The organism is Mycobacterium sp. 852014-50255_SCH5639931, from assembly GCF_001665605.1.
In the GTDB taxonomy this organism is placed as follows: domain Bacteria; phylum Actinomycetota; class Actinomycetes; order Mycobacteriales; family Mycobacteriaceae; genus Mycobacterium; species Mycobacterium paraffinicum.
On sequence record NZ_LZSV01000015.1, the window covers coordinates 1 to 56,118 of the forward strand.

Consider the following 56,118-nt stretch of genomic DNA (forward strand, 5'->3'; position numbering starts at 1 on the left):
CCCCACACGACGAACCCCCACCCTTCTAAGGCATTGGGCGTCATGGCCTGCGAGGGCCCATCATTCGTCCGCAGCCCATCCCGCCCGGACCCATCATCTGTTGCATCATGGCCGGCATCCCGTCCCGCACGAAACCGGTGACCTCGCGCGCGTGCGCACGGATGACATCGGTGAGGGCCGGATCGTCGGCGGTCTCCTCGGCGATCACGCCTTTCGGCGTGAATGTGAGCTGCCGCCGGTAGCCGCCGGCACGACGGAAAAGGGTCGGCAGGCTTTGGCTCATGCAACGGATTTCGGTTCCCTGATCGAGGTGGGCGTACATGCTCGAAACATGCTCTTGCAGTTGAGCAGTCAGGTCTGGAGATGTCGATTCGGTGGTGGTGCGAACACCGCCGGGAATGTCCTCGACGACGCGGTCGATTTCGCCGTGCCGCATGAACATCTCCATGTAGCGGCTCATGTCCATATGGCCGGCGCCCATGAAACCGCCCCCGTCCGTGAGGCGGATAGCCGTCGAAGGAGGCCGAAAGACGCGGGGACGCAGATGTGCCAAACCCAGGATGCTGCCCGCGCCGAGCGCGGCAAGGGCCGCCCGCCGAGTCAGTCCAGCCATCCGGCAAGCCGACCACATAGGTAACGCCCATTCTAGGGCCAATGGTCCCTACCCCCCGTGGGTATATCCGTGCCATCTTTTGGGGCATGACGCAAAATCCTGAATCCAGCGTCGGACCGACCACCGTGACCGGCCTCCCCGGGGACGGGCATCGATTCGGCGCGCACAGTCGGCTTAATCAAGTGGTCGCGTGGGTGGTCATCGTCGCCGGCGTCGTCTTCGTCGTCGCGGTGATCTTCTTTACGGGGCTCTTCTTGGGCGCCGCCGCGGGTGACCGTTACGGCTGGCACCATGGCTACGGCGGCGGGCGTGGCGGCACCTGCCCGATGATGAGCCCCGGCGGCATGATGAGTCCCGGCGGAATGATGGGCCCGGGCATGATGGGGCCCGGCGGAATGGGTCCGGGTGGTCCGATGGGACCTCAGCAAACGCCCACGCCGACGCCGCGCCCCTAGCGCACGCGCCAGGGCGCCCCTTTGAAGGCGCCCTGGCGTTCGCTATCCGAATATGAAACTTGCCCGGCGTCTGCCGTTCCGCAACGGGCAAGCCGTCCGCAACCCCGCGCTGCTGTCGCCGGGGCTGGCGTTGAACCGCGGCTTCATTCGGACTGTCAGGGTTAGCCAACCGCTCTAGAATGAGACCCTTTGGTGCTGCCCTTTAGCCGGTCGGGATGAGGTTGGTATGAATAGCCCTGCGCGCAATCGACGTCAGCTGGCCGGTGGCCGTCCGCGGAGGGCGGCCACCTTGCTGCGGGCGGCCTTCAGTTGCGCAGCGGCGGCAATCGTTGTGGCCGGGTGCGCATCCTTCGTCGACGGGCGGGCGCTGTCGATGCTCAACGACCCGTTCCGGGTGGGCGGCCTGCCCGCGACCAACGGCCCCAGCGGGATCCGCTCGAACGCACCCGCTCCCACCGGCACGGTCGTCAATACCGACAACGGCGAGATCGACATGCTGGCGTTGCTATCGGTCAACGACATCGAGGAGTATTGGAAGTCGGTCTATAGCCAATCGTTGAAAGGCGACTTCGTCCCGGTTGGCAAGATGGTGTCGTATAACTCCAACCAACCGTCCAGCCCCATCGTTTGCCACAACGACACCTATAAACTCGTCAACGCCTTCTTCACGTCGCGCTGCAACTTGATCGCCTGGGATCGCGGGGTGTTTATGCCCGTCGCGCAACGGTATTTCGGCGACATGTCCGTCAACGGCGTGCTGGCCCACGAATTCGGCCACGCCTTGCAGACCATGGCGAAGCTGGTGACCAGACGAGATCCCACGATCGTGCGCGAGCAGCAGGCCGACTGCTTCGCGGGCGTCTACCTGTTCTGGGTCGCCGACGGTAAATCGCCGCGGTTCACGCTGAGCACCGCCGATGGCCTGGACCACGTGCTGGCGGGGATCATCACCACCCGGGACCCGGTGATGGACAGCGACACCGAGAACGATGACGAACACGGGTCGGCCCTGGACCGGATCAGCGCGTTCCAAATGGGTTTCATCGACGGCGCCTCGGCCTGCGCGGCGATCGACAAGAAGGAGATCAGCCAGCGTCGCGGCGACCTGCCCAACGCCCTGCGCGTCGACAACAGCACCGGCAACCCGGAAACCGGTGAGGTCCAGATCGACCAGGACACCCTGTCGACGCTGATGGAACTCTTGGGAAAGGTGTTCTCCCCGAAGAATCCGCCGGCATTGTCCTACCAGGCCGCCGATTGCCCGGACGCCAAGGCCAGCCCGCCGGCGTCCTACTGCCCGGCCACCAACACGATTGTGATCGATCTGCCGAAGCTGGCGGCGATGGGAAAGGTCGCCGACGAGAACGAACAAACGCTGCCGCAGGGCGACGACACCGCGCTGTCGGCCGTGATGTCGCGGTACGCGCTGGCCGTGCAGCACGAACGCGGGCTGGCCATGCAAAGCCCGTGGACCGCGCTACGCACGGCGTGCCTGACGGGCGTGGTGCATCGCAAGATGGCCGAACCCATCGAACTGTCGTCGCAGAAGCAGCTGCTGCTGACGGCCGGCGATCTCGACGAAGCGGTGGCCGGGTTGCTCACCAACCACCTCGTCGCCAGTGACGCGGACGGCACCAGCGTGCCGGCCGGTTTCACCCGGATAGCGGCGTTCCGCGGCGGCGTGACCGGCAACATGGACGCGTGCTTCTCCCGCTATCCGGGATGACCGAAAGCCTGCGCTGTCAACCGATCTGGGCGAGCTTGGGTATCACTTCGTCACCGAGCCGGCGGATGAAGCCGACCGGATCGGGGTTGCCGGGGAACGGCCCGGCATTGACCATCTCTACGCCGAGTTCGCCGTAGAGCTCGGCGGTCTTGAAGTAGCCATCGAGGTCGTCGAAGGGATTGACGAAAAAGCCCACCGTCTTGCGGATTTCGCTCGGGTCTCGGCCGACCGCGTCACAATGGCGGTTCAGCACCTCGATCTTGTGCTCGAGCGTGTCGGGGTCGCTGGCGGTGCTGTTCCAGACGTCGGCGTACTGCGCCACCAGGCGCAGCGTCTTCTTCTCGCCGTCGCCGCCGATCAGAATGGGAGGGCGCCGGATCGGTTGCGGCTCACAGATTGTCTCCGCCAACTGGTAATGCTTGCCCTGGTAGGGGCCGTTGTCCTCGCTCCACATCTGCCTGCAGATCTGCAGCGTCTCTTCGAGCATCTCGAAGCGCTGACTCACCGGCGGATAGGGAAAGCCGAGGGCGGCGTGCTCACGGTCGTACCAGGCGGCGCCGAGCCCCAGCATCGAGCGGCCCTGCGACAAGACGTCCAGTGTGGTGACCGCCTTGGCCAGCAAGCCCGGATAGCGATAAGTGACCCCCGTGACCAGCAGGCTCAGCTCGATCTTGGTCGTCTGCCCGGCCAAGAAACCCAGCGACGTGTAGCCCTCGAGAAACGGGTCCTCGGCGGGTCCCATGGCCTCCATCTGAAGGAAGTGGTCGGCGAGCGTGAACAGCGTCGCCCCGCCCTGCTCGGCGGCCTTGGCCGCATCGGCCAGCGTCGGACCCAGTGCCGCCGGGTCGCCGGGTAGAAAATCGATGAAGTGCAGCCCTACTTTCATTGCAGCCCTTGCCCTTTCATTATTCGGTCAAGCGCTCGAGCAGCGTTAGCGCGTCGAGGATTACGCGACGTTCGCGTTCGGAATACCGCTCGTGGATGGCGCGTGCCAGCCACTCCTCCCGTACCTGTCGGTTACTCTCGGCGCGCCGCCGGCCCGCCGCGGTCAGCGAAATCAGTTGCCGCCGGCCGTCTTCAGGGTCGGGCGTGCGCTCGATGAGCCCCCGCTGCCCGAGGGCGGCCACTATCGTGGCCATGGACTGTGGACGTACCCGTTCGGCTGAAGCCAGGACGCTCGCCGATGAGGCGCCCTCTTTCCAAAGCCGGTTGAGCGCCGCGGTCTGTGAGGGGGTCAAGTCGCTGTCGGTGGCGAGGTCCCTCAACTGGCGTCGCAGCCGACTGAACATCACCCGCAGGTCGCGGGCCGCCGCAGCCGCTGACTCGGCGATTCCGTCCACAAAATCAGTCTAAACTGATAAGTCCAAACTGTCTAATTGCGTCCGAGCAACTGCAGGGCCGCGTCGACGGCCAGCGCCGCCACGTTCAGCGTCTTGGAGCGCAGATCGTGTCGCGCCCCGGCGATCTCGACGACAGCGGTCGTACCGGTGACCAGCGCGGCGGCGGCGCGCAGTTCGTCGGGCGTGCCGAAGGGATCCGACGTCCCGTGCGTGAACACGGTCGGCACCCTGATGTCGGGCAGGTGTTCGGTGCGGGTCCGCTCCGGCTTTCCCGGGGGATGCACCGGATACGAGAACAGCGTCAACATGTCCACTTCGATAGGCGATGCCTCGCGGGCGGCCACCACCATGGACGTCTGCCTACCGCCATAGGAATGCCCGCCGGCGATCAATGGGCCGTCGGCGAGGCCGCGGCACAGCGTGATCGCCTCGACGATCCCAGCGCGGTCGGCGGCGGCCGAGCCGGACGGCGGTCCGGTGGGACGGCGCCGACGGTAGGGCAGGTTGTACCGGACGGCGAGCCAGCCGCGCCGCGCCCATTCGTCGCAAACTTGCTGCAGGAGCTGGGAATCCCGGTTGCCGCCGGCCCCATGGGTCAGCACCACCACCCCGGCGGCCGGCCCGTCGGGTTCGTGTGCGATGCCCGCGATCTGGTCGAGGTTCATGCGCCCGCTGATGACGCGGTCCGGAACGGACCGAGGTGGGGGCACGACCGGGTTGCGGGGGAAAGGCGGGCAATCATGACAGCCGGAAGAAGGGGGACACGGGGCCGTGGCCATGGCCCAGCGGATAGGAGGCGCGCAAGCATTCGGTGACCCATCGCTTCCCGAACCCGACCGCGTCGGGCACGGTGAAGCCGTGCGCCAGCGCACAGGCGATGGCCGTGGCCAGCGTGTCGCCGCCGCCGTGGTCGTTGCCGCCCGGCAACCGTTCCGAATCGAATTCGTAGCAGGAGGCGCCGTCGTAAAGCAGGTCGCAGCTGCGGTCGGATGACCGCAGGTGTCCGCCCTTGACCAGCGCCCAACGCGGTCCCAGCGCGTGCAGCGCCTTGGCGGCCGCCCGCTGTGTCTCCGCGTCCACCACATCGACGCCCACCAGCAGTCGCACCTCATCGAGGTTCGGCGTGACCAGGGTGGCTAACGGAAATATTTGTGAGCGAAGGGCATCCAGGGCGGACGCCTCCAGCAGTGCGTCGCCGTGCATGGATGCGCACACCGGATCGACGACGAGGGGCACCGTTAACCCCAGCCGCTGCCACGTGTCGGCCACCGCGGTGATGATCAAAGACGACGCCAGCATCCCGGTCTTGGCGGCCTGGACGCCGATGTCGGTGACCACCGCCTCGATCTGATCGGCGACGACGTCGGGAGGAACCTCGTGAAACCCCTTGACGCCCACCGTGTTCTGCACGGTGACCGCGGAAACCGCCACGCAGGCATGCACGCCCAGCAGCGCCATGGTGCGCATGTCGGCCTGAATTCCCGCGCCACCCCCCGAGTCGGATCCGGCGATGGACAGCACCCGCAGCGGCGTGGTGCCCGGCGGAGCCAGCGGGAGGTAGCTCACTGGGTGATCGGCAGGTACACCCGCTTGCCGTGCTCGGCGAACTCGCGCGACTTCTCGGCCATGCCCTCGCTCATGACGGCCTCGATCGCCTCCTCGCTGTCGAGCCCGTGCTCCGCGGCGTAGGCCCGAACGTCGGCGGTGATCCGCATGGAGCAGAACTTGGGCCCGCACATCGAGCAGAAGTGCGCCGTCTTGGCGGGTTCGGCCGGCAGGGTCTCGTCGTGGAATTCCCTTGCCGTGTCGGGATCCAACGACAACGCGAACTGGTCGTTCCAGCGGAACTCGAACCGCGCGGTCGAAAGGGCGTCGTCGCGCTCTTGGGCGCGCGGATGCCCCTTCGCCAGGTCCGCGGAGTGGGCGGCGATCTTGTAGGCGATCACCCCGTCCTTGACGTCCTTGCGGTCCGGCAGCCCCAGGTGTTCCTTGGGCGTCACGTAGCACAGCATCGCGGTGCCGGCCTGGGCGATGATCGCCGCGCCGATCGCCGAGGTGATGTGGTCGTAGGCCGGCGCGATGTCGGTGGCCAGCGGGCCCAGGGTGTAGAACGGGGCCTCCTCGCACAGCTCCTCTTCCAGCCGCACGTTCTCGACGATCTTGTGCATCGGGACGTGTCCCGGTCCCTCGATCATCACCTGCGCGCCACGGGCTTTGGCGATCTTCGTCAACTCGCCCAGGGTCCGCAGCTCGGCGAACTGCGCGGCGTCGTTGGCGTCGGCGATCGACCCCGGCCGCAGCCCGTCACCGAGCGAGAAGGTGACGTCGTAGCGGGCGAAGATGTCGCAGAGCTCCTCGAAGTTGGTGTAGAGGAACGACTCCCGGTGATGAGCCAGGCACCAGGCCGCCATGATGGACCCGCCGCGGGACACGATGCCGGTGACCCGCTTGGCGGTCAGCGGCACGTACCGCAGCAGCACGCCGGCGTGCACGGTCATGTAGTCCACGCCCTGCTCGCACTGCTCGATCACGGTGTCGCGGTAGATCTCCCACGTCAGTTCCGTCGGGTCGCCCTTCACCTTTTCCAGCGCCTGGTAGATGGGCACGGTGCCGACCGGGACGGGGGAGTTGCGCAGGATCCACTCGCGGGTTTCGTGGATGTTCTTGCCAGTGGACAGGTCCATGATGGTGTCCGCACCCCAGCGGGTGGCCCACACCATCTTGTCGACCTCCTCGGCGATCGAGGACGTGACCGCGGAGTTGCCGATGTTGGCGTTGACCTTCACCGCGAAGGCCTTGCCGATGATCATCGGTTCGATCTCGGGGTGGTTGTGGTTGGCGGGGATCACCGCGCGGCCGCGGGCGACCTCGTCGCGCACCAGCTCGGCGGGCACGTCCTCGCGGGCGGCGATGTATGCCATCTCCGCGGTGATCTCGCCGGCCCGGGCCCGCTGCAGCTGGGTGCCGCGGTCGCGGACGACGCCCGGCCGAGCCGGCAGCCCGGCCGTCAGGTCGATGACCGCTTCCGCGTCGGTGTAGGGGCCGGAGGTGTCGTAGAGATCGAAATGGTCCCCGGTGGACAGGTGCACGCGCCGGAACGGGACGCGTGCGCCGGGGAACCCCTCGACGTCGCGGTAGGCCTTGCTGCTGCCTGCGATGGGTCCCGTGGTGACGGAAGCCTCGACGGCTTGGGAAAGGACATCGGTCATTTTTTCATCTCCCTACGCCGGCATTACCCGGTCAGGTTCGTACGGTCGACGGCCCCGAGCCGTCCTCTCAGCGCATTCGACGTGCGCTCCCGCGTTTTTGGATGGTCCGCACGCGACGTTACCCCCACCTCGGACCTCCTGGCACGTGGGCGGGCCTTTTTGGTCAGGGCGGTAGCCGGTGTGATCCCCCGAGTGCGAGGATGCAAACGTGCACGAGCAAGGGGAAACGGACGGGCCGACACCCGATGCGTCCCGCAGCGGCCCACAGCTGAGCCCGGTCGAGGCCGTCGCCCGCTATCTCAACGTCGGCGCCTTCCGGTTCTGGTTCATCGGTGAGCGCTGGGAGTGGTCCGACGAGGTGGCCAGGATGCACGGCTACGAACCGGGCACCGTCGAGCCCACGACGAAGCTGTTGTTGTCGCACAAGCACCCCGACGACCGTCGGCACGTCCAGGAGGTGCTCGACTACGCCCTGCAGTCGGCGGAGTCCTTCTCCAGTCGGCACCGGTTCCTCGACACTTCCGGCAAAGTGCACGACGCGATCGTCGTGGCCGACCGCATGCACGACGAGTCGGGCGCCGTGGTGGGAACCGCGGGCTATTACATAGACCTCACCAACACCTTCGACGAGACCCGGCAAGAGGTGCTCGACGAGGCCCTCCCGGACCTCTTCGAAAACCGCGCGGCGATCGAGCAGGCCAAAGGCGTGCTGATGTTCGTCTACCGGGTCAGCGCCGAGCAGGCCTTCCGCGTGCTGCAATGGCGGTCGCAAGAGACCAACGTGAAGCTGCGCGCACTGGCCCGGCAACTGCTGACCGAGGTGACTACCATCGAGGGCTCGACCGCCACTCTGCAGAGTCAGTTCGATCATCTGCTGCTGACGGTGCATGAACGGATATCCGCCGAGTCTGCCGGGTAACCAGAGGAATACGCGAACGCGGCAGCCCGCAAACAGTTAGTGTTCCTGGACACTCCGAACGGCGCATCCCGCGCATTCGGTCGACTGTGAAAGGCACTGGAGTTGTTGGCGGTGGAACATGAGTCTCTCGAAGGTGCGGTCGTCGTGCGGGTTACGGGCGCCGTCGACTCCAGTACCGTCGATGAGGTAACCGCTCACCTGACCGCCGCGCTCAAACTGGCCGAGACTCACCCGGCCCGGCTGGTCGTCGTCGACCTGCAAGCCGTCGACTTCTTCGGGAGCGCGGCGTTGAACGCCGTGCTCGACTGCCACGACGAAGGCAAGGAAGCCGGGACGGCCGTCCGCCTGGTCGCGAGCAACGACCAAGTGCTTCGTCCGATCGAGGTGACCGAACTGGATCGGATCTTCGACATCTACCCGACGCTGCCCGAGGCTCTGCAGCACAAGCGACAGCAATGAACCGGACGCTGCCGGCCGACTTGGCGGCTGCGGTGGAACTGGGCGGTGAGATGGGCCGCCGCTTCGCCGAATTCGACTGGGACACCCATCCTTTGGGGTCGCCGCGGGACTGGTCGGCCGAGGTGCGGGCGGCCGTGGCGATCGCTCTGACCTCGCGGTTCCCCATCGTGCTCTGGTTAGGGCCGGAAAATCTGTTCTTGATGTACAACGACGGCTACGCGCAGATCCTGGGGGACAAGCACCCGGCGGCCCTGGGTTGCCCCGCGGAGCAGGTGTGGTGGGAGATCTGGGAGCAGATCTCCCCGATGCTCACCAGCGTGATGGACACCGGCATCGCGACCTGGTCCGACGACCTCATGCTGCCGCTCATCACGGGTGGTCAGTCCCAGGAGCGGTATTTCACCTTCACCTACAGCCCCATCATCGGCGGCGACGGTGCGGTGACCGCCGTTTTCTGCCCGGTGATCGAAACGACCGACCGGGTGTTGAGTGAGCGTCGGCTCCACCTGCTCAACGCGGTGGCGACCGCCGTGATGGACGCGCACGCCATCGACGACGCGGTGAGCAGCACCGTCGCGGTATGCGATGCGCAGCCGCTGGACTTGCCGTTCATTGCCGTCTACGTGGCGGACGACGAGGCGACGCGCGACAGCACACTGCGGGGGGCCACGCCGTCGATCCTGCCGCTGCTGCCCCGCTCGCTGTCCGAGCTCAGGGGTTGGGACACGACGCCACGTGCCCGTGCCGCGCGCGTCATCGACCGGCTCGATGACGTAATCCCGGGCATCACAGAGCGTTTCGGCGAGAACTCTCCCCGGCAGGCCCTGGTGTTGCCGCTGGGAGAAACCTCGAACGCGGGGGCGGTGGTGATCGGCGTCAGTCCGCGGCGTCCCCTCGATTCGATGTACCGCGGGTTCTGCCAACTGCTGGCCGACCAGCTGTCCGCGGCGTTCGCCTCCGCCGTCTCCTACGAACAGCAGCGACGCCGGGCCGACGCGCTGGCCGAATTGGACCGCGTGAAAACGGCTTTCCTGACCAACGTCAGCCACGAGTTCCGCACGCCCCTGACGCTGCTGCTCGGGCCCCTCGACGATGCGCTGTCCGAGGCGGCGCCGGGAAGCCCATTGGCGGACCGGCTGAGCACGGCGGCCCGCAACGCGCGGCGCCTGCAGCGCCTGGTGGACTCGCTGCTCGACTTCTCCCGCATCGAGGCCGGCCGCGCGAACGCGAAGTTCGCGTGTACCGACGTCGGCGCGCTGACCGCCCACATAGCATCGTCTTTCACCGAACTGTGCCACCGGGCGGGGCTCGATCTCGTGATGAACTGCTCCCCGGTGCTGGCCGACGTCGACCCGGGCATGTGGGAGACGATCGTCCTGAACCTCCTGTCGAACGCGGTCAAATACACTCTGCGGGGATCGATTTCGGTCGAGGTGCGGGCCGAACCCGCGCACTGCGTCGTCACCATGCGCGACACCGGAGTGGGGATCGCCGCCGAGGACTTGGACCGCCTGTTCGAGCGCTTCTACCGGGCCGACAACCTTCGCGGCCGCAGCGTGGAGGGCACCGGCATCGGGCTCTCGCTGGTGCGCGGGCTTGTCGAGCTGCACAGTGGAACCGTGCAGATCGACAGTGAATTGGACTGCGGCACAACGGTAACCATCCGGCTGCCGCAATCTGCCGGCACGGCGGCCGATCAGTCACCCGCCGGCCCGCTGGACGAGACCAACCCGTACGTGGCGGAGGCCCGCCAATGGCTGGCGCCGATTCCGGAACGCGACTCGTCGGCGGCCGCGGCCGAGGGGTCTCGACAGTTGGTGTTGATCGCCGACGACAACGCCGACATGCGGGACCATCTCGACCGGGTGCTGTCGCCCCACTGGGAGACGGTCCTTGCCGCAGACGGCGAGTCGGCGCTGGCGGCGACCCGAAGCCTGCGCCCGGACGCGGTCGTCACCGATGTCATGATGCCGGGCGTCGACGGCTTCGGACTGGTGGCGGCCATCCGGGCGGACCCCGAATTGGCGGCGACGCCGGTCCTCATGCTGTCCGCCCGGGCCGGCGCGGAGGCGGTCGACGAGGGCTATGCCGGTGGGGCCGACGACTACCTGCCCAAGCCGTTCCGATCCCAGGAGCTGATCGACCGGGTGAAGTCGCGGCTGTCCGCGGTGGCCCGCGAGCGCGACCGCCAGCGGCGGGCGGCGGCCTCCGATCTGGTGCCCCTCGACTCCGCTCTGCAGGCCACCGACTCGATCGCCGGCATCATGGATGCCTTGCTGGAGTCGCCATTCGGCTCGGCCGACGCCGCCGCCGTCACGATCGGCGTCCTCGACGGCGAACGCCACATCCGGTTCGAATACGCCGGCGACCTACCCGGCGAATTGCGCGACCGCTACCACGTGACCGAGCTCGACTCGCCGGTGGTCGGGGCCGACGTCGTGCGCACCGGCGAGCCGATGGTCATCACGGACACATTCGACCTGCCTCCGCGTTACCAGCACGCGGTGCAGGACACCGCCGACAGCGTTCGGGCCTGCGTCGCCCATCCGTTGCGGGATCACACGGGCCGCGTCATCGGCGTGCTGGGCCTGCTGTGGTCCGCGCCGCGTCAGTTCGACGCCGCCGAACTCGACGCGTTCAGCCGCATGGCCGAGCTGACGTCCTCGGCGTTGGACCGGGTTCGCGTCATGGCGCGCGAACACCGCATCGCCGTCGACTTCCAGGAGCATCTGCTGGATCTGGACCGGGGCTCGACCGCCGCGGTGGTGGCCGCCGTTTACCAGCCCGCCGGTGAGGCGATGCGTGTCGGCGGCGACTGGTATTCGGTGACCCCGCTGGATCGCGCCGGCCGGGTCGGGATATCGGTGGGCGACGTCGTCGGACACGGGTTGGCCGCCGCGATCGTGATGAGCAGGCTGCGCGCCGCGGTGGCCGCCTCGGCCCTCACCGCGGGCGAACCGGGCGCGGTGCTGGGGGCGCTGGACCGATACGGGGCCAGCGTCGCGGGCGCGCGCTGCGCGACGGTGGCCTATGCGCTCGTCGAGACCGAACCGGACACCGGTTGCGCCACCGTCCGGTACAGCTGCGCCGGCCACCCCTATCCGCTGCTGGTCTTTCCCGACCATCGCGCGGTGTTCCTGAGGTCCGGGCGGCGTCTGCCGGTGGCCATCAAGGAACACCATGCCGAGAGCTATCCCTCCGATGCCACCGCGACGGCGAACCTGCCACCGGGAAGCCTGATCCTGCTCTACACCGACGGGCTTATCGAGCGCGCCGGCGAGCCGCTCGACGACGGGCTAAGCCGCCTGAAGGCCGCGGCCGCGGAATGCGTCGACCTTCCGGTCGAGGCGGTCTGTGCCGAGCTGCTGTCCCGGATGGCCCCACCCGCCGGCTACCGCGACGACGTCGTCGTGCTCGCGTTGCGGCCGAGCCACGATTCCCCACGCAGCTTCGCCACCGTGGTGACGGCCGCGCCGGGGCAGATTCCCGTGGCGCGCGAGCGGTTACACAAATGGCTGGCCGGCATCAACGTCGACCCGAAGCGCGAAATGGACATCCTGCTGGCGACCGGCGAGGCCGTGACCAATGCGATCGAGCACGGCAGCGACGGCGAGCCGCGCCGAACGGTGTCGGTGGAGGCCTTCCTGCGCCGGCAGACGGTCGCGGTCACGGTCAGCGACACCGGGCGGTGGGTGGGCGATTCCTCGGCCAGCCTGCGCAGCCGGCGGCGCGGCCGGGGTCTGACCCTGATCGGCGGGCTGGCCGATCACGTCGACACGCTTCGCACCGCGGGGGGCACCCGGGTCACGCTGCGGTTCGACCATGTCGGGACCGCTTGACCCGCTATCAGGCCTCTTCCATCGCCTCGCCGAGCTCTTCGAGGAGCTTGTTGTGGTGGTTGCTGGCCAGGAGGTGTCCGGCGGCGATCACCACGGCCACCGGCCAATCGATGAGTTCGAGCGCCGCCAGGGCGGCCAGGCCCCCGAAGTAGGCCAGCTGCTCGGGGCGGGGAATCTCCATCTGACCGAGCACCGGGAGGTTGACGTGGAACGTTTCGCCTTCGCGGATCTTTTGCACCGCATCGCGCTGCGATGTCCCCCTACGTGACTTCTTTTCCGCCATCATTTGCCTTTCGGTAACGAAGGGTTTGCCGACTCGCCGGGTGGCGGGACCACCGTCGGACCTATGTCGACGATGACCGACACCGGGGGCGATCCGCTAGTTTCCTCTATTGCTCTGGTGCTGAAGGTGCCGTTACTGGAACTCTATGCGCTGCTATGGCGGGCCGGGGTCGTCGAGGTTCGGGCACCGCAGCGGGTGCATCGGCCGCTTTGTCCGGACCCGTCAGCGCACGATTCGCAACGCCGATCGCGACGGTCGCCGCGGCAGCTGATCCCAGCCCCTGCGCCCAGCCGACTGGACCCAGCGGTGTGCAGCCGAGCAACTGGCTGACCACCGGGATGCTGATCAGCGTCCCCATCGCCGCGAGCGAGCCCACCGCGGTGAACACCACCAGCGGGGCATGCGAATCCAGCAGCGTTTGACCCAGCTCGGCGCCCACCAGGGCGACCAGCGCGACCGTGGATGCGCGCTGCGGGCGCCCGGTGACGCTTCCCATCGCCCACGCCGCCGTCGTCGCGGCCGCCGTGGTGACGCCGCGGATGGCGACGGCACGCCACAACGCGGGCTGATCGGGGCCCCGGATACCCGGGTCGACCGGCCCGCTGGGCTTGCTCACCGCGAGGGCCGCGGCCGGCAGCGCGTCGGTCATCATGTTCACCAGGAGCAGCTGCCGCGTGTTCAGCGGCGAGGTCCCGGTGATCGCGCTGCCGACGATGGCGAACAACACCTCGCCGGCGTTGCCCCCGAGCAGCACGGACACGGCGGCCTGCACCCGCTGCCAGAGTTGGCGGCCCTCCTCGATGGCGTGCAGCAGGCCCTCGATGCGGGCGTCGACCAGCACCACGTCGGCCGCCATGTGCGCGGGGTCGCTGCCGCCTGCGACGACCCCGATGCCGACGGTGGCGGCCCGGATGGCGGCGGCATCGTTGGCCCCGTCGCCGACCATGGCGGTGCGCACGCCCGCGCTTTCGAGCGTCTGAACGACCTGGACCTTGTTCTCCGGTGTCATCCGGGCGAAGATCACCCGCTCGGTCACGACGTGTTCCTGATCCTTGCGCGACATCGCATCCCATTCGGCGCCGCTGATCACCTGTTCGGCGGTCACGCTCAGCCCGAGCTCCTCGGCGATGGCTTTGGCGGTGATCGGATGGTCCCCGGTGATCAGCTTGACGCCCACCGAAAGCCGGCGCAGGTCCGCGAGCAGGCCGGCCGCTTCGGCGCGGGGGGTGTCGGACAAACCCAGGAACCCGGTCAGGGTCAGCCCGTCCCGGGCGAAATCGGCGATGTCGTCGGGCTCCCGCTGGATGGCCGCCGCCTGGGCGGGGCTCAGCTGCCGCCGCGCCACCGCTATCACCCGCAGGCCCCTGCCGGCCATCTCAGCGACCGTCTCCTCCAGGGTCGGGCTCACGTTGCCGCAGGCCGCCAGCACCACTTCGGGCGCACCCTTGACGGCCAGCTCGGTGTCCGTCACGGACGCGGAGAACGACCGGCCGGAGCGAAACGGCAGGTGCGCGACGGGTGCGTTCGAGTTGTGCCCATTGAGGGACGGGGCGGCCGCGGCGGCCTCGACGATGGCGACGTCGGTGGCGTGCACGTGCGGTCCGCCGTTGGACGCCGGCGCGGCGTGCACGGCACAGCGCAATACCTCGTCGCGCGATGTTCCCGGCGCCGCAACGACCTCGGCCACCCGCAGCCGGTTCTGGCTGAGCGTTCCGGTCTTGTCAAAGCAGACGACGTCGATGCGGCCGAGCGCCTCCACCGAACGCGGAACGCGCACCAGCGCGCCGAACTTCGTCAGTCGCCGCGCCGACGCCGCTTGCGCCAGGGTCGCCACCAACGGCATTCCCTCGGGAACCGCCGCGACGGCGATGGCGATGCCGCTGGCGACCGCCTGACGCAACACCGAGCCCCGCAACAGCCCCAGCACGCTGACCAGCGCGCCGCCCGTCATGCTGACCGGGAAGGCCCGGTTGGTGAGCTGGCTGAGCTGATGCTGCAGACCGATGTCCGACGACAGGTCGCCGGACACCAGCTCGGCGGCGCGGCGTTCCTGCGTGTCTGCCCCGACCGCGGTCACCACCGCCACCGCGGTGCCCGCCACCACGGTCGTCCCGGCGTACAGCATGCAGCGGCGCTCGGCGAGGGCCGCGCCGGGCGTCGGCTCGACCTGCTTTTCCACCGACAGCGATTCACCGGTCAGCGTCGACTCGTCGACCTCGACGTCGACCTCCTCGATGATCCGGGCGTCGGCCGGCACCACCTCGTGGGTGCGCACCTCGATGACGTCGCCGGGCTGCAGCTGCGCCGCGATGACGTCGCCGTACACCCGATCCCCGGCGCCATCGGAGATCACCTTGCGGGCCGGTGGGATTTGTTGTGCCAGTAGGTGATTGAGCCGGTTTTCGGCGCGCAGCCGCTGGCTGGCCGCGAGCATGGAGTTTCCGGCCAGCACCGAGAAGACCAAGACGGCGTCGACCGGCGAACCGAGCACGGCGCTGGCCGCCGAGCCGAGCGCCAACACGGGGGTCAGCGGGTCGGTGAGCTCGGCGCGAACGGCGGTCACGAACTGCAGGAAGGCGTGCGCGCGCGTCTCCGGGCGCGGGGCGCCGAGGGCGGCCAGCGCGAGTTGTCTCCGATCGCCGGCCGGCTCCGAGTCGGGCGGCGGCAACGCCCGGCGGACGTGCTCGACCGCCATCGCGTGCCATTCCTGCACGGGGGCCGGGCGCGGGGTGTCCGCCTTGAGGATGCCGCGCGCCAACAGATATCCCGACATCAGGCCGGCCGCCGCGCCGCTGGTCACCGGCCCGCGCCCGATGCCGCGGACACCGGGGATCATCAGCAACGAGCCCATCGCCGTCGCGCCGGCCGAGATCCCGACGCCGCGTTGGGCGGCGGCCCGGGCCGCCGGGAGCGCGTGCAGCACCCGCCAGGCGGCCGCCAGGTCGGGCAGCAGCAGGTCGGCGTACCACGGCGGCGGACCGGCCCCGGGCTCGGGCATCATGCCCAGTGCCACGTCGGCCGACCAAATCGCTTGTGCCCCAGGTGATGACAGCACGGCGACCGTGCGGCCCGCCTCCTGCAGATCCGCCACGGCGCGGGCCAGGGCGTCGTCGATGGATCCCCGCTGCAGCGGCCTGATCTCGTCGAACGCGGGGCGCAATTCGCCCAGCGAATCGTCCTCGACCGAAACCAATTCGGATCCCGTCCGGTGCGCCTCGGCGACAACGGCCGACGCCAACGGATCGTGCGTGAAGCAGAAAAGGGCCTCCACTTTGGCAGTGGGCTCACTGGCCGAGATTCCGGGCACCGGGTGCCAGCCCGGCCGCAACCGGTTCTTCTCCAGCAGCAGCTGGGCGCGCGACCACGCCGCGGACAGCTCGGCTTCCCGCGCGCCGCGGATGAGCGACACCCGCAAGCTCTTGGTGCACAGCGCCCGCGGGTCGATGACGATCGCATCCACCCGGTCCAGGCGGCGCAGCGCCTCCGGACGCAACGAGAGGACCGCGTGCCGGTCGGCCAGCCCCTGGCCGAGCGCCGCCGCGAAGGCCTCGGGCGTGGTGCGGTTGGCCGCGGGGGTGGTCACCAGGACGGCCAGGGCCGCCTGGTGCAGGTTGCGGGTGGTGGCGCCGACGACCCCGACGCTGATCGCCTGGACGAGCGCGAATCGGTCGCCGTGGTGATCGTCGGGGCGGCCGCGCGGCGGCTTCGACCCCGCCGACGCGTCAGTGTGCGGGTGATCGGCGTGACCGGCCAGCTGCGGTTCGTGCTGGACCCAGGCCCGCGCCTCGGCGCGGCATTCGGCGGCTTTCAGCGACTGCATCAACAGGCCCACCGACAGCGACGCGGGAGACAGCGTGAGGGTTTCCGCGGTCGTCACCGCCAGGGCAAGCACGGTGTCGGTCGCGGGCCGGCCGATGCGATCCTCGAGCAGGCGGCGCAGCCGCGGTTGGTAGTCGACGGCCACCACGGCCGCCAGAACACCAATGGGCATCCGGGGCCAGCGCAGTGCCCGCCCGGTCAGCGCTATGCCGAGCCCGGCCGCGCTGGCGGCCGCCGTGGCGGTCCGGGTCGCCAGCACCACACCATCGCCCGGCAGACTCGTCGGGGGTGCCACCGACCTCACGACTTTTTTTGGGGCGCAATGCTTCTCGGCAGCTTCGACGATGTGGCACAGCTCGCGCAGCGACGTGTCCGCGTCGCCGATGGTGACCACCACACGCGACAACGGGTAGTTCAGGGCCGCCGACGTGATCCCGGGATGGGCCAGCACCGCGTCGAGCACCGCGCGCCCGAGCTCACCGTCTTGGGCGCCGTCCAGCCCACGCACCTCGATCCAGGCGCGCTCCTCACCGCGCCAGCACCGCCGGCTCAGGGTTGCCGGTATGTCTTGGGGCAGTTCGCCCGCGATGGCCCGCGCGCCCTCGCGCAGGGGAATCGCGGCGATGGTGATGCTTGCCTCGACGAGCGAGGTGGTCGCCTGGACGCCCGTCGCGACGGCGCGCACCGGCATGGAACGTCGTATCGCGGTCGCAATGCTCAAAGCGTTTGAAGGCAGTCCCGTTAGTTGGTGCTACGCAACTGGGTGCTGCCGGCCCGGCGTCCGGCGGCCTTCTTGGCCGTCGATTTGCCGGCCGCTTTCTGCGGTGCCGCCTTCTGCGGAGCGGCCTTCTGCGGCGCCGGCTCCACCGGTACCGCCTTGAGGCTCGCCTTGGCCGGCTCCCGCTTGCGGCTCAGCCGTTGCAGCAAAAGGGCGCTGCCGCCGACCGCCAGCAGCACCGGCCACTCGACCAGTCCCGCGACGCCCAGCGCGCCGAAGGCCACCGCGGCAGCCGGCGCCGAGTGGCTGCCGCTGCTCATTCCCTTTTTGACGCCCTCGGCGGCTCCGGTGACACCGCCGATGACTCCGTTGACCGCCGCGCCACCCACAGCGCCGGCGGCCGCGGTGGTCGTGGTCGCCGCGCGACTCACCGCCTGGCTCACGCCTCGTACCGCTCCGCCGATGACACTCATGCTGACTCCCTGGCTTTCTGCCTGTGCCGCGAAACCCGCGCCATAGCGAGGTATACCCGCTGAACGCTTCGTTAACGGCAAAAAAACATTGTATCTGCTTCTAACAAAAGCAAAGCCTGCCACCTTGCAAACCCGCAGACAACGAGCAGCCGCATTTAATTTGCCTGACCTTAACCTGGGTGTGTTTGCGGCGAGAATGCGCAAAACGCCATTTAGGCATGGCTAATGTCGATCAGCACCGGTGCGTGATCGCTGGCGGCCTTCCCCTTGCGTTCCTCCCGGACGATCTGGGCGTCCGTCACGCGGCCGGCCAGCTCCGGGGAGGCGAGGATGAAATCGATACGCATGCCCTGCCGTTTCGGAAACCGCAACTGGGTGTAGTCCCAGTAGGTGTATACACCCGGGCCGGGCGCGAAAGGCCTTACCACGTCGGCGAATTGCGCGTCGACGATGGCGCCGAACGCGCGGCGCTCCGGCTCGGAGACGTGGGTGGCGCCGGCATAGAACTCCGTGCTCCAGACGTCGTCGTCGGTCGGGGCGATGTTCCAGTCGCCGGCCAGCGCGATCTGCGCGGTGGGATCGTCGCGCAACCAGCCGGCCGCCGTATCGCGCAGCGCGGCAAGCCATTCCAGCTTGTAGGTGTAGTGCGGATCACCCAGCGCGCGCCCGTTGGGCACGTACAGGCTCCACACCCGGATGCCGCCGCAGGTGGCCGCCAGCGCGCGGGCCTCGGCCGTCGCGGCCACCTCCGGCTTGCTGCTCCAGGTGGGCTGGCCGTCGAAGCCGATCTGCACGTCGTCGAGACCCACTCGGGAGGCGATCGCCACGCCGTTCCACTGATTGAACCCGACATGGGCCACCTCGTAGCCGAGTTCGAAAAACGGCAGGGTGGGAAATTGCCCGTCGGAACACTTGGTCTCCTGCATGGCCAGCACGTCGACCTCGGCGCGGGCCAGCCAGTCGACGACGCGGGGCAGGCGGCTGCGGATCGAATTCACGTTCCAGGTGGCCAGCCGCATCGCTAGACCGTATCCCAGCCGAGGGAGCGGGCCGGAAAATAGCGGCGGCGATGGTGTGCCCGGAAGCCGAGCGCGGAGGCGAGCGTCATGGAATCGGTTTCCGGCACGATCAGATAGGCGCGACTCGCGCCGCGCGCCGCGGCCCAGGCCAACAGCGCCTCGCACGCCGCCGCGGTCGCCGGGTCATCGGCGGCCCCCGTGGGCGACAGCCCCACCCACCGCGTGCCGTCGGTTGCGTCGGTCACGGTCGCCCGCGCGAGCGCCAGCGCGCCGTCGGTGGCGGGTTCGACCGCTGCCGAAGCGGAGACGTCGCGGACCAGAACGCGTTCCGTGTGTTGGGCGCTCAGCCCCGGCGGCAGCGGCAACAAGCGATCCGGGATCGCCAGTCGCGGTGTCAGGCCGCGGCGCTCATACCATTCCGCGATGGCCGCAACGGTACCCAGGTGCGCCGAAACATCGAGCGGCACAGCGTAATCGACCCCACCCCCGGCGCGCAGCAGCCAGCCCTCGAGCCAGGTCCGCTCTCTGCCGGGCGACGCCGCGGCGGCCGCGTGCTCGAGCGCCCGGATCTGCGAGGTGCGTACTGGCGCGTCGGTAAGCACCCGCAGCGCGACCACGTCGTCGGCGGCCACCTCGACCACCGCGCCCGTCTTGGTCCGAACCCGCACCGCCGGCTCGACCGCCAGCAGGTGGCCCACCGCATCGGTCAGCGGCGGGACCGAGCCTTTCGGGCGCCGGTAGCGAAGCGTCACCCGCGTGCCCAGGTCCGGCCACGAGAACATCAGTGGCCGAAGGGGTCCGGCCCTTCGCCGGGTAGCCATGACAGGCCCGGGACGCCCCAGCCGTGGGACTTGACGGCGCGTTTGGCGCTGCGGGCGTGGCGACCGATCAAGCGGTCGAGGTACAGAAAGCCGTCCAGGTGACCGGTCTCGTGCTGCAGCATCCGCGCGAACAGGTCGGTGCCCTCGATTTCGACCGGCTTGCCGTCGGCATCCAGGCCGGTGACCCGGGCCCAGGTGGCGCGGCCGGTGGGGAACGACTCGCCGGGGACCGAGAGGCAGCCCTCGTCATCGGTGTCCGGATCCGGCATGGTCTCCGGTACCTCGGAGGTTTCCAGCACCGGGTTGACGACCACGCCGCGGCGGCGGTCGGTCCGGCCGCGGTCGTCGGCGCAGTCGTAGACGAAGACCCGCAACGCGACGCCGATCTGGTTGGCGGCCAGGCCGACTCCGTGCGCGGCGTCCATGGTTTCGTACATGTCGGCGATCAGCTTCGGCAGGTCCGCCGGCAACGACCCGTCGGCGCCGACGGGCACCGGCTGCGTCGGGGTGTGCAAGACCGGATCCCCGACGATCCGGATCGGTACGACTGCCATGGTCGGCTAAGCTACCGCACGCCCGTGCGGGCCGATTCCGGCCATGTTCGCCCGGGCAATCTGAGGCAATCGGCCGACTCGCGGGTCTGGATGACGGCTTGAGGGTTTGCGCCGTGGTTCAATATTCGCCGAAACACGCCCTCAGGTAAGTCAAGTCATCAGAGCAGCCGAGAATTCGCCGGAAGGGTCCAGGGGAAGCTATATGGACAGCGCCATGGCGCGGGCAAATCGATCGGGGGACGATGCCGAGATCGCAGATGGCCTCACCCGCCGCGAGCACGACATCCTCGCCTTCGAACGTCAGTGGTGGAAATTCGCGGGCGTAAAAGAAGAAGCAATCAAAGAACTGTTCTCGATGTCGGCGACACGCTACTACCAGGTGCTCAACGCGCTCGTCGATCGGCCGGAGGCGCTGGCCGCCGACCCGATGCTGGTGAAGCGGTTGCGGCGGCTGCGTGCCAGCCGCCAGAAGGCGCGGGCTGCGCGGCGCCTCGGCTTCGAGGTGACCTGACTCGCTACAGTGGGCTCGATGAAAGAGCGAGTCCCCGACTCCACGGGGCTTCCCCTGCGGGCCATGGTGATGGTGCTGTTGTTCCTGGGGGTCATTTTCCTGCTGCTCGGCTGGCAGGCGCTGGGGTCGTCCGGCAGCTCCGACGAGGACTCATCGGCCGCGGTCTCCACGTCGACCACCACCAGCTCGGCCACGCCGACGAGCACTAAGCCCGCGGGCAACCGGTCCGAGGTGCAGGTGTACAACATCTCGGCCAGGGAGGGCGTCGCCGCCCACACCAAGGATCAGCTCACGGCCGGCGGCTTCAACGTCACCAAGGTCGACAACCTGACCGTGCCGGAGGTGTCGGCCACCACGGTGTATTTCACCGACGCCGACGACGAGCACGCGACCGCCGACGCGGTGGGCAAGATCCTGGGCGCGCCGGTCGAACCCCGCATTCCCGCGCTGGCCGGCCAACCGCCCGGGGTCATCGTGCTCGTTACGGGCTGACGACCGCCGAAGCGGTTAGGCTTCCGCTATGCCTCAGCTCGCTGGTCACCGCACTGCCGTCACCATGTCCGCGCTTTCCGCAGCCACTTCCGTCGCCCTGTTGGGGGCGTGTTCGTCGCCCCAGCACGCCTCGTCCTCGCTGGGCACCACGCCGGCGGTTTGGACCGGATCGCCGGCGCCGTCGGGAACCGGGACCCCGGAGGGCGGGCCCATCGCCGCGCCGTCGGGGCCGAGCATCGTCACCCACCTGAAGGCGCCCGACGGCACCCAGGTCGCGACCGCGACCTTCCAGTTCAACAACGGCTACGCCACCGTCACCATCGAGACGACGGCCAACGGGGTCCTGACGCCCGGCTTCCACGGGGTGCACATCCACAAGGTCGGCAAGTGCGAGCCCAACTCCGTCGCCCCGACCGGTGGCGCGCCGGGTGATTTCCTGTCCGCCGGCGGGCACTTCCAAGTGTCCGGGCACGCCGCCGAGCCCGCCAGCGGTGACCTGACCTCGCTCCAGGTGCGAAAGGACGGGTCGGCGATGATGATGACCACGACGGACGCCTTCGCCATGGACGACCTGGTCACCGGCGAGAAGACCGCGATCATCATTCACGCGGGCGCCGACAACTTCGCCAACATCCCGCCGGAGCGCTACAGCCAGACCAACGGAACACCGGGGCCCGACCAGATGACGATGACCACCGGTGACGCCGGCAAGCGGGTCGCGTGCGGTGTAATCGGTGCCGGCTAACAGGGCCCACGCGCGCATCGATTTCGCCCGTTCACCGAGGCCGACCCTCGGCGTGGAGTGGGAGTTCGCGCTCGTCGACGCGCAGACCCGCGACCTGAGTAACGAGGCCACGGCGGTCATCGCCGAGATCGGCGAAAACCCGCGCGTACACAAGGAGTTGCTGCGCAACACGGTCGAAGTCGTCAGCGGTGTCTGCCATTCCACGTCGGAGGCGATGGAGGATCTGCGCGAGACCCTGGGCCCCGCGCACCGGATCGTCCGGGACCGGGGAATGGAGCTGTTCTGTGCCGGCGCACACCCGTTCGCGCAGTGGTCGACCCAGAAGCTCACCGACGCACCCCGGTACGCCGAACTGATCAAGCGCACCCAATGGTGGGGACGCCAGATGTTGATCTGGGGCGTGCACGTGCACGTCGGAATCTCCTCGGCACACAAGGTGATGCCGATCATGACGTCGTTGCTGAAGTACTACCCGCATCTGTTGGCGCTGTCGGCATCCTCGCCGTGGTGGACCGGCGTGGACACCGGGTACGCCAGCAACCGCGCGATGATGTTCCAGCAGTTGCCGACCGCCGGCCTGCCGTTCCAATTCCAGACCTGGGCGGAGTTCGAAGGCTTCGTCTACGACCAGAAGAAGACCGGCATCATCGACCATGTCGACGAAGTCCGTTGGGACATCAGGCCTTCGCCGCACCTGGGCACCATCGAGGTGCGGGTCTGTGACGGCGTGTCCAACCTGCGGGAGCTGAGCGCGCTGGTCGCGTTGACGCACTGCCTGGTGGTCGACCTGGACCGCCGGCTGGAAGCCGACGAGACGCTGCCGACCATGCCGCCGTGGCACAACCAGGAGAACAAGTGGCGCGCCGCGCGTTACGGGCTGGACGCGATCATCATCCAGGACTCCGACAGCAACGAGCGGCTGGTCACCGAGGATCTCGACGAGGTGCTGAATCGCCTTGAGCCCGTGGCAAAATCGTTGAACTGTGTCGACGAGCTGGCCGCGGTGGCCGATATCCCCAGGCGGGGCGCCTCGTACCAGCGGCAGCGCCGGGTGGCCGAGGAACACGACGGCGACCTGCGGGCCGTCGTCGACGCGCTGGTGGGCGAGCTGGAGATCTGATGGAGCTGGCGATGTTCCCGCTGGAGTCGGCCCTGCTGCCCGACCAGGACCTGCCGCTGCGGATCTTCGAGCCGCGCTACGGCGCGCTGGTCCGGCACTGCCTCGACACCGGCGACCCGTTCGGTGTGGTGCTGATCTCCCGGGGCCGCGAGGTCGGCGGCGGCGACGCGCGCTGCGATGTCGGCGTGCTGTCCCGGATCACCGAATGCGCCGAACACGGCGCGGGCCGCTACTCCATGCACTGCCGGACCGGTGAACGGATCCGGGTGTCCGAATGGCTGCCCGACGATCCCTACCCGCGCGCGACGGTGACGCTGTGGCCCGACGAGCCGGGGGACCCGGTCACCCCGGCCCAGCTGCTGGAGGTCGAGGACCGGGTGATGGCGCTGTTCGAGCGGATCGCCGACGCGCGTGGCGTGGCGCTGCCGGACCGCGCGGACCTGTTGGGCCCCGCCACGGCCGACGATCCCGGACAGCGCCTGTACGCGTTGGCGTCTCGCATCCCCATCGGCACCGCCGACCGGTACACGGTGCTGTCGGCGCCGTCGGCAGCCGAGCGCCTGGCCGCGCTCCGCGAGTCCGTGGCCGCGGTCGCCGAGGTGGTGGAGTTCCAGCTCTTCGAATAGTTCGACAGGGGAATACATGAAGGTACAGCTGCAGGTCAACGGCTCACCGGTGGATGCGGCGGCCAGCGCTGCCGACATCGCCGCGACGGGAGCCGACGGCCTGTTCACCTTCGAGGGCCAGCACGACGTGTTCTTTCCGTTGATCATCGCCGCCGGCGCGACCGGCCTGGACCTGATGACCAACGTGGCGATCGCCCCGCCGCGCAGCCCGCTGCACCTGGCGCACGCCGCCTACGACCTGCAGCTCTACAGCGGCGGCCGGTTCCGGCTCGGCCTGGGCTCACAGGTGAAGGCCCACATCGAAAAGCGTTACGGCAGTAAGTGGGAGCGCCCCGCGGCGCGGATGGCCGAAACCATTGCGGCGATCAAGGCGATCTTCGCGGCCTGGGAAGGCCGGCGCCGGCTGGACTTTCGCGGCGAGTTCTTCACCCACACCATCATGGCGCCCAACTTCAACCCGGGGCCCAACCCGTTCGGACCGCCGCCGGTGCTGCTGGGCGCGTTGGGACCGGTGATGACGCGCACCGCCGCCGAGGTTGCCGACGGGCTGCTGGTGATGCCGTTCAACAGCGCCCGCCACTTTGCCGAACGCACCGTCCCCGCGGTCGCCGACGGGCTGCGCCGGGCGGGCCGATCCTCCGACGGATTCCAGATAATCGCCCAGGCCATGGTCGCCGTCGGCCGCGACGAGGCCGACCTGGCCGCCGCGGTCGACGGTGTGGCAGCGCTCATTTCGTTCTACGGCTCGACTCCGGCCTACCTGCCCGTGCTCGAGGCCGAGGGGTGGGGCGACGTGCAGCCCGAGCTCAACGCGCTGTCCAAGCAGGGCCGCTTCGCAGACATGCGCCGGCTGATCGGCGACGAGATGGTGGCCCGGATCGGTGTCGTCGGCACGCCCGAGCAATGCGCCGAGCAGATCGCCGCCCGGTTCTCCGAGCATGCCGCCGAGGTGTGCTGTTACTTCCCGGGCTACACGCCGCGCGCCGCGGACATCGCCGACCTGATCGGCGCCCTGCACCGCGCCCCGGCCCTGCGATGAGCCGCGATCTGACGGTCGACGTCGACGCGGGCGTGGCGGTGCTCACGCTCAATCGGCCCGAGCGGCTCAACGCCTACACCGCCGAGATGGGCGCGCTGCTGGGCAGCGCGTACGCCGAGTGCGACGGCGACGACGACGTCCGGGCCATCGTCGTGACGGGGGCGGGCCGCGCCTTCTGCGCCGGGGCCGACTTCTCCGGCGACACAAGCCCATTCGACGCCCCGGCCGCGGAGTTCTCGGCGTCACCGATCACCCCGGCCGCGTTCGAGTTGCGCAAGCCGGTGATCGCCGCCCTCAACGGCCACGCGATCGGCATCGGCCTGACCATCGCCTTGCAGGCCGACCTGCGCGTCGTCGCCGAGGACGCCAAATACGGTGTGGTGCAGGTCCGCCGGGGAGTGATCCCCGACTGCATGTCGCACTGGACGCTGGCGCAGCTGACCACGCTGGGGGTGGCCGCCGACATCCTGCTCACGGGGCGAACCTTCGGCGGGACCGAGGCCGTGGCGCTCGGCATCGCAAACCGGGCCCTGCCGGCCGAGCGGGTGCTCGACCACGCTGTGGAGCTGGCGCGCGACATCGCGGCCAACGTGGCGCCGATGTCGGCGGCGCTGTGTAAGCGGCTGCTGTGGGACACCGCGATCAACAACTACACCCCGCGGCAGGTTGCCGCGCTGGAAAGCCAACTGCACCAACGGGTGATGGGCGGCGCCGACGCGCGCGAGGGGGTGTCCGCCTTTGTCGAGCGCCGGCCGCCGTCGTTCACGTCGCGGCTGTCCCGCGAGTGGAGCGAGCTGCCCCGGCCGTGAGCTCCTCGGAGAGCTCCCACCACTGGTCCGCGCGCTGCTCGTCGCGAGCGTAGGGCGCCACGGCCTGGCTGACCCGGCAGTCTTCGAGATACAGGCCGCCCCGACCGGCCAGCTCCGGGCTGACCGCCGCCCACACCTGGGTGGCCGCGCCGCGGTCGGGCGTGGTGACGTCGAGCCGCTCGCCCGTCGGTTTGCGCAGCCGCGAGAAGTCCGCCCGGGACATGTGCCGCGCGAGCGAGGTGGCCACGGTGCCGGGATGGACGGCGTAGGCGCGGATTCCCGCGTCGCGCAGGCGGCGGTCGGCTGCCACGGCGTGCAGGATGTTCGCCGTTTTCGACGCGCCGTAGGCGACGAACTTGTCGTACTCGCGGCGCTCCCAGTTGGGATCGTCGAAGTCGACGTCGCCGATGATGTGTCCCGCAGACGACAGGTTCACGATCCGGGCCCCGCCGGCGGCGGCGAGCTGCGGCACGAGGAGCCGGGTCAGTTCGAAGTGCCCGAAATGGTTGGTGCCGATCTGCATCTCGAATCCATCGCGCGTCCTGCCGAACGGTGTGAACATCACGCCGGCGTTGTTCATCAGAACGTCGATGGCCGGGGCGATCTCGCCGATGGCGGCCGCCGCCGCACGAACGGCCTCCAGCGCGTTGAGATCGAGCTCGACGATCGACGTGCGCGCGCCGGGCACCCTGGCCGCGATCCACCGCGCCGCCTCCGCCAACGCCGCGGGGTTGCGGGCGGCCAGGACGACGTGCGCGCCCGCGGCGGCCAGCGCGCGGGCCGCCTCGCGCCCCAACCCGGACGACGCGCCGGTGATCACACAGACCTTGCCGGACAGGTCGATTCCGTCGACGACGTCCAACGCGGTCGGTGGCGCGGTCATGCCGGTATACGCTGCCACACCGCGGCGCGCTTCATCAGCCGCGGCGCGACCGCCCGGTGCAGCGGGCCGACGAAAGCCCAGACCGTTCGGGCGGCGGTTTTGCGGCAGTACTGCACGCGAGTGGTGAGGCTGGCGCGCCGACCGTCCTGGCGTCGCAGCGTCAACTCGCCGAGCATCAGCGGCCCGCGTGCGGTCAGCACGAGTTCGTCGCGATCCGAACGCGCGATCGTCCAGCCGATGATGTGCTCGGGCGACGAATACGGCCCGAGGCGGAATCTCAGCACGTGGCGGTGGATCCACGGGACGACGCCGCCGCCCGCGCCCCGCCCGACCGCGTCGCGGAACGTCTGCTCGGCGGTGCGTGAGTCGCCTTGCGGGAGTGGGACTTCGAAGACGTCCGTGTAGTCGGCCCGCTCGGCGGCCGCCGCGATGCGTTTGAGCGTCCACCGGACGGCGACGCGGTGCCCGCCGGTGCCGATGACGAGCGCCCGGTAGACCTTGCCGTGCAGGCCCGGGAAGGCCGCCCAGGTCGCCGAGCGCACGCGGGTACGGCTGCCGGTCAGGGGCTCCAACTCGAACACCCACCGGTAAACCGCGAAGGGGTGCCTGCCCTTCAGCGCGAACCGCACCGGCGGCCGCGCCTCGTCCAGCGCGAAGCCGATCGGCACGGTCGACGGGTCGCCGGGGTCCCGGCACATCACCCGCAACAGCGCCGACCAGGTGTCCGCGCGCCCCGCGTCGACAGTTATGGCATGCTCATCGATATAGGGTAATCGTTCCATATAGAAGGAATGTACTAGATCGTGGCACCTCCGCGAAAGCACGAAACCGATGTGATTCTCGACGCCGCCCGGACGCTGGTGCTCGACGGCGGACCGCGCGCGGCCAGCGTCGCGGCCATCGCCAAGACCAGCGGCGCCCCCGCGGGCACCCTCTATCACCGATTCGGCAACCGCGACGGCATCCTGACGGCGGCGTGGCTGCGCGCGCTCGAACGCTTCCAGGCGAGGGCGCTGGCCGCCCACGGCGAAACCCCGGCGGACACCGCGATAGCCATGGCCGTAGCCGCCGTCAGCTTCGCGCGCGAGCTGCCGGACGACGCCCGGCTGTTGTTGACGATCCGGCCCGGCGACCTGCTCGACGAGGAGCCCGACGCGGAGTTCCAGCGGACGCTGGCCGCGATGAACGCCCCACTGACCGAGCGGGTCGCGGTGTTGGCCCGGCAGCTGTATGGAAACGACAAGCCCCGGTCCGTCGACGCCGTCGCGCGTGCGGTCGCGGACCTGCCCTATGCGGTGGTCCGGCGCCACGCCCACGACGACCCGATGCCCGACTGGCTGGAAGCAGACGTCGCGGCGTCGGTGTTGGCCGTGCTACGGAGCTTTGGCGAACGCCCGTAGCGCCTCCACCTGCGTGGGATCCAATGAGGGGCGCACGATTTGGCGCGCGGCCGCGATGTCGGCGGCCGTCACGTCGGTGGCATCGATGGACCGCCGCATCGCGGTCAGCGCCGCCTCCCGCAGCAGCGCCACGCAGTCGGCGGCGCTGTAGCCGTCGAGCCCGGCGGCCACCTCGTCGAGGTCGACGTCGTCGCTCAGCGGGACGGATTTTCCTGCGGTGTGCAGGATTTCGCGGCGAGCGGCGGCGTCGGGCGGTTCGACGAACACCCGCCGCTCCAGCCGGCCCGGGCGCAGCAAGGCCGGGTCGATCAGGTCGGGCCGGTTGGTGGCGCCCAGCACGACGACGTCGCGCAGGGGATTGACGCCGTCGAGCTCGGTCAGCAGCGCGGCCACCACCCGATCGGTCACGCCCGAGTCGAAGCTCTGCCCGCGCCGAGGCGCCAGCGCGTCGATCTCGTCGAGGAACACCAGAGACGGGGCCGAGTCGCGGGCACGCCGAAACAGTTCGCGGACGGCCTTTTCCGAGCTGCCCACCCACTTGTCCATCAGCTCGGACCCCTTGACGGCGTGCACGGACAGCTGCCCGGTGCTGGCCAGCGCGCGCACGACGAAGGTCTTGCCGCATCCGGGCGGCCCGTAGAGCAGCACCCCGCGCGGCGGTTCGACACCCAACCGGGCGAAAGTGTCGGGATGCTGCAGCGGCCACAACACGGCCTCGGTCAGCGCCTGCCGGGCCTCGGCCATGTCGCCGACGTCGTTGAGCGTGACATTGCCGACGGTCACTTCCTCGCTGCCCGACCGGGACAGCGGCCGGATGACGGTCAGCGCGCCGACGAGATCGTCCTGGTTCAGCTCGGGTGGCCGGCCGTCGGTGCTGGCCCGCGACGCCGCGCGCAGCGCCGCCTCCCGCAGCAGCGCCGCCAGGTCGGCAACCACGAAACCCGGTGTACGCGCGGCGATCCCGTTGAGATCCAGGGCGCCGGCCGGCACCGATTTCAGCAGCGACTCCAGCAGCGCCTTGCGGGTGCCGGCGTCGGGAAGGGGCAGGCTCAGCTCCCGGTCGCACAGGTCCGGCGCGCGCAGCCGGGCATCGAGCTGGTCGGTCCTCGCCGAGGTGGCGATCAGCGCGACGCCCTCGGTCGCCACCGCGGTTCGCAGCTCGCCCAGGATCAGGGCGGCCACCGGCTCGGGGGTGGCCGGCAGCAGGGCGTCGACGTCGGTGATCAGCAGGACGCCACCGCCGTCACGGACGGCCTGCACCGCCGAACTCACGGTCTTGAGCCGGTCTTCGGCGTTCAGCGCGCCGACCTCCGGGCCGTCCAGTTTCACCAGCCTGCGGCCGTCGCACACCGCGCGCACCAGCGTCACCTTGCCGACGCCGGCCGGACCCGACACCAGCACACCGAGGTTGGCGCCCGCGCCCAACGTCTTGAGCAGGTGCGGTTCGTCGAGGGCGAGCTTGAGCCACTCGGCGAGCTTGGCGGCCTGTGGCTGCGATCCCTTGAGCTCCTCGACGACGGTCTCCGGGCTGGCGACGTCGACGAAGTCCTGCGCCGGCGCGACCGTGGTCGGCACGCCGACACCCCAGGTGACCAGCGAGTTGGGCTGCACGCTGACCGGGCCCGTCGGGTCGACGCCGGTGACGGTCAGCAGCTCGGACGTCCAGCTGATTCCCACCGAGGCGGCCAGCGCGCGGGCGGCGGCCGACGTCGAGAACGGCGGGCCGAGGTCGCGGGGCAGCAGCGACACGGCGTCGCCGACGGTCAGCACCTTGCCGAGCAGCGCCTGCCGCAACGTGACCGGCGAGATCGACTGGCTGGCCAGCGACGAGCCGGACAGCGTCACCGACCGGGCGCCGTAGACGGTGACCACGCCGACGATCACCGGGTTGCCCTCGCGCAGCCCGGTGTTGGACAACGTCACGTCGTCGAGCAGCACCGTGCCGACCGGCGTGTCCGGCCCGGCGAGGGCCGCCACCGCCGCGGTGGTCCGCGAGCCGGTCAGCGCCACCGCGTCCCACTCCCGAATGCCAAGCGCGGCAACGGCGCTCGGATGCAATCGGACGACGCCGCGGCGCGAGTCCACGGCGGAGGTGTTCAACCGCGCGGTGAGCGTGAGCTGACGGGCCGCATCCTCACCCGGCCGGCTCATGGCAGGCGCCCGCCCGGTTTGCGCAGCCCCAGCCGCGCCATCGACCGGCGGTTCGGTTGCGCCCGGCGGATCGCGCGCCGCGCGGCGCGGCGCTGCTTGGGCTTGTCGGCCCACGCCTCGGGGTGCGCGGCCAGCCAGCGCTGGTTGCGGACCGCGAACGGCACGTGGCACAGGTAGGCGATGATGATGACCCAGATCAGGATGTAGGGCGCCAGCACCGCCGCGGCCGCGCAGATCGCCAGCAGGGCCAACAGCGGCGCGGCCCAGCTGGGCGGCACCGCCGCGGCGTGCATCTTGCGCATCGGGATCTTGCTGATCATCAGCATCGACGTCCCCGCGATCCAGATGCACAGGAACGTCGTCGACGTCCACCAGCCCTCACCGAACTGCAATTTGAGTCCGATCAGGCCGATCATCGACACCGCGCCCGCCGGCGCGGGCATGCCGACGAAGAACTCGTGGGTGTAGGCGGGCTGACTGCCGTCCGCCTGCAGCGCGTTGTACCGGGCCAGCCGCAACACGACGCACACCGCGTAGAGCAGGATCACCACCCAACCGGCCGGCGACTTCCCCAGCAGCGTCACGTAGAGCACGATCGCCGGCGTGACACCGAAGTTCACCGCGTCGGCCAGCGAATCGATCTCCTCGCCCATGCGGGACTGGGCATCCAGGATGCGGGCCACCCGGCCGTCCAGGCCGTCCAGAATGGCCGCCGCGGCGATCAACGCCATCGCGGCCTTCGGCTGGTGCTCGAGGGCGAACCGGATCGAGGTCAGGCCCGCGCAGATGGACAACACGGTCATCGCGCTCGGCAGGATCTGCAGGTTGACCGACGGCCTGCCGCGCGGCTTGCTGATCATGACAGCTCGGCCAGCACGGTTTCGCCGGCGATCGCGCGCTGCCCGACTTGGACCAGCGGCTCGGCGCCCGGCGGCAGATAGGTGTCGAGCCGGGAGCCGAACCGGATCAGCCCGTAGGTGTCACCGATCGTCAGCTTGTCGCCGACGCGCGCGTCGCAGATGATGCGCCGCGCCAACAGCCCGGCGACCTGCACCGCCACCACCTCCGCGCCGGTGGCCGTCCGGATCCGCAGACTGGTGCGCTCGTTCTCGGTGCTGGCCGCGGCCAGGTCGGCCGACCCGAACCGGCCGGGCCGGTGCTGCATGGCGATCACCTCGCCGCTCACCGGTGCGCGCTGCACGTGGGCGTCCAGCAGCGACAGGAAGATGCTGACCCGCGGGAGCGGCGCGTCGCCCATGCCGAGTTCGGTGGGCGGGGCGGCGGAATCGATCACGCACACCACCCCGTCGGCGGGCGCGACGATCGCGCCCGGCCGGGTCGGCGGCACCCGCGGCGGATGGCGGAAGAACCCCGCGCAGGCGCCCGCCGCCAGGAGGCCGGCCCGCCGGATCCACCGGTGCCTGCGGCCGGCCAGCGCCACCGCCAGGCCGCCGGCGATGAACGGGCGGCCGGCCGGGTGTACCGGCGGAATGGTCGAGCGCACCAACTCCAACGCGTGCTGCGGGCTGAACGTTGGATCCTCGGCGGTGGGGCCGATAGGGCGGGGGCGTCGTGCCACGCGGCCATCTTACGAAAGGCGCGGCCGGTTGGTTCGGGCCCGCAGGGGGAAAGCCCACCTTCGATATGCATCCGAATGACGATTGGGCGCCGCGGCTGCGCCCGGCGAAGATCGCCGTCACCGCCGTATTCATCGCCCACGCCGTGGGGTTCTCCTCGTGGGCCGCCCACATCCCCGCCGTCAAGGCCGACCTCGGCCTGTCCGACGCGGCGCTGGGAACGGCGCTGTTCGGTGCGCCCCTGGGGTCGGTCGTGGCCACGCTGGGCAGCCACTGGGCGCTGCCGCGCTGGGGAAGCCACCGGCTGATCCCGGTGACGGCCGCCGGCTACGCCCTCGCGGGCACGACGGTGGGGCTGGCCCGCTCCGGGCCCTGGCTGTTTGCGGCGCTGGCGTTGTGGGGGATGTTCCAGGGCGGGCTGGACGTCGCGATGAACACCCAAGCCGGCACTGTCGAGCGCCTGGCGCGGGCGCCGATCATGGCCCGCTTCCACGGCATGTGGAGCCTCGGCGCGTTACTGGGCGCCCTGATCGGCGCGGCATGCATCGGCGCGGGGATCGGTCTGACGCCCCAGCTGGCGGCGGTCGGGCTCGTGGTCCTGGTCGTCGTCGGGGCGCTGACCCGGCGGCTGATTCCGGACCGGGCGGGCGGGGCCGCGGAATCGCCCGCCAAAGGGGCCTGGCTGACGCGGACGGTGGCGATCCTCGCGGCGGTGGCCTTCGTGTCGTTCCTGTGCGAGGGCGCCGCCACCGACTGGTCGGCCAACTACCTGCGCAACGTCGTCGGCGCGGGTCCCGGAGTCGCCGCGTTGAGCTACGCGGCGTACACGCTGACGATGGTCGTCACCCGGCTGGGCGCGATACGCCTGCACGCGCGGGTGTCGGCCCGCCGGCTGCTGCCCGCCCTCGCGCTGTTCGCCGCGGCGGGCATGGGTGTGACGCTGGCAACCGCCAATCCCGTTGTCAGCGTTGTTGGATTCGCGTGTCTGGGGGTCGGCGTGGCGCTGCTGGTGCCCACCGCATTCAGCGCGGCCTACGGCGCGGGCGGTGCGGGCTCGGCGATCGCCATCGTCGCGGCGACGGGCTGGCTGGGCTACCTGCTGGGGCCGCCGCTGATCGGCCACCTGGCCGACCGGGTCGGATTGGCCGCGGCCCTGGTGACGATCCCGGTGCTGATGACCGTCGTCGCCGTCGCCATTCGCTGCGCCACCGCCTTTGACCGGGCCGACGAATTCCACCGGCAGGTGGCCACCCCCGCGGCCTAGGGCTAGGCGAGATCCCACACCTGCAGCTCGGTCCCCTCGGACACCTCGACGACGTCCTCGGGGATGTCCAGCAGCGCGTTCGCCGACGCCAGCCACCGCAGGTGGTGCGAGGCGGGCGGGCCGTAACTGGTGACGGTGCCGGCGGCGCGGTCCAGCACCGCGCGGCGGAACTGCCGCTTGCCGCGCGGCGAGGTCAACGACTCGGTGAGCACCGCGGCCCGGTGCGGGCGTTCCGGGTCGGGCATGCCCATGGCTTTGCGCAGCGCGGGCCGGATGAACACCTCGAAGGACACCAGGGCGCTGACCGGGTTGCCGGGCAGGGTGACGATCGTCGCGCCGGCCACCCGGCCGATGCCCTGCGGCATCCCGGGCTGCATCGCCACCTTGACGAACTCCACACCCTGGTCGCCCTCGCGGCCGAACGCGTCCTTGACCACCTCGTAGGCGCCGGCGCTGACCCCGCCGCTGGTGATGATCAGGTCTGCCTCGCCGGCATGCTTGTGGATGAGCGAACTGAACTGTGCGACATCGTCTTCGGCGGTCGCCGCCTCGATCACGTCGGCGCCCGCGTCGCGGACGGCGCCGGCCAGCATGATCGAGTTGGACTCGTAGATCTGCCCCGGCCGCAGCGGGTTGCCCGGCGCCACCAGCTCCGACCCGGTCGATATCACCAGCACGCGTTGGCGCGGGAGCACGGGCAGCTCGGCCATTCCCAGCGCCGCGGCCAGGCCGAGCACGGCAGGCGTCACCACCTGGCCGCGCCGCAGGACGGTGGTGCCAGGGGCGACGTCCTCGCCCGCACGCCGGATGTGCTTGCCGGCCTCGCGCGGCGCGCGGATCGACACGACATCCACGCCGCCGTCGGTGTCTTCGACGGGCACGACGGCCGTCGCCCCGGCCGGCAGCGGCGCGCCGGTCATGATGCGGTGCGCGGTGTTCGGTTGCAACGTCAACTCGTCGGTGCGCCCGGCCGGAATGTCCTCGGCGACCTCGAGCACCACCGGGTTCTCGGGCGTGGCGCCGGAGGTATCCTCGGCGCGCACCGCGTATCCGTCCATCGCGGAGTTGTCGAAGACCGGTAGCGCCAGCCGCGCGACCACGTCGTCGGCCAGGACCAGGCCCTGCGCCTCGGCCAGCGCGGCGGTGGCCGCCGGCCGGGGACGGATCAATTCGGCTACGACGCGCTGATGTTCTTCGACCGACCGCACCCGGCCATTATCGGCCCGTCGGATTGCGAAGCTGACCCCGGTGAGTTGTTCGGACACGGGCCAGAGCCGGCGTTGCAGCTCCTCGTCGTGGGACTGCGCGCCAAAAGTACCCATCTCGTTGGGGGTGGCGGCGCTTCGACGTACAGTCGAGAACGTGATTACCGGAATGGCCCACACGGGGGTGTGTGTTCCGGATTGCGAGGCGGCCGTGGCGTTTTACCGAGACGTATTGGGCCTGCGTGTGCTCTCGCCGCCCTATGTGATGACCGGTAACGCCATTCGCGACGACATGGGCGAGCTGGTGGGAGACCCCAGCATGAAGGCGGCCATCGTGGGGTTGCCGGGCGACGGCGATCGCGTGCTCGAGGTCATCGAATACCTCGGCGCGCAACCGGACGGGCACGCCGGCGGCAGGGCGCTGACCGACCACGGGCTGTCCCACGTCGGGCTCATCTGTGAGGACATCGACGCCACCCGGGCGGAGCTCGAGGGCAAGGGCGTGCGCTTTCTGGTCGCGGGAATCGCGGAGGTCGCGCGGGTTCGCACCACGTGGTTCGTCGACCCCTGGGGCGTGGTGTTCATCCTGGTGGAGAAGAGCCGCCCGCAGCGACCGTACTTCTCGCAATGGGCGTGAAGCCGACCGTCGGGATCATCGGCGCGGGCGCCGGCGGCATCGCCATGGGCATCCAGCTGGCCGAGGGCGGCTACGAGTTCGCCATCTTCGACCGCGCCGACGGATTCGGCGGGACCTGGCGCCACAACACCTTTCCGGGCGCGGCGTGCGACGTCCCGTCGCACCTGTACTCGTATTCCTTCGCGCCCAACCCGCGGTGGAGCAAGACGTACGCCAACCAGCCCGAGATCCTGGCGTACCTGGAAAAGGTGGCCGCCGGGCACGGGTTGGGCGCGCGCCTGCGGGCCAACACCGCGATTGTCGCCGTGCGCTGGTCGGACACCCGGCGCCGCTGGACGCTTACCGACGGCGACGGGCGCGAGCACGAATTCGACATGGTGGTCAGCGCCGTCGGGATGCTCGACGTGCCCCACGTCCCGGAGATTCCCGGCGCGCGGCGGTTCCGGGGGCGCCAATTCCATTCGGCCCGTTGGGATCACAGCAAGTCGACGGCCGGGGAGCGGGTGGCGTCCATCGGCACGGGCGCCAGCGCGATCCAGTACGTGCCCGCGATAGCGCGAAAGACCGCGCACCTGACCGTGTTTCAGCGGACCCCGATCTGGATCGCGCCCCGATTCGACTTCCCGTTCACCCCCGAGCAGCATGAGCTGTTCGAGCGCGACCCCGCGATGGCGCGCAAGCTCAGGGACGAGGCCTTCGACGCCTACGAGTCGGCCAGCTTCGACGTCGAACATGCCCAGACGCGGGAGGCGACCGAGCTGGCCCGCAGTTACCTCATGCGCAAGGTCGCCGACCCCGAGCTGCGGGCCAAGCTGATGCCGGACTATCCCGCCGGCTGCAAGCGGCCGCTGATGTCACGCGAGTGGTACCCCACCTTCGCGTTGCCCCACGTCTCCCTGGAGACCACCGCCATCGCCGAGCTGACCGAGCGGGGGGTACGCACCGCGGACGGCGTCGAGCACCGCGTGGACACCATCATCTACGGCACCGGATTCAAGGCCGCCGATTATCTGGCGAGTATCGACGTGTACGGCACCGGCGGTCGACGCCTGGCCGACGACTGGAGCGGCGGCGCCGAGGCGTACCTGGGCACGCTGGTGGCCGGGTACCCCAACTTCTTCACGCTGTATGGCCCCAACACGAACGGCGTCAACTCGATCATCTACATCCACGAGGCGCAGACGACCTTCGTCCGCCGCATCCTCGACGCGATGAACGGCAGCGGCGCGCGCACGGTGGAGGTGACACTCGCGGCGCAGCGCCGGTATAACGACGAGATCCAGGCCGCGATGGCGGGCAAGGTCTGGCTGGCGTGCAGCAACTACTTCCGCCATCCCAGCGGGAAGGTGGTCACGCAATTGCCTTACAGCGGGCGGATTTTCTTCGAGCGCACCCGCGAGTTGGTCGACGCCGACTACCGCTTCGGTCGGTGACCGGTCGGCGGCCTGAGCCGCCGCCCGCGGACCCTGGCGGACGCCGTCGGCAGGCGCCTCAAGCCCGGGCGCCTCGGCCGTTTGACCCGCTCCGCGGTCCTGATCGGGGCGCTGAACGCCGTCTCGACCTTCATCCGCAACCACGCCGCAGCCCGCTTCGACCTCACCTGCACGGCCAAACCCTACGTCGCGCACATGGCGCGCATCGCCACCGAGCGCCGAAAGTTCGCTCACCATTAACCCGGCGGGTCTACTGCACCCAGTAATTGTCGTGGCGGACGAACCACTCCCTGCGCTCGTCGTCGGTCATGTCGGCGAGCGCCCCGAAGCCCTCGAAGTAGGCCTCCCGCGGCGCGCCCGGCGCGAAGAGCATCAGGATCGACGCCGGCTCGTCGGCCCCGTTGCGGAAGCCGTGGACGCCGCCGGGCGGGACATAGAGGAAGTCGCCTTGCCGGCCGTCGGCCCACTGGGTGCCGTCGTAGAGCTTCATCGTCCCGGACAGCACGAAGAAGGCCTCGGACATCGCCCGGTGAAAGTGCGGGCCGGGCCCACCGCCCCCGGCTGGGAGGTCGACCCGGTACAGCCCGTAGTCGCCGCCGGTGGCCTGTTGGTTGGCCAGGTAGTGGTACTGCACGCCGCCGGCTTCGTAATCGGCCGGCGAGTCGGCCCGCTTGAGCCAGGCGCTGATCTCCGGCTCGTCCCTGGTGTATCGGGGCGGGGGATAGGGCGGCACGACGAGGGACATGCCTCCAGTTTGCGGCTATAACATCGCGGGCGTGGCGGACGAAGAAGTTCGGGCGGAACGGCTGCTCGACGCCCAGGAGAAGGCGACGCAACTGTTCGACGAGATCGAGCGGCGCGCAATGATTCGCCCCGGCGTCTCGGAAAAGCAGTTGTCCGACGAAATCAACCAGCTCGCCGCGGAAATGCTCGGGGTCACCCGGCACTGGCATCGGCGGATCGTGCGGGCGGGTGAGAACACCCTGCAGCCCTTCAGCGAGCGCCCGCCGGACCGGGTGGTCGACGACGGCGACATCGTCTTCCTGGACCTCGGACCGATATTCGCGGAGTGGGAGGCGGACTTCGGCCGCACCTTCGTGCTCGGCGACGACCCGCACAAGACCGCCGTCCGCGACGCGCTGCCCCGGGTGTGGCGGGCCGGCCGCGAGTACTTCGACGCGCGCCCGGACATCACCGGCGCCGAGCTGTACGACTTCGTCGTCGGGCTGGCGCACGCCGAGGGCTTCGAGTTCGCCAGTGCCATCGCCGGCCACCTGGTCGGGGAGTTCCCGCACAAGAAGATCGCCGGCCCCGGCGTCCAGTGGTACATCATGCCCGGATCGAACAAGCCGATGCGGCGCACGGACCCGGCCGGCCGCGCCTGCCACTGGATCCTGGAGATCCATCTGGCCGACCGGGCCCGCGGCTTCGGCGGCTTCTACGAGCAGCTGCTCGACCTGCCCTAGTGCTGATCGCAAGCGCGGCGCATGCGCCGGGCGCTGGTGGTACCGCCCGCTTGCGGGGGACGGATCGGCACCATCGGGTCAGCCCACGGGATACGTGACGCCGGTGAGCTCCTCCGAGACCGCCCACAGCCGCCGCTGCACGTCGACGTCGTGGGACTTCTCGCTGGACCCCACGAGCTTGGGGTGGCCGCGCAGCTCGGCGAACCCGTCCGGGCCGTAGTACTGGCCACCCAGCACGCCCGGGTCGGTCGCGGCGCGCAACGTCGGCAGGGCGCCCGCGGCCGCGTCCTGCATGAGCGGGTTGAGCACCGGCGTGGCGATGCGCTCGACCAGCGGGGGCAGGTTGCGGGTCAGCTCGGTGCGCGAGCCGCCAGGGTGGGCCGCCGCCGCGATCGTCGTCCCGCGGGGAGCGAGCCGGCGCTGCAGCTCGTAGGTGAACAGCAGGTTGGCGAGCTTGGCCTGGCCGTAGGCCGCGACCCGGTTGTAGCGGCGTTCCCACTGCAGGTCGTCGAAGTGAATGTCGGCAAGGATGCGGTGGCCGGTGCTGCTGACCGTCACGACCCGCGAACCCGCGACCGGGAGAATCCGATCCAGCAGCAGGCCGGTGAGGGCGAAGTGGCCGAGGTGGTTGGTGCCGAATTGCAGCTCGAAGCCGTCCTTGGTGGTCGACTTCGGCGTCCACATCACGCCCGCGTTGTTGATCAGCAGGTCGACGCGGTCGTAATCGGCCTTGAGTTGCTCGGCCGCGGCGCGGATGGAGTCCAGCGACGTCAGGTCGAGCTCTTGCAGCGCCACCTCGGCGTGCGGACTGCGGGCGGTGATCCGGGCGGCGGCGTCCTTGCCCTTGTCCAGATTGCGCACCGCCAGCACGACGCGGGCGCCGCGGTCGGCGAGCGCGGCGGCCGTCTCGTAGCCGAGGCCGGTGTTGGCCCCGGTGATGACGGCGACGCGACCGGTCTGATCGGGAATGTCGGCGGCGGTCCATTTGGCCATGGGTTTCTCCTAGAACGGTAGACTAAACGGGGCGAGCGCTCCGGTTGATTGGAACTATACGGAACGCGCGCCCCGTTTTGTCAACTGGAAGGGGTGAATAGATGGCGCAGCCCGCACGCCCGTTGCGCGCCGACGCGGCGCGCAATCGCGCGCGCGTGCTGGACGTCGCCTACGACACCTTTGCGGCCGAGGGCCTGTCCGTGCCGATCGACGAGGTCGCCCGCCGCGCCGGCGTCGGCGCCGGCACGGTATACCGGCACTTCCCGACCAAGGAAGCGCTGTTGACGGCGGTCATCCAAAACCGCATGCAGCGCCTCGTGGACGACGGGCACGCCCTGCTGCAAACCGAGGGGCCCGGTGAGGCGCTCTTCGCGTTTCTGCGCTCCATGGTGCTGCAGTGGGGCGCCGCCGACCGGGGCCTCGTTGACGCCCTGGCCGGCTACGGGATCGACATCGCCTGCGCCGCGCCCGAGGCCGAAGACGCCTTCAAGGCCATGCTCGGCGAGTTGCTGCGCGCCGCGCAGAACGCGGGGACCGCGCGCCGCGACATCGATATGCGGGACCTCAAGGCAATCCTGGTCGGCTGCCAGGCGGTGCAGGCCTACGACGCGGCGCTGGCCGAGCGGGCGACCGACGTCGTCATCGACGGTTTACGCGCGCAGCGATAAGGCCTAACCGTTCTTGCACTCGGCATAGGCGAGTGCTAAGAATGACGTTGGCACTCGCGACTGGCGAGTGCTAGGTCGGGACGGTGAGACCAGCAGACACCTGGGGTCGTCCGTCGCGGGCACTGCACCCGGCCAGCGTAAATAAATGGGGTGGCCACACGCGGTCATCCGGTGTCATTCCCGATCCGGAGGAATCACTTCGCAATGTCCAAGATAATTGCGTACGACGAAGAGGCCCGTCGCGGCCTCGAGCGGGGCTTGAATGCCCTCGCCGACGCGGTAAAGGTGACGCTGGGCCCCAAGGGCCGCAACGTCGTCCTGGAGAAGAAGTGGGGCGCCCCCACGATCACCAACGATGGTGTTTCCATCGCCAAGGAGATCGAGCTGGAGGACCCGTACGAGAAGATCGGCGCCGAGCTGGTCAAGGAAGTCGCCAAGAAGACCGACGACGTCGCCGGTGACGGCACGACGACGGCCACGGTGCTGGCCCAGGCGCTGGTCAAAGAAGGTCTGCGCAACGTCGCTGCCGGTGCCAACCCATTGGCTCTCAAGCGCGGCATCGAGAAGGCCGTCGAGAAGGTCACCGAGACGCTGCTCAAGTCCGCCAAGGACGTCGAGACCAAGGAGCAGATCGCTGCGACCGCGGCCATCTCGGCCGGCGACCAGTCGATCGGCGACCTGATCGCCGAGGCGATGGACAAGGTCGGCAACGAGGGCGTCATCACCGTCGAGGAGTCCAACACCTTCGGCCTGCAGCTCGAGCTCACCGAGGGTATGCGGTTCGACAAGGGTTACATCTCGGGCTACTTCGTCACCGACGCCGAGCGTCAGGAAGCGGTCCTCGAGGACCCCTACATCCTGCTGGTCAGCTCCAAGGTGTCGACGGTCAAGGACCTGCTCCCGCTGCTGGAGAAGGTCATCCAGGCCGGCAAGCCGCTGCTGATCATCGCCGAGGACGTCGAGGGCGAGGCTTTGAGCACCCTGGTCGTCAACAAGATCCGCGGCACCTTCAAGTCGGTGGCCGTCAAGGCCCCCGGCTTCGGTGACCGGCGTAAGGCGATGTTGCAGGACATGGCCATCCTCACCGGTGGTCAGGTCGTCAGCGAAGAGGTCGGCCTCTCCCTGGAGACCGCCGACGTCGCGCTGCTCGGTAAGGCCCGCAAGGTGGTCGTCACCAAGGACGAGACCACCATCGTCGAGGGCGCCGGTGAACCCGACGCCATCGCCGGACGGGTTTCCCAGATCCGCGCCGAGATCGAGAACAGCGACTCCGACTACGACCGCGAGAAGCTGCAGGAGCGCCTGGCCAAGCTGGCCGGCGGTGTTGCGGTGATCAAGGCCGGGGCGGCCACCGAGGTGGAGCTCAAGGAGCGCAAGCACCGCATCGAGGACGCGGTCCGCAACGCCAAGGCGGCCGTCGAGGAAGGCATCGTCGCCGGTGGTGGCGTGGCCCTGCTGCAGGCGGCTCCGTCCCTGGACGAGCTGAAGCTGTCCGGCGACGAGGCGACCGGCGCCAATATCGTCAAGGTGGCGCTCGAGGCTCCGCTCAAGCAGATCGCCTTCAACTCCGGGCTGGAGCCCGGCGTGGTGGCCGAGAAGGTCCGCAACTCGAAGGCCGGCACGGGCTTGAACGCCGCCACCAATGAGTACGAGGACCTGCTCAAGGCCGGCGTTGCCGACCCGGTCAAGGTCACCCGCTCGGCGCTGCAGAACGCGGCGTCCATTGCCGGGCTGTTCCTGACGACCGAGGCCGTCGTCGCCGACAAGCCGGAGAAGGCGGCCGCTCCGGCGGGCGACCCGACCGGTGGCATGGGCGGCATGGACTTCTAAGTCCAAGAGCGGAAAAGTCCCAAGCACTGAAAAAGCCCGGTCCCTCTGGGGGCCGGGCTTTTTCGTGTCCGCCGAGCGTGAGCTCAGGGCGGGATTTCGGCGATTTTTCCGCCCTGGTTGCACGTTCGGCGTGCTTGGCCGCCTTGTACGTTTAACCGCGTGACCCTTCCGACTCCCTCACCCACCAGCACCGCCGTCGTGACCGGCGCATCGTCGGGCATCGGCGCCGACATCGCGCGGGAGCTGGCCGACCGGGGCCACGGCGTCACGCTCGTCGCCCGCCGCGAAGACCGGCTGCGCGAGCTGGCCGAAGAACTGGCGCGAAGCGTGCGTGTCGAGGTGATCGCCTGCGACGTCGCGGACGCGACGGCCCGCGCCGGCCTCCTCGACGAGGTGGACCGCCGCGGGCTGGCCACCGACATCCTCGTCAACAACGCCGGCATCGGCACCATCGGATCGGTGACGAAGACGCGTGTCGACGACGAGATCGCCCAGGTGCGGGTCAACGTCGAGGCCGTCATCGACCTGACCACCCGCGCGGTCCAGCAGATGGTGCCGCGCGGACGTGGCGCGATCCTCAACGTCGGATCCACCGCGGGCTACCACCCGTTCCCGGGGCAGGCGGGCTACGCCGCCACCAAGGCGTTCGTGAGGACCTACACCGAGGCGGTGCGCGGCGAACTCGCCGGCACCGGTGTCACCGTCGCGCTGCTTTGCCCGGGGCCGGTGCGCACCGAGTTCCTGAAGAATGCCGGCATGGACGAGCGCAAATTCGCCGACGCGTTCCCGAAGTTCATGTGGATGCCGTCGCGTGACGTGGCGCGCGTTGGCGTCGACGCGCTCGAGCACGACCGCGGCACCGTGATCGCCGGGCTGCCAAGCCAGCTCAGCACCCGGCTGTTCCAGTTCATGCCGCGACGGGTGCTGCTGCCGCTGTTGAAGAGCCAGCACCCGGGCCTCAAAACGGACCCGAGCCGCGACCGGTCAGCCGGCTGACGGCCAGCGTCGCATCCAGCCCTCCGCCGGCAGGGCCAGTGCATTGCACAGCGTGCAGATCGTGCGATACCAGCCGACGGCCGTGAGCAATTCGATCCGCTGCTCGTCGGTAAGGAAGCGCCCCAATGCAATCCAAGTCGGCTCCGACCACGAACCGGTGCGCTCAAGTTCGTCCACCGCCCCGATCAGCGTCCGTTCGGCCGCGCTCCACCGCGGGTCGGCAGCGGCATCCTTGCCGCCGGTCACCAGCGCGTCGCACTCGTCGTCGCTGACCCCCGCGATCGGACCCCAGAACGCCGCCTGCCCGCCCCACTCGTAAGCGCAGCCGACCAGCGCGCAGGTGCGCAGGATCGCGATCGTCCGGGTACGAGCCGGCAAAAGCGCTGCGACATAGAGTGATTCGCCGAGCTTGCGCAGCCGGGTGGCCAGCGCCGGGTGGCGCTGCAGGCAGCGCACCAGAAGCAGCGGCTCATAGGTGCGGTCCGGATGACCCCAGCTGTTGATCCCAGTGGCATCTTCCTCGCTCCACGGCGGGGCGAGCGGTGCGACGCGGCTCACGGATCAGACTGTACGGCGCTAGGCCGGCAGCGAGAACACCACGCAGTCGTGCAGGCAGCCCTTGGCCGCACCGGGGGAGTCGGGGTCGGCCTCGCGGTGCAACAGCGCGCGGGTGGGCACGACGCCCAGCCGTACCGCGTCCCCCGCATCCGTCACCTCGGCCGTGCCGTCGACGATCAGCGAATAGCCGCCGGGCTCGGTCGGGGGCCACAGCAGGGTGACCTCGCGCCGATGCGCGAGATTCTGCCGGGTGCGGCCGCCGATGAGGCCGACGTCGACGATCGCCTCGCGCAGCCGCGGCTCGACCGTCACGGTGTGCACGCGGTAGTCGTCGTCGACGGTCACCAGGTACGCGTACGGGTAGTCGGCGAGGGCGGCGGCGAGCCGCTCGATGTCCACCTTCTTCTTCGTGCGCATGACGCTCCAGGATAGGCGCGGGCAGGGGCCGTCAGAGCGTGCGCGGAACCCGCGCCGCGGGCAGGCCAAACGTGAGCTGTCCGCTGCTGCTGAAGTGGAAGCCGAGGTTCTGCAGGACCTGCTGCCAGGGCGCCAGTTTCTCCACCGCCGCCGACGCGTCGGCGTGGTAGCCGTACATCGCTTCCACGTCCGACGCCCACATCTGGTCGTAAGCGGCCTCGATGTCGGCGATCGCGGGGGTGTTCTGGCCCAGATGATTGTTGGCCGACAACGCGTGCGCCAGAGCACGGTTGGCCGCGACCACCGCGGGCTGGACCGTGGCGGCCAGCGCCCCCTCGAACGCGTGCGCGACGGCCGACGCCTGGCTGGACACCGCCTCGGCCTGGGCCGCGGCCGCGCTGAGCCAGCTCACGTAGTGCGTGGCGAGGGCCATCATCGCCGCCGACGACGGGCCCTGCCAGGACCCGTTGGCCAAATTTGACGTGACCGAAGAAAATGACGATGCTGACGATGACAGGTCCTCGGCCAGGCCATCCCAAGCTTCCGCGGCAGCAAGCAACGGCCCGGCTCCGGGACCCGCGAAGATTCGTGCCGAGTTGACTTCTGGCGGCAACCACGCAAAATGCGGGCTCGTCACCGGCTCAACTTACCCGGGATTTGGCGGTTTTGGTGGCGTTATTGCGCGGGTAGCGGGCGAGGTTGCCGGCCGCGGACCAACTTGCCTGGGCGGGCTTCGGTGGGCACACCGTTCTCCGCGATCACTTGGCCGGCCACGACCGTGGCGACGTACCCGGCGGCGGTCTGGTCCAGCCGCCTCCCCCCGGCCGGCAGGTCGTAACTGATCACCGGCTTGTGCAGCCGCAACGCCGCGTGATCGATGACGTTGAGGTCGGCCTTGTAGCCGACCGCGACGCGGCCCCGGTCGGCGAGCCCGGCGATGCGGGCCGGCACCGAGGTGAGCTCGCGGACGGCCTCCGGGACCGTGAACCGCCCGGTCTTGCGGTCGCGGGCCCAGTGCGCCAGGAAGTACGTCGAGTAGCTGGCGTCGCAGATCATCCCGTAGTGCGCACCGCCGTCGCCGAGCCCCAGCACCACGTCGTCGCGGTGCAGCAGCTCCCCGACGGTGTCCAGCGAGTTGCCCTGCAGGTTGCTGGTGGCCACCAATAGCATGGCCCGGCCGTCGTCGTCGAGCAGCCGGTCGTAGGCCTCCTCCATCGGGTCCACGCCCTTGGCCCGGGCCCGGGCCCCGATGCTGGTCGACGGGTCCGGCTCGTAGTCCGGGTTGTCGCCCAGCGGGAAGATCCAGTCCCACATCTGCGCCACGTACAGGATCGGGTGACCGACGCCGGGCTTGTCGGACAGGATGCGGGCCCGCACCTCCGGCGTGCGCATCTCGGCGACCCGCTCGGCCAGCGGCAGGTGAGCGATCTCCCGATAGCTGGGGTAGAGCACGAACGGGTTGGCAGTCAGCTGCAGCCCGATGATCAGCCCGATCGGGCGCGGGAGCAGCTGCGCGGTGATGTCACCGCCCGCGGCGTTGGCCTTCTCGATCATGGTGATGGCGTCCGGCCATGTTGGGTCGCCCGCGTTGGCGACGACGAGGGTGAACGTGAGCGGGAGGCCGACGTCCTCGGCCACGTCGAACACCGTCTGCAGCACGGGCTCGTAACCGCCGGCCGGGATGTCCGGCACGAACTGCAGCAGGCCGCCGCCGCCGTCGACGACACCGCGGGCGATCTCTTCGATCTCCTCCCGGGCGGCGTCGTAGCTCGGGATGGGCGAACCGCTCTCGGTCTTGTGGATCGTCAGCCGGGACGACGCGAAGCCCAGCGCGCCGACCTCGACCGCCTCCTTGGCGAGCGCCCGCATCTTGGCGAGGTCTTCGGCGGTGGCCGGCTCGCGGTCGGCGCCGCGCTGGCCCATCACGTAGACGCGCAACGGGGAGTGCGGCAGATACGCGGCGACATCGATGTCGCGTTGTCGCGACTCTAAGGCGTCCAGGTATTCGGGGAACGTCTCCCACGTCCAGGGCAGGCCGTCGGTCATGACGACGCCCGGAATGTCCTCGACGCCGGCCATCACGTCGACGAGCACGTCGTGGTCTTCCTGGCGACACGGGGCGAAGCCGACCCCGCAGTTGCCCATGACCACCGTGGTCACCCCGTGCGCCGACGACGGCGTCAGGCGTTCCGACCAGATCGCCTGGCCGTCGTAGTGGGTGTGCAGGTCGACGAAGCCCGGGGTGACCAGCAGCCCGGCGGCGTCGATTTTCCGCTCGGCCCCTTCGCCGTTCACGTGACCGACGGCCGCGATGACGCCATCTTTCACCGCGACGTCGCCGACATACGGCTCACCGCCCAACCCGTCGATGATGGTGCCGTTGCGGATGATCAGGTCATACGTCATCCAAACAATCTACGACCGTGCCGGTGGGTCGTGCCAGGATCTAGTGTCGCTGGTATGGCCCACACCTCCAGCCCCGACGCCGCCGTCCAGGAACTGCTTCGCGACGCCTTCACCCGGTTGATCGAACACGTCGACGAGATCGCCGACGGATTGACCGACGCGGTCGCCGAGTACCGGGTGACCCCGGACGCCAACAGCATCGCCTGGCTGATCTGGCACAGCGCGCGCGTGCAGGACATCCAGCTGGCCGACGTCGCCGGCGTCGAGCAGGTGTGGCTGCGCGACGGCTGGGTGGACCGGTTCGGCCTGGACCTGCCGCGCAACGACACCGGCTACGGGCACAAGCCCGAGCAGGTCGCGAAGGTCAAGGCCCCGGCGGATCTGCTGGCCGGTTACTACCACGCCGTGCACAAGCTGACCCTCGAGTACGTCGCCGGCGTGACCGCCGCCGAGCTGGAGCGGGTGGTCGACACCAACTGGGACCCGCCGGTGACGGCCAGCGCGCGGTTGGTGAGCATCATCGACGACTGCGCTCAGCACCTCGGGCAGGCCGCCTACGTTCGCGGAATCGCTCCGTAGGCGTCGTCGGGTTTTCCGGCGTGCGATTCGTGGCCGCGGTCTTCCGGGCGGTGCTGTGGCTGGCCACCACCGTCGCGCTGGCCGTGGCGATCCCGGCGGCGTGGCTGCAGCTGAACGTGGTCAGCGAAGGCGGGTATGTCGCGCTGGCCCAGCGGGCCGCCGGCGACCCCGCCCTGCAGTCCGCCGCCGCGGACGAACTGGCCAACCGCGCGATGGCGCTCATCGCGGAGCACAACGGCGGACGCCAGCCGGTCGAGGGCGCCGAGGTGCACCTGGCCGCCGTCGCGTTCACGGCCGGGCCCGCGTTTCCGGCCCTGTTCGCCCAGGCGAACCGGGCGGCGCACCGCTGGTTGTTCACCGCCGACGGCGCCGGCGAGTCGTGGGCGATCGACGTGGCGCCGATGCTCAAGGACGCCTCGATGCAGCGGATCCTGAGCCGCCACAACGTGAAAGTGCCTGCGACGCTGACGGTTCCGTTGACGGCGTCGGCGCCTTCGGCCCACGGGTCGCTGCGGCCGGGGCGGCTGAGCCCGCTCGCCACGTGGGGTCCGTGGGTGAGCGTCGGCGCGGTCGCCCTCAGCTTCGTCTGCGCCGTCCTGATGCTGGCCACCGCGCGCCGCCGCGGGAAGGCGCTCACCAGCCTCGGGGTCTCCGCGCTGCTGGTCGGCGCCGCCGGCTGGGCGGGCATCGAGGTCGCCGGCCGCCATGTCGGCGATGCGCTCAACCGCACCACCGACGAGATCCGCCGCATCGCCGAGGTGATGGTCGGCCACGCCGAGACGGGCCTGCACGAATGGCTCAACCTCACGCTGCTCGTGGGCGTCGCGCTGGTGATTGGCGGTGTGCTCGTCGCGATGTTGGGCAGCCTGCGCAAGAAGCCGGCCGGCTAGCCGAAGGTGAACGAAAACACTTGCAGCCCACGGCTGACCCGCATGTCGAGCTGGTCGCTGCGCGCCGCCTCATCCGCCACGATGGGGTGCAGCATGGGTGGCCCGCCGATCGCCGTCGTCGTCGTGTTGCCGTCCCGGGTCACGGTGAGGGTGCCCGTCCCGCCGACGACGACGTAGACGTCCTTGGCGGTGTAGTTCAGCCGGATGGCGGCGTCATCGCTGTCGGCGGTGGCGCCCTGATCGTCGAGCTTCCATCGGCCGGTCAGCGCGAACCGGTCGGCGGCCAACTGCGGCGGATAGCTGAACGAGCCCGACTTGTAATCGCCTCCACCGCCGTAGTTCAGGGCCCTCTCGACCCCGAGGTAGGTCTCGGCGGTGAGCCTGGTGCGCGGCGTGGTGTCCGCCGAATGCGTCGGCGCGGGCAAACGGGCATCGGGATGGGCATCGACGAGCAGTTCGCGGATCAGCTCCTCGGTGCCGTCGTAATCGCCCTCACCGAACTTCGTGTGCCGGACCGTTCCGTTGGCATCGATCAGGTATTCCGCCGGCCAGTAAAGGTTTTGGAAGTTGTTCCACGTGGTGTAGTCGTTGTCCAGGGCGACGGGGTAGGTGATGTGTAGCGCGGCGGCGCCGCTGGACACATTGGCGGGGACCCGTTCGAAGGCGTACTCGGGGGTGTGCACTCCGACGACGACGAACCCGGCGTCGTGATACCGGTTGTACCAATCGGTTACGTGCGCGATGGCGCGTTGGCAGTTGATGCACGAGTAGGCCCAGAAGTCGATCAGCACCACCTTGCCCCGCAGCGAGGCCAGGTCGACCGGAGCGCCGCCCGGGGTGTTGAGCCACCCCGTGATGCCGCCGACCGCGGGCGCGGCCCCACACTGCTCGAGCCGGTCGGCGCCTTCGGTGCAGTCGCCCAGCGCGCCACCGGACGGGGCGCCGAGCTGCTGGCGGATCTTGTTGGCTCCGAACGCTTTCTGCATCGACGCCGTGTAGTCCGGCACGGCGCGTTGCAACATCGCCGGCAGGTTGAACACCAGCGCCACGGCCAGCACGATCATCGTGATGCCGCCGGCGACCTGGACCATGCGCTGTCGGCGTCGGAATGCGCCGATGCGCTCGGCGGCACCCCGACCGGCCAGCGCGAACGCCAGCAGCGGCAGGGCGGTGCCGATCGCGAACGTGGCGGTGAGAATCAGGATGGGCAGGCCGATCGAGGCGGTGCCGCCCGCGACCACGATCGCGGCCAGCACCGGTCCGGCGCACGGCACGTACAGCGCACCCAGCGTCAAGCCCAACCCGAATCCACTTCTGCCCGTTCCTATTTGACGCTGGGGTAGGCGGGCGAACGGCCGCTCGATCAGGTGCTGCAGCGGGGGGAAGATCAGGCCGAGGCCGATGAGTGTCAGCACCACCAGCGCGGCCCAGCGGATCGCGTCCTGCGGCAGGTGTAGCGCGGACAGGATGGCCGAGCCGGCCAGGGTCACCACGCCGAAGCTGCAGACCAGACCCGCGATCACCAGGTACGGCCGGGCGGCGGCGGCGCGCGCCCGGGTGCCGTCCACGCCGGAGAAGAAGACCACGGGAAGCACCGGCAGGATGCACGGCGAGATGCCGGTGATGAGGCCGCCGAGGAATCCGATGAGCGCGATGGTGTGCATAGCTACTAACACCTTTACCGGCCCGGGACGGTTCAATGTGGCCTGGTACAAATCACACGCCGTGCGTTATACAAATCACACGACGTGCGTTACGCTCTGGCGGTGGCGCAACTCACCTTCCAGCGCGCCCGCACCGAGGAGAAAAAGCGCCAACGTGCGGAGGCACTCGTGGAAGCCGCGCGTTCACTGGCGCTCGAGACCGGCGTCGCGTCGGTCACGCTGACCGCCGTCGCCAGCCGGGCCGGCATTCACTACTCCGCCGTCCGCCGCTACTTCAGCTCGCACAAGGAAGTTCTCCTGCACCTCTCCGCCGAAGGGTGGGTGCGCTGGTCGAACACCGTGTCGGAGAAGTTGGCCGAACCAGGGCCGAAATCACCGTCGCGAATCGCCGAGACGCTGGCCAACGCTCTGGCCGACGACCCGCTTTTCTGCGACCTGCTGGCCAACCTGCACCTGCACCTCGAACACGAGGTGGACGCGGAGCGGGTGGTCGAGGTCAAGCGGATCAGCACCGCCGCCACGCTGTCGCTCGCCGATTCCATCGAGAGCGCCCTGCCGGAACTGGGCCGCTCGGGGGCGCTCGACATTTTGCTGGCGGCGTACTCGCTGGCGGCCACGCTGTGGCAGGTCGCCAACCCGCCCGAGCGCCTCACCGACGTCTACGCCGAGGAGCCCGAAGTGCTTCCCCCGGAGTGGAATCTGGACTTCACTTCCGCCCTGACCCGCCTGCTGACTGCGACGTGCGTCGGTCTCATCGCGGAGAAGCCATGAACAAGGAGGCGGGGGAGCTATGGCTTGGCGAACTCGAACCGGTGAAGACGGGAAGGACTTTGGAGTGCCCATGACGACGACTGAGCCAAGGACCGAGCCGCTGCAGAAGCAGGGCTCCGCCGGCGGGGAGGGCAAAGATGTCGCTCCGCGGCGCGCCAAGAAAAAGGGGCTTTTTGGGCGTTTCTGGCTGGTGCTCACGATCGCAGCTGTCGTCGCGGTGTCGGGATTCGTCGTATACCGATTGCATGGCGTCTTCGGCGTTCACCGCGGTTCGTTCGGTGGTGGCACCTCGGGCGAGGTCCTCGACCAGTTCAACGCCAAGACGATCACGCTCGAGGTCTGGGGCTCACCGGGCAGCACGGCAACCATCAACTACCTTGACGAAAACTCCCATCCGCAGCAGGCACTGAACGTGCCCTTGCCCTGGAGCATGGTATTGAGTTCAACGAAGCCCGGCATCCCGGCAAACCTGGTGGCGCAAGGAGACGGTAGTTGGATCGCCTGCCGATTCGTCGTGAACAACCACGACGGGCACGGTGACGTCATCAAGGCTCCGAATCGCTCAGATTCCAACGAAACCGTGAACCCCTTCGTCTACTGCCTGGACAAGTCCGCATGAGCGAGCCAGGCGAGGCTCCGCCGCGCGTCGATCAGCCGCTGATCCCGCCGTTCCTGCCGCGGATGATCCATCGGCTTGCCCTCCCGATCGTCCTGGTGTGGTTGGGCATCGTGTTCCTCACCAACACCATCTCGCCACAGCTCGAGGTCGTCGCCAAAACCCACTCGGTGTCGATGAGTCCGACTGACGCGGCGTCCTTTCAGTCGATGATGAAGGTCGGATCGACGTTCAAAGAGTTCAACTCCGACAACTCGGCCATGATCTTGCTCGAGGGCGACAAGCCACTCGGGGCCGAAGCGCACCGCTACTACGACGAGATCGTCAGGCGCGTCGAGCAAGACAAGAAACACGTTCAGCACGTCCAGGATTTCTGGAGTGATCCGCTGACGGCGGCGGGTTCCCAGAGCCACGATCAAAAGGCCGCGTACGTCCAGGTCTACCTCGCCGGCAACATGGGCGGCGGACTGGCGAACGAGTCTGCCCTGGCCGTTCGCAAGATCGTGGATTCGGTGCCCGCGCCGCCGGGAATCAAGGCATACGTCACCGGCGCGGGTCCGCTGTTCGCCGACCAGTCCCACGCGGGCGAGAAGGGCGTCATGGTCGTCACTCTTGTCACTTTTTTGGTGATCGTGGTGATGCTGCTGTTCGTCTACCGCTCGGTCACCACCATGCTGATCATGCTGGCGATGGTGTTCATCGAGTTGGCCGCGGCTCGAGGCGTCGTCGCGACGCTCGGTAACTACGGCGTCATGGGGCTTTCCACGTTCGCCAACAACATGCTGGTGCTTATGGCGATTGCCGCCGGGACGGACTACGCGATCTTTGTGGTCGGCCGCTACCACGAGGCGCGCGGTCTCGGCGAGACCCGCGAAGAAGCGTTCTACACCATGTTCCACAGCACCGCGCATGTCGTGCTGGGATCGGGCCTGACCATCGCCGGCGCGATGTACTGCCTGAGCTTCTGCCGGCTGCCGTACTTCGAGTCGCTGGGGGTGCCTTGTGCGGTCGGCATGCTGGTCGCGGTGTTGGCGGCTTTGACGCTGGCACCGGCGGTCCTGACGGTGGCATCGTTCTTCAAGCTGCTCGACCCGAAGCGAAAGCTGCAGACCCGGGGCTGGCGTCGCATCGGCACCGCGGTCGTCCGCTGGCCCGCACCGGTTCTCGCGGTGACCATCGGGGTCGCGTTGGTTGGTCTGCTCGCCCTGCCCGGTTACAAGACGGACTACGACAACCGCCACTTCCTGCCGGCAGACACCCCGGCCAATGTCGGTTATGCCGCCGCGGACCGACACTTCGACCAGGCTCGGCTCAATCCTGAGCTGTTGATGATCGAGACCGACCACGACCTGCGCAACCCGGCCGATTTCCTGATCCTGGACAAGGTCGCCAAGGCGGTGTTCCACATCCCCGGTATCGGCCGGGTGCAGACCATCACCCGACCATTGGGCACCCCGCTCGACCACAGCACGCTCGGTTTTCAGATGAGTGCACAAGCCGCAGGGCGGATCCAGACCCAGCACTATCAAGACGAACAGGCGGCAAACCTGCTCAAGCAGGCGGACGAGCTGCGCAAGACGATGGCAACGCTACATGAGCAGATGCAGGTGACCCAGGACCTCAGCAACACGACGCACGAAACCACCAGGCTCACCAAGGAGACCGTGCAGATCACCGAATCGTTGCGCGACGACATCGCCACCTTCGACGACTTCTTCCGGCCGATCCGCAGCTTCTTCTACTGGGAGAGGCACTGCTTCGACATCCCCGCCTGCTGGGCGCTCCGGTCGATCTTCAACGCGCTCGACGGCATCGACCAAGTGGCCCAGAACATCGTGAACCTCAGCGCGAATCTGGACAAGTTGGATCAGATCCAGCCGAAGCTGGTGGCGCTGATACCGCCGCAGATCGAGAGTCAGCAGCGCAACCTCGACACCATCATGTCGAACTACGCGACCACGATGGGCCTTAACGAACAGGCGAAAGCGCAGTCCGACAACGCCACCGCCCAAGGCGATGCCTTCGATAAAGCAAAAAATGACGACACGTTCTACCTTCCGCCGGAGGCGTTCAAGAGCCCGGATTTCGCGCGGGGTCTCAAACAGTTCATCTCGCCGGATGGGCACGCCGTCCGGTTGATCATCTCCCATGAAGGCGACCCGGCGACTCCTGAAGGCATCAGCCACATCGAACCGATCAAGCAGGCCGTGCACGAGGCGATCAAGGGCACGCCCTGGGAGGGCGCCAAGGTCTACCTCGGCGGTACCGCCGCGACGTACAAGGACATGCACGACGGCTCTAACATCGACCTGATGATCGCCGGAATTGCCGCAGCCACACTAATTTTCATCATCATGCTGGTGATCACCCGAAGCGCCGTGGCGGCCGTTGTGATCGTCGGTACGGTGTTGCTGTCACTAGGCGCCTCATTCGGACTCTCGGTGCTCCTATGGCAGTACATCCTGGGCATGAAGTTGCACTGGATGGTGCTGGCGATGGCGATCATCCTGTTGCTGGCGGTCGGCTCGGACTACAACCTGCTGTTGATATCGCGGTTCAAGGAGGAAATCCACGCCGGGCTCAAAACGGGAACGATCCGCGCGATGGCCGGTTCGGGCTCGGTGGTGACCTCCGCCGGTCTGGTGTTCGCCGCGACCATGGCCACGTTCATGTTCAGCCCGCTGGTGGTGATGGCCCAGGTGGGTACGACGATCGCGCTGGGTTTGTTGTTTGACACTTTGATCGTGCGGTCGTTCATGACGCCGTCGCTGGCCACCCTGCTCGGTCGCTGGTTCTGGTGGCCGCAGCACGTGCGTCCACGGCCGGCCAGCACCATGCTGCGACCGTACGGCCCGCGTCCCGCTGTGCGCGATTTGCTCCTGAAGAACGTCGAGGAGCACCCCCCGGGCGGATTGGTACAGCCGCGCTGATCCTACGAGCGTCACACAAAGAAATCCGCGCGCCCCTTCCTCGGGGACGCGCGGATTTCTTTAGGCGCTCAGGCCCAGTTCCACACCGACATGTCGCCGGGCGGGTACTGGGCGCACACGTCGGTCGCCTTGGCGACGACGCCCTTGTTGTTGAAGAAGAGCTTCATGTGGTTGGGCCACGCGTACCACAGCGGGTCGTTGTTGTAGAAGTTCTCGGAATACGTCCGGCGGTCCTCCGGCGACAACGAGTAGAACCAGTGGACCTTGTCGATCGTCGCCTGCTGGACGTTCGGGTGGTTGTTGAAGTCGATCATGTATCGCTGGTAGTACACCGGGCTGGTGTCGCGGGTGGCCGCCATGATCTGCTCGGCGTCGCAGGTGGTGTTGATCATCCTGCGCGGAATCGGGAAGTCCTCCGTGGAATCGGCCACGGCGGTTTTCGGGAACGCCGTAGCGGCGATACCCAAAGCGAACACAGCGACGCCTGCACGCAGGCCAGAACTCAGCCGGGACATAGTTGTTAACGGTAACACTTTTTGGGCGGCGGCGGACAAGTTCCTAGTTCATCTCAGCATTGGCCGCGATCAGGCACGATGACGTGCGTGGGGTCGGGCCGCAGCTCCGGCGGGGCCTGGCTGTAGTCGCCGAAGGGACCGTCGCGGCGCTCGACCGCGGCCCGAACGCCCTGGGTTTCGGCGGTCTTGATGAAGTCCAGGGCGTCGGGGGTGTTGCGCATCAGGCCGTCGAGGATGCCGCCGAGCGTCTGGGTGGACGCCAACCCCATGTTCTCGTAGGCCTGGTTGACGATCAGCTTCTGCGCCTGCAGCTGCGACAGCGGAATCCGGGCCAGCTCGGCGGCGATCTCGGCGACCCGGGCCTCGAGGCGCTCGAACGGCACCGCCTCGTTGATCAGCTCGACCTCGGCCGCCTGCACGCCGGTCAGCGGCCGCCCGGTCAGCGAATGCCACTTGGCCTTGGCGAAGCTGAGCCGGTAGAGCCACATCCCGCTCAGGTATGCGCCCCACATCCTGCTGTACGGGGTGCCGATCACCGCGTCGTTGCTGGCGATGACCAGGTCCGCGCACAGCGCGTAGTCGCTGGCCCCGCCCACGCACCAGCCATGCACCTGGGCGATGACCGGCTTGGATGCCCGCCAGATGGCCATGAACTTCTGCGTCGGCCCGGTCTCGCGGGAGGTGACCATCGCGAAATCCTTGCCGGGATCCCACTTGCCGTCGGTCATCATCGACTCGCCCCAGTGCACGAAGCCGCCGCCGAAGTCGTAGCCGCCGGAGAACGCCCGGCCTGCGCCGCGCAGCACGATGACCTTGACGGCCGGGTCGCGCTCCGCCAGCCCGACGGCCGCCTCGATCTCGTCGGGCATGGGCGGCACGATCGTGTTGAGCTGCTCCGGACGGTTCAGCGTGATGGTGGCCACCGGGCCGGCCGTCGTGTACAGGAGCGTCTCGAAGTCGCTGGTCGGCATGGCTTCCTTACGGGTCGGGCTGACGGTTTTCCGGTAACGACGCGTAGATCCTGTCGCCGATCTTCAGATACGGCGTCGTCAGGTAGGCCGACAAGACGACGAGGCCGGAGAAGATCACCGCCACGCAGACGGCGTTGGGCCAGAGCCTGCCCGTGCCGGCCCCGAAGCAGACGGTGCCGATGATCGCGGTCGCCCAGTAGAACCGCCGGCCGGCGCGGCGGTCACCGATGAAGCGGTAGCGTGCCTGCGCCGCCGAGACCAGGACGAAGATCAATCCGGTCGCGAGCAGCGTGAGTTCGATGCGTTGGGTCGCTGACACGCCGACGATCTTATGACCTGGCCAGCATCCGCCACAGGAACGAGTAGGTCAGCGCCGACTTGAACGCGACCTGTTGGTTGTCGGCCGCCCCGGCGTGGCCGCCCTCGATGTTCTCGTAGTAGTAGACCCGGTGCCCCGCCGCCTCCAGCGCGGCCGTCATCTTGCGGGCGTGGCCCGGATGCACGCGATCGTCGCGGGTGGACGTGGTCATCAGCACCGGCGGGTAATGGCGCGTGGCCGAGATGTTCTGGTAGGGCGAGTATTCGGAGATGAACGCCCAGTCGTCCGGGTTGTCGGGGTCGCCGTACTCGGCCATCCACGAGGCGCCCGCGAGCAGCAGGTGGTAACGCTTCATGTCCAGCAGCGGCACGCTGCAGACCAGCGCGCCGAACCTGTCGGGGTACTGGGTCAGCATGATGCCCATCAGCAGGCCGCCGTTGCTGCCGCCCTGCGCACCGAGCTGGTCGACGGTGGTGATGCCGCGATTCACCAAATCGGTTGCCACCGCGGCGAAGTCCTCGGCCACCTTGTGCCGGTCCTCGCGCATGGCCTGGGTGTGCCAGCCGGGCCCGTACTCCCCGCCGCCGCGGATGTTGGCCAGCACGTAGGTGCCGCCGCGGGCCAGCCACAACCGGCCGAGCACGCCGCTGTAGGTGGGGGTGTTGGCGGATTCGAAGCCGCCGTAGCCGTACAGCATGGTCGGCCCCGGGCCCCGCGGATCGGCGGGCCGCACCACGAAGTACGGGATCGGCGTGCCGTCCTGCGACGCCACAAAATGCTGGGCGACGGCCATGTTGCCGGCGTCGAAGAAGGCCGGCGCGGACTTGGTCTGGTCGAGCGGGCCGGCGCCGGTGCCGCGCATGAGCCGCGACGGGGTGACGAATCCACTGGAGTCGAGGAAGAACTCGTCGCCGGTGTCGTCGGCGGCGACGACGACGGTGTTGGTCGCGTCGGGGATGCCGGCGACCGGCTCGCGTCGCCAGGTGCCCGGCGTGACGATCTCCACCCGGCTGGCCACGTCGGCGAGGGTGACCATCAGCAGGCGGTCGCGCGTCCACGCGTAGTGGTTCAGCCCGGTGTGCTCGTCGGGCTCGAACACCACACTCAATTCTGCTGTGCCCGAGAGGAATTCGTCATAGTTGGCCGCCAGCAGGGAACCGGCGGGATAGCTCTGAGCGCCGTAGAACCAATCGGTGCGCAGCTCGATCAGCAGCCACTCCCGGTGTATCGACAAGCTGGCGTCGGTGGGCGCGTCGATCCGGATCAGCTCGGGGCCGCGCAGTTCGTAGACCTCTTCGTTCCAGAAGTCGAGTGCCCGCCCCAGCAGGGTGCGCTCGAAGCCGGGGGTGCGGTCCACCGAGGCGGACACGCGGACGTCGGTGCGGGCGCC

At 69.1% G+C, this 56,118-nt stretch carries 55 protein-coding genes, 2 pseudogenes and 1 riboswitch (1 of these 58 only partly in view); of the genes and pseudogenes, 27 read left to right on the forward strand and 30 right to left on the reverse strand.

Annotated features, from left to right (window positions below; all coding sequences use genetic code 11):
• Positions 1-40: 40 nt before the first annotated feature.
• Entirely contained in the window at positions 41-613 is a 573-nt protein-coding gene (locus tag A5758_RS07465; RefSeq protein WP_067738627.1) for a hypothetical protein, read from the reverse strand.
• Between the two features lie 86 nt (positions 614-699).
• Here A5758_RS07465 and A5758_RS07470 point away from each other — a divergent pair, with 86 nt between their 5' ends.
• The gene (locus tag A5758_RS07470; protein ID WP_067738451.1) at positions 700-1,068 is read left to right on the forward strand and encodes a hypothetical protein; all 369 of its coding nucleotides are present in this window, start codon (positions 700-702) and stop codon (positions 1,066-1,068) included.
• 226 nt (positions 1,069-1,294) lie between these two features.
• Entirely contained in the window at positions 1,295-2,794 is a 1,500-nt protein-coding gene (locus tag A5758_RS07475) for a peptidase (protein ID WP_156622530.1), read from the forward strand.
• 16 nt (positions 2,795-2,810) lie between these two features.
• Here A5758_RS07475 and A5758_RS07480 read toward each other — a convergent pair whose 3' ends face one another.
• The 5 genes from A5758_RS07480 to thiC all read right to left on the reverse strand — a co-directional run bounded on the left by A5758_RS07480 (position 2,811) and on the right by thiC (position 7,343).
• Positions 2,811-3,680 carry an LLM class F420-dependent oxidoreductase gene (locus tag A5758_RS07480; RefSeq protein ID WP_067738459.1) on the reverse strand — a complete coding sequence of 290 codons (870 nt, stop codon included), beginning with the start codon at positions 3,678-3,680 and terminating at the stop codon, positions 2,811-2,813.
• A 19-nt stretch (positions 3,681-3,699) separates the two neighbouring features.
• Positions 3,700-4,134, reverse strand: coding sequence for a MarR family winged helix-turn-helix transcriptional regulator (locus tag A5758_RS07485; RefSeq protein WP_067738463.1), 435 nt, complete (start codon positions 4,132-4,134; stop codon positions 3,700-3,702).
• Positions 4,135-4,166: 32 nt separating this feature from the next.
• The gene (locus A5758_RS07490; RefSeq protein WP_067738466.1) at positions 4,167-4,799 is read right to left on the reverse strand and encodes an alpha/beta family hydrolase; all 633 of its coding nucleotides are present in this window, start codon (positions 4,797-4,799) and stop codon (positions 4,167-4,169) included.
• A 73-nt stretch (positions 4,800-4,872) separates the two neighbouring features.
• Positions 4,873-5,700: a bifunctional hydroxymethylpyrimidine kinase/phosphomethylpyrimidine kinase gene (gene thiD, locus A5758_RS07495; RefSeq protein ID WP_067738469.1), complete on the reverse strand. Its 828-nt coding sequence runs from the start codon at positions 5,698-5,700 to the stop codon at positions 4,873-4,875.
• Positions 5,697-7,343 carry a phosphomethylpyrimidine synthase ThiC gene (gene thiC / locus A5758_RS07500; RefSeq protein ID WP_067202127.1) on the reverse strand — a complete coding sequence of 549 codons (1,647 nt, stop codon included), beginning with the start codon at positions 7,341-7,343 and terminating at the stop codon, positions 5,697-5,699. Before thiC ends, thiD begins: the two co-directional genes overlap by 4 nt.
• Positions 7,336-7,446, reverse strand: a riboswitch (TPP riboswitch). (Overlaps the previous gene by 8 nt.)
• Before the next feature lie 165 nt (positions 7,447-7,611).
• Between thiC and A5758_RS07505 the strand changes: the two genes are divergently transcribed.
• The 3 genes from A5758_RS07505 (at position 7,612) to A5758_RS07515 (ending at position 12,560) form a co-directional block, all read left to right on the forward strand.
• Positions 7,612-8,262 (forward strand): PAS and ANTAR domain-containing protein, encoded by a 651-nt coding sequence (locus A5758_RS07505; protein ID WP_067202165.1) that lies wholly within the window; start codon positions 7,612-7,614, stop codon positions 8,260-8,262.
• Positions 8,263-8,358: 96 nt separating this feature from the next.
• On the forward strand, positions 8,359-8,721 hold the full coding sequence (locus A5758_RS07510) for an STAS domain-containing protein (RefSeq protein ID WP_067738472.1): 363 nt from the start codon (positions 8,359-8,361) through the stop codon (positions 8,719-8,721).
• The gene (locus A5758_RS07515) at positions 8,718-12,560 is read left to right on the forward strand and encodes a SpoIIE family protein phosphatase (protein WP_067738475.1); all 3,843 of its coding nucleotides are present in this window, start codon (positions 8,718-8,720) and stop codon (positions 12,558-12,560) included. The genes A5758_RS07510 and A5758_RS07515 overlap by 4 nt, the downstream gene beginning before the upstream one ends.
• 7 nt (positions 12,561-12,567) lie before the next feature.
• On the opposite strand, the gene A5758_RS07520 is transcribed toward A5758_RS07515, so the two are convergent.
• Positions 12,568-12,843: a hypothetical protein gene (locus A5758_RS07520; RefSeq protein ID WP_156622531.1), complete on the reverse strand. Its 276-nt coding sequence runs from the start codon at positions 12,841-12,843 to the stop codon at positions 12,568-12,570.
• 63 nt (positions 12,844-12,906) lie between these two features.
• Here A5758_RS07520 and A5758_RS26380 point away from each other — a divergent pair.
• Positions 12,907-12,984, forward strand: a pseudogene (locus A5758_RS26380) (hypothetical protein); the annotation flags it as partial.
• On the opposite strand, the gene A5758_RS07525 reads toward A5758_RS26380, so the two are convergent.
• The 5 genes from A5758_RS07525 to A5758_RS07545 all read right to left on the reverse strand — a co-directional run bounded on the left by A5758_RS07525 (position 12,950) and on the right by A5758_RS07545 (position 20,247).
• On the reverse strand, positions 12,950-17,353 hold the full coding sequence (locus A5758_RS07525) for a cation-translocating P-type ATPase (protein ID WP_156622539.1): 4,404 nt from the start codon (positions 17,351-17,353) through the stop codon (positions 12,950-12,952). The pseudogene A5758_RS26380 and the gene A5758_RS07525 overlap by 35 nt on opposite strands.
• A gap of 50 nt (positions 17,354-17,403) precedes the next feature.
• On the reverse strand, positions 17,404-17,853 hold the full coding sequence (locus A5758_RS07530) for a hypothetical protein (protein ID WP_067202112.1): 450 nt from the start codon (positions 17,851-17,853) through the stop codon (positions 17,404-17,406).
• Positions 17,854-18,065: 212 nt separating this feature from the next.
• The gene (locus A5758_RS07535) at positions 18,066-18,872 is read right to left on the reverse strand and encodes an exodeoxyribonuclease III (RefSeq protein WP_067738482.1); all 807 of its coding nucleotides are present in this window, start codon (positions 18,870-18,872) and stop codon (positions 18,066-18,068) included.
• A gap of 2 nt (positions 18,873-18,874) precedes the next feature.
• Complete coding sequence (locus A5758_RS07540; RefSeq protein WP_067738485.1) at positions 18,875-19,654, reverse strand: GCN5 family acetyltransferase; 780 nt, start codon at positions 19,652-19,654, stop codon at positions 18,875-18,877.
• Positions 19,654-20,247, reverse strand: coding sequence for a peptide deformylase (locus tag A5758_RS07545; RefSeq protein WP_067738488.1), 594 nt, complete (start codon positions 20,245-20,247; stop codon positions 19,654-19,656). The genes A5758_RS07540 and A5758_RS07545 overlap by 1 nt, the downstream gene beginning before the upstream one ends.
• 202 nt (positions 20,248-20,449) lie before the next feature.
• Between A5758_RS07545 and A5758_RS07550 the strand changes: the two genes are divergently transcribed.
• From A5758_RS07550 to A5758_RS07580, 7 genes are read left to right on the forward strand one after another with little or no spacing between them, the layout of a single operon-like run.
• Positions 20,450-20,758: a DUF3263 domain-containing protein gene (locus A5758_RS07550; protein ID WP_007167558.1), complete on the forward strand. Its 309-nt coding sequence runs from the start codon at positions 20,450-20,452 to the stop codon at positions 20,756-20,758.
• Between the two features lie 18 nt (positions 20,759-20,776).
• Positions 20,777-21,250 carry a LytR C-terminal domain-containing protein gene (locus A5758_RS07555; protein WP_067202100.1) on the forward strand — a complete coding sequence of 158 codons (474 nt, stop codon included), beginning with the start codon at positions 20,777-20,779 and terminating at the stop codon, positions 21,248-21,250.
• Between the two features lie 28 nt (positions 21,251-21,278).
• The gene (locus A5758_RS07560) at positions 21,279-21,995 is read left to right on the forward strand and encodes a superoxide dismutase family protein (protein ID WP_067738491.1); all 717 of its coding nucleotides are present in this window, start codon (positions 21,279-21,281) and stop codon (positions 21,993-21,995) included.
• Entirely contained in the window at positions 21,985-23,115 is a 1,131-nt protein-coding gene (locus tag A5758_RS07565; protein ID WP_067738494.1) for a glutamate--cysteine ligase, read from the forward strand. The genes A5758_RS07560 and A5758_RS07565 overlap by 11 nt, the downstream gene beginning before the upstream one ends.
• Positions 23,115-23,741, forward strand: coding sequence for an LON peptidase substrate-binding domain-containing protein (locus A5758_RS07570; RefSeq protein ID WP_067738497.1), 627 nt, complete (start codon positions 23,115-23,117; stop codon positions 23,739-23,741). The genes A5758_RS07565 and A5758_RS07570 overlap by 1 nt, the downstream gene beginning before the upstream one ends.
• A gap of 16 nt (positions 23,742-23,757) precedes the next feature.
• Entirely contained in the window at positions 23,758-24,780 is a 1,023-nt protein-coding gene (locus tag A5758_RS07575; protein ID WP_067738500.1) for a TIGR03617 family F420-dependent LLM class oxidoreductase, read from the forward strand.
• Positions 24,777-25,589, forward strand: coding sequence for an enoyl-CoA hydratase/isomerase family protein (locus A5758_RS07580; protein ID WP_067738503.1), 813 nt, complete (start codon positions 24,777-24,779; stop codon positions 25,587-25,589). The genes A5758_RS07575 and A5758_RS07580 overlap by 4 nt, the downstream gene beginning before the upstream one ends.
• On the opposite strand, the gene A5758_RS07585 is transcribed toward A5758_RS07580, so the two are convergent.
• A complete protein-coding gene (locus A5758_RS07585; RefSeq protein ID WP_067738506.1) occupies positions 25,543-26,472 on the reverse strand; it encodes an SDR family NAD(P)-dependent oxidoreductase in 930 nt (309 codons plus the stop codon). The two genes, A5758_RS07580 and A5758_RS07585, sit on opposite strands and share 47 nt — an antisense overlap.
• Positions 26,469-27,254: a DUF2867 domain-containing protein gene (locus A5758_RS07590; RefSeq protein ID WP_067738509.1), complete on the reverse strand. Its 786-nt coding sequence runs from the start codon at positions 27,252-27,254 to the stop codon at positions 26,469-26,471. The genes A5758_RS07585 and A5758_RS07590 overlap by 4 nt, the downstream gene beginning before the upstream one ends.
• Before the next feature lie 21 nt (positions 27,255-27,275).
• Here A5758_RS07590 and A5758_RS07595 point away from each other — a divergent pair, with 21 nt between their 5' ends.
• Positions 27,276-27,872: a TetR/AcrR family transcriptional regulator gene (locus tag A5758_RS07595; RefSeq protein WP_067738513.1), complete on the forward strand. Its 597-nt coding sequence runs from the start codon at positions 27,276-27,278 to the stop codon at positions 27,870-27,872.
• Here A5758_RS07595 and A5758_RS07600 read toward each other — a convergent pair.
• Genes A5758_RS07600 through A5758_RS07610 form a run of 3 tightly spaced genes read right to left on the reverse strand, consistent with a single transcriptional unit; the run spans position 27,846 to position 31,602 of the window.
• Positions 27,846-30,023 carry an AAA family ATPase gene (locus tag A5758_RS07600; RefSeq protein WP_067738516.1) on the reverse strand — a complete coding sequence of 726 codons (2,178 nt, stop codon included), beginning with the start codon at positions 30,021-30,023 and terminating at the stop codon, positions 27,846-27,848. The two genes, A5758_RS07595 and A5758_RS07600, sit on opposite strands and share 27 nt — an antisense overlap.
• On the reverse strand, positions 30,020-30,883 hold the full coding sequence (pssA, locus tag A5758_RS07605; protein ID WP_067738519.1) for a CDP-diacylglycerol--serine O-phosphatidyltransferase: 864 nt from the start codon (positions 30,881-30,883) through the stop codon (positions 30,020-30,022). The genes A5758_RS07600 and pssA overlap by 4 nt, the downstream gene beginning before the upstream one ends.
• The gene (locus A5758_RS07610; protein WP_067738531.1) at positions 30,880-31,602 is read right to left on the reverse strand and encodes a phosphatidylserine decarboxylase; all 723 of its coding nucleotides are present in this window, start codon (positions 31,600-31,602) and stop codon (positions 30,880-30,882) included. Before A5758_RS07610 ends, pssA begins: the two co-directional genes overlap by 4 nt.
• A gap of 65 nt (positions 31,603-31,667) precedes the next feature.
• Between A5758_RS07610 and A5758_RS07615 the strand changes: the two genes are divergently transcribed.
• Positions 31,668-32,864, forward strand: a complete 1,197-nt coding sequence (locus A5758_RS07615) for an MFS transporter (RefSeq protein WP_067738534.1) — start codon at positions 31,668-31,670, stop codon at positions 32,862-32,864.
• Between the two features lie 2 nt (positions 32,865-32,866).
• On the opposite strand, the gene glp is transcribed toward A5758_RS07615, so the two are convergent.
• Positions 32,867-34,072: a gephyrin-like molybdotransferase Glp gene (glp, locus tag A5758_RS07620; RefSeq protein ID WP_067738629.1), complete on the reverse strand. Its 1,206-nt coding sequence runs from the start codon at positions 34,070-34,072 to the stop codon at positions 32,867-32,869.
• A 21-nt stretch (positions 34,073-34,093) separates the two neighbouring features.
• Positions 34,094-34,171, reverse strand: a pseudogene (locus A5758_RS26500) (hypothetical protein); the annotation flags it as partial.
• A 55-nt stretch (positions 34,172-34,226) separates the two neighbouring features.
• Here A5758_RS26500 and A5758_RS07625 point away from each other — a divergent pair.
• From A5758_RS07625 to A5758_RS25660, 3 genes are all read left to right on the forward strand, one after another.
• Positions 34,227-34,706 (forward strand): VOC family protein, encoded by a 480-nt coding sequence (locus tag A5758_RS07625; protein ID WP_067738543.1) that lies wholly within the window; start codon positions 34,227-34,229, stop codon positions 34,704-34,706.
• Complete coding sequence (locus A5758_RS07630; protein ID WP_067738546.1) at positions 34,697-36,139, forward strand: NAD(P)/FAD-dependent oxidoreductase; 1,443 nt, start codon at positions 34,697-34,699, stop codon at positions 36,137-36,139. The genes A5758_RS07625 and A5758_RS07630 overlap by 10 nt, the downstream gene beginning before the upstream one ends.
• Before the next feature lie 81 nt (positions 36,140-36,220).
• The gene (locus A5758_RS25660; protein WP_156622532.1) at positions 36,221-36,379 is read left to right on the forward strand and encodes a hypothetical protein; all 159 of its coding nucleotides are present in this window, start codon (positions 36,221-36,223) and stop codon (positions 36,377-36,379) included.
• Positions 36,380-36,389: 10 nt separating this feature from the next.
• Here A5758_RS25660 and A5758_RS07635 read toward each other — a convergent pair whose 3' ends face one another.
• Positions 36,390-36,884 carry a cupin domain-containing protein gene (locus A5758_RS07635; protein WP_067738549.1) on the reverse strand — a complete coding sequence of 165 codons (495 nt, stop codon included), beginning with the start codon at positions 36,882-36,884 and terminating at the stop codon, positions 36,390-36,392.
• Between A5758_RS07635 and A5758_RS07640 the strand changes: the two genes are divergently transcribed.
• Positions 36,883-37,605: a M24 family metallopeptidase gene (locus tag A5758_RS07640; RefSeq protein WP_067738552.1), complete on the forward strand. Its 723-nt coding sequence runs from the start codon at positions 36,883-36,885 to the stop codon at positions 37,603-37,605. The genes A5758_RS07635 and A5758_RS07640 overlap by 2 nt on opposite strands.
• Positions 37,606-37,683: 78 nt before the next feature.
• Here the strand turns inward: A5758_RS07640 and A5758_RS07645 are convergent, their stop codons facing one another.
• Positions 37,684-38,598, reverse strand: coding sequence for an SDR family NAD(P)-dependent oxidoreductase (locus tag A5758_RS07645; protein WP_067738555.1), 915 nt, complete (start codon positions 38,596-38,598; stop codon positions 37,684-37,686).
• Between the two features lie 101 nt (positions 38,599-38,699).
• Between A5758_RS07645 and A5758_RS07650 the strand changes: the two genes are divergently transcribed.
• From A5758_RS07650 to A5758_RS07660, 3 genes are all read left to right on the forward strand, one after another.
• Positions 38,700-39,266 carry a TetR/AcrR family transcriptional regulator gene (locus A5758_RS07650; protein ID WP_067738558.1) on the forward strand — a complete coding sequence of 189 codons (567 nt, stop codon included), beginning with the start codon at positions 38,700-38,702 and terminating at the stop codon, positions 39,264-39,266.
• Positions 39,267-39,470: 204 nt separating this feature from the next.
• Complete coding sequence (gene groL / locus A5758_RS07655) at positions 39,471-41,096, forward strand: chaperonin GroEL (RefSeq protein WP_067202041.1); 1,626 nt, start codon at positions 39,471-39,473, stop codon at positions 41,094-41,096.
• Positions 41,097-41,255: 159 nt separating this feature from the next.
• Entirely contained in the window at positions 41,256-42,092 is an 837-nt protein-coding gene (locus A5758_RS07660) for an SDR family oxidoreductase (protein ID WP_067738561.1), read from the forward strand.
• Here A5758_RS07660 and A5758_RS07665 read toward each other — a convergent pair.
• From A5758_RS07665 to A5758_RS07680, 4 genes are read right to left on the reverse strand one after another with little or no spacing between them, the layout of a single operon-like run.
• Positions 42,081-42,650, reverse strand: coding sequence for a carboxymuconolactone decarboxylase family protein (locus tag A5758_RS07665; protein ID WP_067202036.1), 570 nt, complete (start codon positions 42,648-42,650; stop codon positions 42,081-42,083). The genes A5758_RS07660 and A5758_RS07665 overlap by 12 nt on opposite strands.
• Before the next feature lie 18 nt (positions 42,651-42,668).
• Complete coding sequence (locus A5758_RS07670) at positions 42,669-43,067, reverse strand: hypothetical protein (protein ID WP_067738565.1); 399 nt, start codon at positions 43,065-43,067, stop codon at positions 42,669-42,671.
• 31 nt (positions 43,068-43,098) lie between these two features.
• Positions 43,099-43,704: a PPE family protein gene (locus A5758_RS07675; protein WP_082939214.1), complete on the reverse strand. Its 606-nt coding sequence runs from the start codon at positions 43,702-43,704 to the stop codon at positions 43,099-43,101.
• 38 nt (positions 43,705-43,742) lie between these two features.
• The gene (locus A5758_RS07680; protein ID WP_067738568.1) at positions 43,743-45,473 is read right to left on the reverse strand and encodes an amidohydrolase family protein; all 1,731 of its coding nucleotides are present in this window, start codon (positions 45,471-45,473) and stop codon (positions 43,743-43,745) included.
• 54 nt (positions 45,474-45,527) lie between these two features.
• Here A5758_RS07680 and A5758_RS07685 point away from each other — a divergent pair, with 54 nt between their 5' ends.
• Together A5758_RS07685 and A5758_RS07690 are read left to right on the forward strand one after the other, a co-directional pair.
• On the forward strand, positions 45,528-46,052 hold the full coding sequence (locus A5758_RS07685) for a mycothiol transferase (protein WP_067738570.1): 525 nt from the start codon (positions 45,528-45,530) through the stop codon (positions 46,050-46,052).
• A 20-nt stretch (positions 46,053-46,072) separates the two neighbouring features.
• Complete coding sequence (locus tag A5758_RS07690) at positions 46,073-46,942, forward strand: hypothetical protein (RefSeq protein WP_067738572.1); 870 nt, start codon at positions 46,073-46,075, stop codon at positions 46,940-46,942.
• Here A5758_RS07690 and A5758_RS07695 read toward each other — a convergent pair.
• Positions 46,939-48,606 (reverse strand): cytochrome c biogenesis protein DipZ, encoded by a 1,668-nt coding sequence (locus A5758_RS07695; protein ID WP_067738576.1) that lies wholly within the window; start codon positions 48,604-48,606, stop codon positions 46,939-46,941. The two genes, A5758_RS07690 and A5758_RS07695, sit on opposite strands and share 4 nt — an antisense overlap.
• 84 nt (positions 48,607-48,690) lie before the next feature.
• Between A5758_RS07695 and A5758_RS07700 the strand changes: the two genes are divergently transcribed.
• The 3 genes from A5758_RS07700 (at position 48,691) to A5758_RS07710 (ending at position 52,923) form a co-directional block, all read left to right on the forward strand.
• The gene (locus tag A5758_RS07700) at positions 48,691-49,377 is read left to right on the forward strand and encodes a TetR family transcriptional regulator (protein WP_156622533.1); all 687 of its coding nucleotides are present in this window, start codon (positions 48,691-48,693) and stop codon (positions 49,375-49,377) included.
• Positions 49,378-49,447: 70 nt separating this feature from the next.
• Positions 49,448-49,996 carry an MmpS family transport accessory protein gene (locus A5758_RS07705; protein WP_067738578.1) on the forward strand — a complete coding sequence of 183 codons (549 nt, stop codon included), beginning with the start codon at positions 49,448-49,450 and terminating at the stop codon, positions 49,994-49,996.
• On the forward strand, positions 49,993-52,923 hold the full coding sequence (locus A5758_RS07710) for an RND family transporter (protein WP_067202013.1): 2,931 nt from the start codon (positions 49,993-49,995) through the stop codon (positions 52,921-52,923). The genes A5758_RS07705 and A5758_RS07710 overlap by 4 nt, the downstream gene beginning before the upstream one ends.
• A 68-nt stretch (positions 52,924-52,991) precedes the next feature.
• On the opposite strand, the gene A5758_RS07715 is transcribed toward A5758_RS07710, so the two are convergent.
• The 4 genes in view from A5758_RS07715 to A5758_RS07730 are tightly spaced (at most 53 nt apart) and all read right to left on the reverse strand, a layout consistent with a single transcriptional unit that may run on beyond the window.
• Positions 52,992-53,438 (reverse strand): DUF5078 domain-containing protein, encoded by a 447-nt coding sequence (locus A5758_RS07715; RefSeq protein ID WP_067738580.1) that lies wholly within the window; start codon positions 53,436-53,438, stop codon positions 52,992-52,994.
• A gap of 53 nt (positions 53,439-53,491) precedes the next feature.
• Positions 53,492-54,409, reverse strand: a complete 918-nt coding sequence (locus A5758_RS07720; RefSeq protein WP_067738582.1) for a crotonase/enoyl-CoA hydratase family protein — start codon at positions 54,407-54,409, stop codon at positions 53,492-53,494.
• 7 nt (positions 54,410-54,416) lie between these two features.
• Complete coding sequence (locus tag A5758_RS07725; protein WP_067738587.1) at positions 54,417-54,728, reverse strand: hypothetical protein; 312 nt, start codon at positions 54,726-54,728, stop codon at positions 54,417-54,419.
• Positions 54,729-54,738: 10 nt separating this feature from the next.
• Positions 54,739-56,118, reverse strand: partial view of a prolyl oligopeptidase family protein gene (locus tag A5758_RS07730; RefSeq protein ID WP_067738635.1) — the 3' portion only. The gene runs 654 nt beyond the window's last position; only the last 1,380 of its 2,034 coding nucleotides appear in the window; its start codon lies off the right edge, out of view; it ends in the stop codon at positions 54,739-54,741.

Coding starts and splice junctions, on each gene's coding strand:
- A5758_RS07615 (WP_067738534.1), top strand. CDS start 31,668: ATGCATCCGAATGACGATTGGGCGCCGCGGCTGCGCCCGGCGAAGATC.
- A5758_RS07545 (WP_067738488.1), bottom strand. CDS start 20,247: ATGGCAGTCGTACCGATCCGGATCGTCGGGGATCCGGTCTTGCACACC.
- groL (WP_067202041.1), top strand. CDS start 39,471: ATGTCCAAGATAATTGCGTACGACGAAGAGGCCCGTCGCGGCCTCGAG.
- A5758_RS07630 (WP_067738546.1), top strand. CDS start 34,697: ATGGGCGTGAAGCCGACCGTCGGGATCATCGGCGCGGGCGCCGGCGGC.
- A5758_RS07695 (WP_067738576.1), bottom strand. CDS start 48,606: ATGCACACCATCGCGCTCATCGGATTCCTCGGCGGCCTCATCACCGGC.
- A5758_RS07585 (WP_067738506.1), bottom strand. CDS start 26,472: ATGACCGCGCCACCGACCGCGTTGGACGTCGTCGACGGAATCGACCTG.
- A5758_RS07525 (WP_156622539.1), bottom strand. CDS start 17,353: ATGCCGGTGCGCGCCGTCGCGACGGGCGTCCAGGCGACCACCTCGCTC.
- thiC (WP_067202127.1), bottom strand. CDS start 7,343: ATGACCGATGTCCTTTCCCAAGCCGTCGAGGCTTCCGTCACCACGGGA.
- A5758_RS07530 (WP_067202112.1), bottom strand. CDS start 17,853: ATGAGTGTCATCGGCGGAGCGGTACGAGGCGTGAGCCAGGCGGTGAGT.
- A5758_RS07635 (WP_067738549.1), bottom strand. CDS start 36,884: ATGTCCCTCGTCGTGCCGCCCTATCCCCCGCCCCGATACACCAGGGAC.
- A5758_RS07640 (WP_067738552.1), top strand. CDS start 36,883: ATGCCTCCAGTTTGCGGCTATAACATCGCGGGCGTGGCGGACGAAGAA.
- A5758_RS07475 (WP_156622530.1), top strand. CDS start 1,295: ATGAATAGCCCTGCGCGCAATCGACGTCAGCTGGCCGGTGGCCGTCCG.
- A5758_RS07490 (WP_067738466.1), bottom strand. CDS start 4,799: ATGAACCTCGACCAGATCGCGGGCATCGCACACGAACCCGACGGGCCG.
- A5758_RS07575 (WP_067738500.1), top strand. CDS start 23,758: ATGAAGGTACAGCTGCAGGTCAACGGCTCACCGGTGGATGCGGCGGCC.
- pssA (WP_067738519.1), bottom strand. CDS start 30,883: ATGATCAGCAAGCCGCGCGGCAGGCCGTCGGTCAACCTGCAGATCCTG.
- A5758_RS07680 (WP_067738568.1), bottom strand. CDS start 45,473: ATGACGTATGACCTGATCATCCGCAACGGCACCATCATCGACGGGTTG.
- A5758_RS07550 (WP_007167558.1), top strand. CDS start 20,450: ATGGACAGCGCCATGGCGCGGGCAAATCGATCGGGGGACGATGCCGAG.
- A5758_RS07600 (WP_067738516.1), bottom strand. CDS start 30,023: ATGAGCCGGCCGGGTGAGGATGCGGCCCGTCAGCTCACGCTCACCGCG.
- A5758_RS07515 (WP_067738475.1), top strand. CDS start 8,718: ATGAACCGGACGCTGCCGGCCGACTTGGCGGCTGCGGTGGAACTGGGC.
- A5758_RS07685 (WP_067738570.1), top strand. CDS start 45,528: ATGGCCCACACCTCCAGCCCCGACGCCGCCGTCCAGGAACTGCTTCGC.
- A5758_RS07715 (WP_067738580.1), bottom strand. CDS start 53,438: ATGTCCCGGCTGAGTTCTGGCCTGCGTGCAGGCGTCGCTGTGTTCGCT.
- A5758_RS07535 (WP_067738482.1), bottom strand. CDS start 18,872: ATGCGGCTGGCCACCTGGAACGTGAATTCGATCCGCAGCCGCCTGCCC.
- A5758_RS07710 (WP_067202013.1), top strand. CDS start 49,993: ATGAGCGAGCCAGGCGAGGCTCCGCCGCGCGTCGATCAGCCGCTGATC.
- A5758_RS07480 (WP_067738459.1), bottom strand. CDS start 3,680: ATGAAAGTAGGGCTGCACTTCATCGATTTTCTACCCGGCGACCCGGCG.
- A5758_RS07570 (WP_067738497.1), top strand. CDS start 23,115: ATGGAGCTGGCGATGTTCCCGCTGGAGTCGGCCCTGCTGCCCGACCAG.
- A5758_RS07705 (WP_067738578.1), top strand. CDS start 49,448: ATGACGACGACTGAGCCAAGGACCGAGCCGCTGCAGAAGCAGGGCTCC.
- A5758_RS07645 (WP_067738555.1), bottom strand. CDS start 38,598: ATGGCCAAATGGACCGCCGCCGACATTCCCGATCAGACCGGTCGCGTC.
- A5758_RS07560 (WP_067738491.1), top strand. CDS start 21,279: ATGCCTCAGCTCGCTGGTCACCGCACTGCCGTCACCATGTCCGCGCTT.
- A5758_RS07520 (WP_156622531.1), bottom strand. CDS start 12,843: ATGGCGGAAAAGAAGTCACGTAGGGGGACATCGCAGCGCGATGCGGTG.
- A5758_RS07470 (WP_067738451.1), top strand. CDS start 700: ATGACGCAAAATCCTGAATCCAGCGTCGGACCGACCACCGTGACCGGC.
- A5758_RS07670 (WP_067738565.1), bottom strand. CDS start 43,067: ATGCGCACGAAGAAGAAGGTGGACATCGAGCGGCTCGCCGCCGCCCTC.
- A5758_RS07720 (WP_067738582.1), bottom strand. CDS start 54,409: ATGCCGACCAGCGACTTCGAGACGCTCCTGTACACGACGGCCGGCCCG.
- A5758_RS07555 (WP_067202100.1), top strand. CDS start 20,777: ATGAAAGAGCGAGTCCCCGACTCCACGGGGCTTCCCCTGCGGGCCATG.
- A5758_RS07650 (WP_067738558.1), top strand. CDS start 38,700: ATGGCGCAGCCCGCACGCCCGTTGCGCGCCGACGCGGCGCGCAATCGC.
- A5758_RS07465 (WP_067738627.1), bottom strand. CDS start 613: ATGGCTGGACTGACTCGGCGGGCGGCCCTTGCCGCGCTCGGCGCGGGC.
- A5758_RS07540 (WP_067738485.1), bottom strand. CDS start 19,654: ATGTTCTCGTGGCCGGACCTGGGCACGCGGGTGACGCTTCGCTACCGG.
- A5758_RS07580 (WP_067738503.1), top strand. CDS start 24,777: ATGAGCCGCGATCTGACGGTCGACGTCGACGCGGGCGTGGCGGTGCTC.
- A5758_RS07590 (WP_067738509.1), bottom strand. CDS start 27,254: ATGGAACGATTACCCTATATCGATGAGCATGCCATAACTGTCGACGCG.